The sequence below is a fragment of the Kurthia sp. Dielmo genome (assembly GCF_000307285.2).
Taxonomy (GTDB): Bacteria; Bacillota; Bacilli; order Bacillales_A; family Planococcaceae; genus Kurthia; species Kurthia populi.
Window position 1 is genome coordinate 684,004 of sequence record NZ_HE578957.1, and the last position, 42,133, is coordinate 726,136.

General features: G+C 38.8%; 38 protein-coding genes, 5 tRNA genes, 1 pseudogene, 1 riboswitch and 1 other annotated feature. Of the genes and pseudogenes, 14 read left to right on the forward strand and 30 right to left on the reverse strand.

Features of this window, described 5'->3' with window-relative positions; all coding sequences use genetic code 11:
• Nucleotides 1-86 precede the first annotated feature (86 nt).
• The 3 genes from KTHG_RS08240 to KTHG_RS08250 all read right to left on the reverse strand — a co-directional run bounded on the left by KTHG_RS08240 (nucleotide 87) and on the right by KTHG_RS08250 (nucleotide 4,738).
• A complete protein-coding gene (locus KTHG_RS08240) occupies nucleotides 87-713 on the reverse strand; it encodes a Bax inhibitor-1/YccA family protein (protein ID WP_139992682.1) in 627 nt (208 codons plus the stop codon).
• 112 nt (nucleotides 714-825) lie between these two features.
• The gene (gene leuS, locus KTHG_RS08245; RefSeq protein WP_126989010.1) at nucleotides 826-3,243 is read right to left on the reverse strand and encodes a leucine--tRNA ligase; all 2,418 of its coding nucleotides are present in this window, start codon (nucleotides 3,241-3,243) and stop codon (nucleotides 826-828) included.
• A gap of 53 nt (nucleotides 3,244-3,296) precedes the next feature.
• Nucleotides 3,297-3,507, reverse strand: a binding site (T-box leader).
• Between the two features lie 64 nt (nucleotides 3,508-3,571).
• Nucleotides 3,572-4,738 carry an MDR family MFS transporter gene (locus KTHG_RS08250; protein ID WP_126989011.1) on the reverse strand — a complete coding sequence of 389 codons (1,167 nt, stop codon included), beginning with the start codon at nucleotides 4,736-4,738 and terminating at the stop codon, nucleotides 3,572-3,574.
• Between the two features lie 162 nt (nucleotides 4,739-4,900).
• On the opposite strand from KTHG_RS08250, the gene mnmL reads away from it, so the two are divergent.
• Nucleotides 4,901-5,872, forward strand: a complete 972-nt coding sequence (mnmL, locus tag KTHG_RS08255; RefSeq protein WP_139992684.1) for a tRNA modification radical SAM protein MnmL/YtqA — start codon at nucleotides 4,901-4,903, stop codon at nucleotides 5,870-5,872.
• Nucleotides 5,869-6,477, forward strand: coding sequence for a tRNA 5-(aminomethyl)-2-thiouridylate-methyltransferase MnmM (gene mnmM / locus KTHG_RS08260; RefSeq protein ID WP_126989013.1), 609 nt, complete (start codon nucleotides 5,869-5,871; stop codon nucleotides 6,475-6,477). Before mnmL ends, mnmM begins: the two co-directional genes overlap by 4 nt.
• A 51-nt stretch (nucleotides 6,478-6,528) precedes the next feature.
• Here mnmM and KTHG_RS08265 read toward each other — a convergent pair whose 3' ends face one another.
• Entirely contained in the window at nucleotides 6,529-7,968 is a 1,440-nt protein-coding gene (locus KTHG_RS08265) for an alanine/glycine:cation symporter family protein (protein ID WP_139992686.1), read from the reverse strand.
• A gap of 349 nt (nucleotides 7,969-8,317) precedes the next feature.
• The gene (locus tag KTHG_RS08270) at nucleotides 8,318-9,121 is read right to left on the reverse strand and encodes an alpha/beta hydrolase (RefSeq protein ID WP_126989015.1); all 804 of its coding nucleotides are present in this window, start codon (nucleotides 9,119-9,121) and stop codon (nucleotides 8,318-8,320) included.
• A 123-nt stretch (nucleotides 9,122-9,244) separates the two neighbouring features.
• Between KTHG_RS08270 and KTHG_RS08275 the strand changes: the two genes are divergently transcribed.
• Nucleotides 9,245-9,772 (forward strand): gamma carbonic anhydrase, encoded by a 528-nt coding sequence (locus KTHG_RS08275; protein ID WP_126989016.1) that lies wholly within the window; start codon nucleotides 9,245-9,247, stop codon nucleotides 9,770-9,772.
• Between the two features lie 118 nt (nucleotides 9,773-9,890).
• Here the strand turns inward: KTHG_RS08275 and qoxD are convergent, their stop codons facing one another.
• The 4 genes from qoxD to qoxA form a co-directional block, all read right to left on the reverse strand.
• Entirely contained in the window at nucleotides 9,891-10,172 is a 282-nt protein-coding gene (qoxD, locus tag KTHG_RS08280) for a cytochrome aa3 quinol oxidase subunit IV (RefSeq protein WP_139992688.1), read from the reverse strand.
• Between the two features lies 1 nt (nucleotide 10,173).
• On the reverse strand, nucleotides 10,174-10,776 hold the full coding sequence (locus tag KTHG_RS08285) for a cytochrome c oxidase subunit 3 (RefSeq protein WP_126989018.1): 603 nt from the start codon (nucleotides 10,774-10,776) through the stop codon (nucleotides 10,174-10,176).
• Nucleotides 10,776-12,734, reverse strand: a complete 1,959-nt coding sequence (gene qoxB / locus KTHG_RS08290) for a cytochrome aa3 quinol oxidase subunit I (RefSeq protein WP_139992782.1) — start codon at nucleotides 12,732-12,734, stop codon at nucleotides 10,776-10,778. The genes KTHG_RS08285 and qoxB overlap by 1 nt, the downstream gene beginning before the upstream one ends.
• 63 nt (nucleotides 12,735-12,797) lie before the next feature.
• Nucleotides 12,798-13,724, reverse strand: a complete 927-nt coding sequence (gene qoxA / locus KTHG_RS08295) for a cytochrome aa3 quinol oxidase subunit II (protein WP_126989019.1) — start codon at nucleotides 13,722-13,724, stop codon at nucleotides 12,798-12,800.
• Between the two features lie 728 nt (nucleotides 13,725-14,452).
• On the opposite strand from qoxA, the gene KTHG_RS08300 reads away from it, so the two are divergent.
• The gene (locus KTHG_RS08300) at nucleotides 14,453-14,725 is read left to right on the forward strand and encodes a phosphocarrier protein HPr (RefSeq protein ID WP_126989020.1); all 273 of its coding nucleotides are present in this window, start codon (nucleotides 14,453-14,455) and stop codon (nucleotides 14,723-14,725) included.
• Between the two features lie 38 nt (nucleotides 14,726-14,763).
• Here KTHG_RS08300 and KTHG_RS21795 read toward each other — a convergent pair.
• A pseudogene (locus KTHG_RS21795) lies at nucleotides 14,764-15,153 on the reverse strand (GGDEF domain-containing protein).
• A 299-nt stretch (nucleotides 15,154-15,452) separates the two neighbouring features.
• On the reverse strand, nucleotides 15,453-16,646 hold the full coding sequence (gene metK / locus KTHG_RS08315) for a methionine adenosyltransferase (protein ID WP_126989022.1): 1,194 nt from the start codon (nucleotides 16,644-16,646) through the stop codon (nucleotides 15,453-15,455).
• A 238-nt stretch (nucleotides 16,647-16,884) separates the two neighbouring features.
• A riboswitch (SAM riboswitch) is annotated at nucleotides 16,885-16,998 on the reverse strand.
• A 423-nt stretch (nucleotides 16,999-17,421) separates the two neighbouring features.
• Between metK and pckA the strand changes: the two genes are divergently transcribed.
• Nucleotides 17,422-19,008, forward strand: coding sequence for a phosphoenolpyruvate carboxykinase (ATP) (gene pckA, locus KTHG_RS08320; protein WP_126989023.1), 1,587 nt, complete (start codon nucleotides 17,422-17,424; stop codon nucleotides 19,006-19,008).
• Between the two features lie 87 nt (nucleotides 19,009-19,095).
• Here pckA and KTHG_RS08325 read toward each other — a convergent pair whose 3' ends face one another.
• The 4 genes from KTHG_RS08325 to KTHG_RS08340 form a co-directional block, all read right to left on the reverse strand.
• A complete protein-coding gene (locus tag KTHG_RS08325) occupies nucleotides 19,096-19,542 on the reverse strand; it encodes a hypothetical protein (protein ID WP_139992694.1) in 447 nt (148 codons plus the stop codon).
• 3 nt (nucleotides 19,543-19,545) lie between these two features.
• Complete coding sequence (locus KTHG_RS08330; protein WP_126989025.1) at nucleotides 19,546-20,328, reverse strand: alpha/beta hydrolase family protein; 783 nt, start codon at nucleotides 20,326-20,328, stop codon at nucleotides 19,546-19,548.
• A complete protein-coding gene (gene ytkD / locus KTHG_RS08335; protein WP_126989026.1) occupies nucleotides 20,306-20,779 on the reverse strand; it encodes an RNA deprotection pyrophosphohydrolase in 474 nt (157 codons plus the stop codon). Before ytkD ends, KTHG_RS08330 begins: the two co-directional genes overlap by 23 nt.
• Before the next feature lie 101 nt (nucleotides 20,780-20,880).
• A complete protein-coding gene (locus KTHG_RS08340) occupies nucleotides 20,881-21,066 on the reverse strand; it encodes a YjfB family protein (protein WP_139992696.1) in 186 nt (61 codons plus the stop codon).
• Between the two features lie 118 nt (nucleotides 21,067-21,184).
• On the opposite strand from KTHG_RS08340, the gene yidD reads away from it, so the two are divergent.
• From yidD to glpK, 6 genes are all read left to right on the forward strand, one after another.
• Nucleotides 21,185-21,418 carry a membrane protein insertion efficiency factor YidD gene (gene yidD / locus KTHG_RS08345; RefSeq protein ID WP_126989028.1) on the forward strand — a complete coding sequence of 78 codons (234 nt, stop codon included), beginning with the start codon at nucleotides 21,185-21,187 and terminating at the stop codon, nucleotides 21,416-21,418.
• 126 nt (nucleotides 21,419-21,544) lie between these two features.
• Nucleotides 21,545-22,495: a metal ABC transporter solute-binding protein, Zn/Mn family gene (locus KTHG_RS08350; RefSeq protein WP_139992698.1), complete on the forward strand. Its 951-nt coding sequence runs from the start codon at nucleotides 21,545-21,547 to the stop codon at nucleotides 22,493-22,495.
• Nucleotides 22,496-22,681: 186 nt separating this feature from the next.
• Complete coding sequence (locus KTHG_RS08355) at nucleotides 22,682-24,325, forward strand: glycerol-3-phosphate dehydrogenase/oxidase (RefSeq protein ID WP_139992700.1); 1,644 nt, start codon at nucleotides 22,682-22,684, stop codon at nucleotides 24,323-24,325.
• Nucleotides 24,326-24,400: 75 nt separating this feature from the next.
• On the forward strand, nucleotides 24,401-24,958 hold the full coding sequence (locus KTHG_RS08360) for a glycerol-3-phosphate responsive antiterminator (protein WP_126989031.1): 558 nt from the start codon (nucleotides 24,401-24,403) through the stop codon (nucleotides 24,956-24,958).
• A gap of 154 nt (nucleotides 24,959-25,112) precedes the next feature.
• Entirely contained in the window at nucleotides 25,113-25,916 is an 804-nt protein-coding gene (locus KTHG_RS08365; RefSeq protein WP_126989032.1) for an MIP/aquaporin family protein, read from the forward strand.
• A 22-nt stretch (nucleotides 25,917-25,938) separates the two neighbouring features.
• Nucleotides 25,939-27,435, forward strand: coding sequence for a glycerol kinase GlpK (glpK, locus tag KTHG_RS08370; RefSeq protein ID WP_126989033.1), 1,497 nt, complete (start codon nucleotides 25,939-25,941; stop codon nucleotides 27,433-27,435).
• A gap of 33 nt (nucleotides 27,436-27,468) precedes the next feature.
• On the opposite strand, the gene KTHG_RS08375 is transcribed toward glpK, so the two are convergent.
• A complete protein-coding gene (locus tag KTHG_RS08375; protein ID WP_139992702.1) occupies nucleotides 27,469-28,542 on the reverse strand; it encodes a CdaR family transcriptional regulator in 1,074 nt (357 codons plus the stop codon).
• A 123-nt stretch (nucleotides 28,543-28,665) separates the two neighbouring features.
• Between KTHG_RS08375 and KTHG_RS08380 the strand changes: the two genes are divergently transcribed.
• Complete coding sequence (locus tag KTHG_RS08380; RefSeq protein WP_255512411.1) at nucleotides 28,666-29,790, forward strand: glycerate kinase; 1,125 nt, start codon at nucleotides 28,666-28,668, stop codon at nucleotides 29,788-29,790.
• Nucleotides 29,791-29,793: 3 nt separating this feature from the next.
• A complete protein-coding gene (locus tag KTHG_RS08385; RefSeq protein ID WP_139992706.1) occupies nucleotides 29,794-31,137 on the forward strand; it encodes a GntP family permease in 1,344 nt (447 codons plus the stop codon).
• Nucleotides 31,138-31,287: 150 nt separating this feature from the next.
• Here the strand turns inward: KTHG_RS08385 and KTHG_RS08390 are convergent, their stop codons facing one another.
• On the reverse strand, nucleotides 31,288-31,617 hold the full coding sequence (locus KTHG_RS08390) for a GlpM family protein (protein WP_139992708.1): 330 nt from the start codon (nucleotides 31,615-31,617) through the stop codon (nucleotides 31,288-31,290).
• Between the two features lie 224 nt (nucleotides 31,618-31,841).
• Between KTHG_RS08390 and KTHG_RS08395 the strand changes: the two genes are divergently transcribed.
• Nucleotides 31,842-32,726, forward strand: coding sequence for a LysR family transcriptional regulator (locus tag KTHG_RS08395; RefSeq protein WP_233600491.1), 885 nt, complete (start codon nucleotides 31,842-31,844; stop codon nucleotides 32,724-32,726).
• 38 nt (nucleotides 32,727-32,764) lie between these two features.
• Here the strand turns inward: KTHG_RS08395 and KTHG_RS08400 are convergent, their stop codons facing one another.
• The 13 genes from KTHG_RS08400 to KTHG_RS08460 form a co-directional block, all read right to left on the reverse strand.
• A complete protein-coding gene (locus tag KTHG_RS08400) occupies nucleotides 32,765-34,201 on the reverse strand; it encodes an o-succinylbenzoate--CoA ligase (protein ID WP_139992710.1) in 1,437 nt (478 codons plus the stop codon).
• A gap of 95 nt (nucleotides 34,202-34,296) precedes the next feature.
• Nucleotides 34,297-35,115: a 1,4-dihydroxy-2-naphthoyl-CoA synthase gene (menB, locus tag KTHG_RS08405; RefSeq protein WP_126989040.1), complete on the reverse strand. Its 819-nt coding sequence runs from the start codon at nucleotides 35,113-35,115 to the stop codon at nucleotides 34,297-34,299.
• Nucleotides 35,116-35,135: 20 nt separating this feature from the next.
• Nucleotides 35,136-35,951, reverse strand: a complete 816-nt coding sequence (menH, locus tag KTHG_RS08410; protein WP_139992712.1) for a 2-succinyl-6-hydroxy-2,4-cyclohexadiene-1-carboxylate synthase — start codon at nucleotides 35,949-35,951, stop codon at nucleotides 35,136-35,138.
• A complete protein-coding gene (gene menD, locus KTHG_RS08415) occupies nucleotides 35,939-37,666 on the reverse strand; it encodes a 2-succinyl-5-enolpyruvyl-6-hydroxy-3-cyclohexene-1-carboxylic-acid synthase (protein WP_139992714.1) in 1,728 nt (575 codons plus the stop codon). Before menD ends, menH begins: the two co-directional genes overlap by 13 nt.
• On the reverse strand, nucleotides 37,659-39,044 hold the full coding sequence (locus KTHG_RS08420) for an isochorismate synthase (protein WP_139992716.1): 1,386 nt from the start codon (nucleotides 39,042-39,044) through the stop codon (nucleotides 37,659-37,661). The genes menD and KTHG_RS08420 overlap by 8 nt, the downstream gene beginning before the upstream one ends.
• Nucleotides 39,045-39,198: 154 nt before the next feature.
• Nucleotides 39,199-40,131 carry a dipeptidase gene (locus KTHG_RS08425; protein WP_139992718.1) on the reverse strand — a complete coding sequence of 311 codons (933 nt, stop codon included), beginning with the start codon at nucleotides 40,129-40,131 and terminating at the stop codon, nucleotides 39,199-39,201.
• Between the two features lie 94 nt (nucleotides 40,132-40,225).
• A complete protein-coding gene (locus KTHG_RS08430) occupies nucleotides 40,226-40,711 on the reverse strand; it encodes a TraR/DksA C4-type zinc finger protein (RefSeq protein ID WP_139992720.1) in 486 nt (161 codons plus the stop codon).
• Nucleotides 40,712-40,770: 59 nt separating this feature from the next.
• Entirely contained in the window at nucleotides 40,771-41,517 is a 747-nt protein-coding gene (locus KTHG_RS08435) for a MerR family transcriptional regulator (RefSeq protein WP_139992722.1), read from the reverse strand.
• 135 nt (nucleotides 41,518-41,652) lie between these two features.
• A tRNA-Glu gene (locus tag KTHG_RS08440) sits at nucleotides 41,653-41,724 on the reverse strand.
• Between the two features lie 5 nt (nucleotides 41,725-41,729).
• Nucleotides 41,730-41,820: transfer RNA gene (locus KTHG_RS08445), tRNA-Ser, on the reverse strand.
• Between the two features lie 3 nt (nucleotides 41,821-41,823).
• Nucleotides 41,824-41,900: transfer RNA gene (locus KTHG_RS08450), tRNA-Asn, on the reverse strand.
• Between the two features lie 73 nt (nucleotides 41,901-41,973).
• Nucleotides 41,974-42,044, reverse strand: a tRNA-Gly gene (locus KTHG_RS08455).
• A gap of 1 nt (nucleotide 42,045) precedes the next feature.
• Nucleotides 42,046-42,121: transfer RNA gene (locus KTHG_RS08460), tRNA-Phe, on the reverse strand.
• Nucleotides 42,122-42,133 lie beyond the last annotated feature (12 nt).

The following is a 42,133-nucleotide window of genomic DNA, read 5'->3' on the forward strand; positions in this document are numbered from 1 at the left end:
CGACAAAAGCGTATTCCTTCTTTTATCATGATTACTTTTTCGACTGAAATATTTTTTAGGTCAGTCTCTTTTTTAGTCCATTTAATTTAACGGGAAAAAATATTTCTCAAATAATACACAAGGCTTAATAACTCGCGGAATAAGTTAATAAAATCTAAATATAGATCCAGTGCAACAAGTGGCACATCTTCATCAGTAATCGTTTGATGACGAATTTGGTTCATATCATATAGTGTATAAGTGACAAATAATAGAACGCCAATAGCACTTGCGATTACCATAATAATATCACTAAAGCCTACAAAAATTGAAAGAATTGAGAAAATAATAACCCCTATTAAAATGATGAATAAAAACTTACCCCATCCAGCTAAATTTGCTTTCAAATTATAACCAATGAAACCTACGATAATAAAAATAGCAGCTGTCGTACCAAAGATGACTAACACTAATCCGCCACCTAAAGCGCCCATATAAAAGTTTAATAAACTATATAATGTAATCCCTGTTAGTAACGCAAAAATTGACGATAACCACTTACTCATACGACGAGCTGTACGACTGAACATAAAGATAATCAAAATAATAATTGTCGCAATTGAAATCGGCAATACAAGTGCTGGTGGAATAAATACGCCAATGAATAGGCCTACTGCAGTTAGTACCCATAAGATTGTAAAGAACCGTAGTACTTTACCAAATTGTGAATCCATCTAAATCTCTCCTAATAAAATGTTTTTGTTTATTATACGTTCGACTACTTAAATAGTTTCATTTCATACAAAAAGAGCTTAAGGCATGTATGTCTTAAGCTCTTTTTATTATTTATTTTGCTACGATGTTCACTAATTTACCTGGAACAGCAATAACTTTTTTCACATCTTTACCGTCAATTTGTTCTTTAACCGTTTCATCTGCAAGTGCGATTTGTTCTAAATCTTCACGAGTCGCATCTTTCGCTACCATTAATTTCGCACGAACTTTACCATTCACTTGAACAACGATTTCAACTTCATCATCTACAAGTTTTGATTCGTCAAATGTTGGCCATGCTGCATACGTAATTGTTTCCGTATGACCTAGTTTTGTCCAAAGTTCTTCTGCTATGTGTGGCGCGATTGGTGATAACATTTTTACGAAGCCTTCTGCGTAAGCAGTTGGTACAACGTCTGCTTTATAGCAATCGTTAATAAATACCATCATTTGAGAAATTGATGTATTGAAACGGATATGTTCATTGTTATCTGTTACTTTTTGAACCGTTTGGTTATACACTTTTTCTAATGTTGTATCTGTAGAATCTTGAACTTTTGAAGATAATTCGCCTGTTTCTTCATTAACGAATAAACGCCATACGCGGTCTAAGAAGCGACGTGCGCCATCTAAGCCATTTTCAGACCAAGGAATTGATGCTTCAAGTGGTCCCATGAACATTTCGTATAAACGAAGTGTATCAGCACCATGTGACTCGATGATATCATCAGGATTTACAACATTACCTTTTGATTTCGACATTTTTTCATTACCTTCACCAAGAATCATTCCTTGGTTAAATAATTTTTGGAATGGCTCTTTTGTTGGTACAACGCCTAGGTCATAAAGCACTTTATGCCAGAAACGAGCATATAATAAGTGAAGAACGGCATGTTCTTGACCACCGATATAAATATCAACTGGTAACCAACGTTTTAGAAGCTCTGGATCTGCGATTGCTTCTGTATTATGTGGATCAATATAGCGTAAGAAGTACCATGAAGAACCTGCCCATTGTGGCATTGTATTTGTTTCACGGCGACCTTTCATACCTGTTTCAGGGTCTACAACATTTACCCAATCTGCAACGTTTGCAAGTGGTGATTCACCTGTACCTGATGGATGGATATTATCTATTTTTGGAAGTTCAAGTGGTAATTGGTCTTCTGGAACAGTTGAGATTGAGCCATCTTCCCAGTGAATCACAGGGATTGGTTCGCCCCAGTAACGTTGACGAGAGAATAACCAGTCACGTAGACGATAAGATACTTTTTTCTCGCCGACTTTATTTTCTTCAAGCCATGCGATTGCTTTTGAAATTCCCTCTTCTTTACCTAGACCATCTAAGAAATCCGAGTTGATGTGCTGACCATCTTCAGTGAATGCTGCTTCTTCTACATTGCCGCCTTCAAGTACTGGGATGATTGGTAATTCGAATTTTTTAGCAAACTCATAGTCACGTTCATCATGCGCTGGAACGGCCATAATAGCACCTGTACCGTAAGTAGCTAATACATAGTCAGCAATCCAGATTGGCACTTCTTTGCCGTTAATTGGATTAATTGCATAAGCACCTGTGAATACGCCTGATTTTGTTTTCGCTAAATCTGTACGTTCTAGGTCTGATTTCATTTTCACTTCATCTAAATAAGCGGTAACAGCTGCTTGTTGTTCAACTGTTGTAATTTTTGATACAAGTTCATGTTCTGGTGCTAATACTGTATATGTTGCACCGAATAATGTATCAGGACGTGTTGTAAACACTGTGAATTTATCGCCTGTAGAAGAAACTGTGAAATCAACTTCAGCACCTTCGGAACGACCAATCCAGTGACGTTGCATATCTTTAATATTTTCTGGCCAATCAACATCTTCAAGGTCATCGATTAAACGATCTGCATAAGCTGTAATTTTAAGCATCCATTGTTTCATTGGGCGGCGTTCTACTGGGTGACCACCACGCTCTGATTTACCATCGATCACTTCTTCATTAGCAAGTACTGTGCCAAGTGCCGGGCACCAGTTTACAGCTACTTCATCAATATAAGCTAAGCCTTTATTGTAAAGTTGGATGAAAATCCATTGTGTCCATTTGTAGTAAGAAGGGTCTGTTGTATTGATTTCGCGATCCCAGTCATAGCTAAAACCAAGTTCTTGGATTTGACGCTTGAATGTCGCGATATTTTTTAATGTAAATTCGGCTGGGTCATTCCCAGTATCAAGTGCATATTGTTCCGCTGGAAGACCAAATGCATCCCATCCCATTGGGTGAAGTACATTGTAGCCTTGCATACGTTTGAAGCGAGATAAAATATCTGTCGCTGTATAGCCTTCAGGGTGTCCTACATGAAGACCTGCACCTGATGGATACGGGAACATATCTAATGCATAGAATTTTGGTTTTTCTGGTTCATTTGTTGTTTTGAATGTTTTATTATCATCCCAAACTTTTTGCCATTTCTTTTCAATTTCTTTATGGTTGAAACTCAAAGTAATTGCCTCCTTTTATGTTTTAAACGTAAAAAAAGCTGCCATCCCTCATAGAAAGGGACGACAGCATAACGCTACCGCGGTACCACCCAAATTAGTGTACTCACTCAACTTGAATCCTTAACGCGGACAGACGACGCTGGTTAATTTACGTTCACCAATGTGACTCCAAGGCGAGTTCTGTTAATTCATCTACTAGTTTCCACCAACCACTAGCTCTCTATTAGTAATCCTTAACGTACTATTCCTCTTCAATGTCATATCATATTGCACTCATTGTACTTGAATTGTTGTACATTGACAAGAGATTACGCTATTTTTAGAATTTTTATATCTTTTTCTTTAGCGGCAAATGATACAGTGAATAAGGAATAATCGACACAGCCAAAATAATCATTAAGAAGTAAAATGTGAACTGCATCCCATAAATTTCTGCCAATAAACCACCGGCTACTGGTCCAATCATTTTTCCAAGTGTATTAAAGGAGTTGATAAGACCTTGGTAAAACCCATCTCGTCCAGGTGGCGCTAATGTACTAACAATCGTTGGCACAGTTGGCCAGACGAACATTTCACCAAACGTTAAAATAATCATTGCAACTAAAAACATTCTAAAATTCTCTGCAAAGGTCAATACATAGAAAGATAAGATAAAGATTAAAACACCTGTCACAATCATTATTTGATAGCGGTCACCTAGTCGTTTAATTAATGGATTAATAAGCGGCTGTCCTGCTACAATTAACAATCCATTTACCGTCCAGAGCAAGCTATATTGATTTAACGAAATGCCTATTTCTTGTGTGTATGCTGAAATCGTTGTTGTCCATTGTGTGTAAACTGCCCACCCAAGCATATATCCAATCCCTAAAATACATAGCGCGTAAAGACTCGATTTATCTTTAATTTGTTTCCCTTCGCTAATGACATTAGATGGTGCAATACCATAGCCTTGTGGAATTGTTTTATATGAGAAAGCAATTGCAAAAAAGACAATGTACATCATTAAATTCGCAATGAAAATATAATCAAAACTATAATTTGCAATGACGCCAGCTAACGCAGGACCAAATGCCACACCTAAATTTTGCGCTAAATATATCGCATTAAATCCTCGACGTCCTCCCTCAGGCCAAGCTGTACCAACCATCGCGAACATACACGGAAAAATCATTCCCCCGGTAAAACCAATCAATGCTAAAAACCAAATATAATGCGGCCAGCCATGCCAAATCGTTAAGCCCGCTAAGCCGATAATTGTTAAAATTGACGCCACCATAATTGTCCGAAAGCCACCTAAGCGGTCAAATAAAAAACCCCCGAGTAAATTCCCAACAACACCCGCCGCAGCGTTTGCCATTAAGACAAGCCCTGCAGTAGACAATGATTGCCCAAGCTCCTCATGCATATAAATTGTATTTAACGGCCATAGAAACGAATTGCCGACCGTATTGACAACCATACCGATTATAAGGAACCATACGCTTTTTGGCATATGAAACCCTCCTATAAACAAATTAAATCCTCGCAATCATAACAAAAGTCTATATAAATTGACAATGCATGTTTTTGAAACTCCTACTTTCGTCCGAGTAGAAAGTGGTCGTCTGACATCGCCTCACATGATACAATGAGTTGTTGAGGAGTGAAATAAGAAATGACAGAAACAAATCCAACAGAATTTCCTTTCCCTTCGGATGGAAAACGTTATTATACATGGAATCGCTACTTACGCGATGAATTCGGCTGTAAAGTTTATAAAGTCGCGCTAGATGCCGGCTTTGATTGTCCAAACCGTGACGGCACCGTAGCATTTGGTGGCTGTACGTTTTGTTCAGCAGCGGGTTCAGGTGACTTTGCGGGTGACCGTGTTGACCCAATTCCTGTTCAATTTGCTACAATTAAAGAACGTATGCAGCATAAATGGAAAGATGGTAAAACAATGGCCTACTTCCAAGCTTACACAAATACGCATGCCCCGCTTCCTGTATTGAAAGAAAAATTTGAAGCGGCTCTTGCTTGTGAAGGTGTAATGGGCTTAAGCATTGCTACACGTCCAGACTGTTTACCTGATGACGTTGTGGAATATTTAGCTGAACTAAATGAGCGCACATACTTATGGGTAGAACTAGGCCTACAAACGATTCATGAAAAAACAGCTAATTTAATTAACCGTGCACATGACTTCCAGACATATGTAGAAGGCGTGGAAAAACTGCGTAAACATGGTATTCGTGTATGTACACATATTATTAACGGTCTTCCACTAGAGGACTATGACATGATGCTTGAGACAGCACGCGTAGCTGGGCAGCTTGATGTACAAGCCATTAAAATTCATTTACTTCATTTATTAAAAGGCACACCACTTGTAAAACAATACGAAAAAGGGCAACTTGAATTAATGGAAAAAGATGCATATATTCAATTAGTAGCAGACCAATTAGAGTTAATCCCACCAGAAATGGTCGTACAACGTATTACTGGTGATGGCCCGATTGATTTAATGGTCGGTCCAATGTGGTCAGTGAATAAATGGGAAGTTTTAAATGGAATTGATGCTGAGTTAGCTAATCGTAATAGCTGGCAAGGTAAATTATATAAGAAAGAAGAAGTGACAACTCGATGAAGCTAGAACGCGTATTGGACTACGCGAAAACATTGCTACGTAAATCTATTGATTTTGGAGATGTCGCGATTGATGCGACAGCTGGAAACGGCCATGACACACTATATTTAACAGAGCTTGTTGGTGACACAGGTCACGTCTTTGCATTTGATGTGCAACAACAGGCACTAGATGCAACAGCAGATCGCCTGAAAGAACATGGTGTATTTGAACGCACAACACTTATTTTAGATGGCCATGAAAATATCGCAACCTATGTAGATGAACGAATTGGTGGCGCTATTTTCAATTTAGGCTATTTACCTGGTGCTGATCATACTGTAACAACACATGGTCAAACTACAATTCAAGCCATTGATGAAATGCTTGAAATGATGAAAATAGGCGGCATCATTGTACTTGTTGTCTATCATGGGCATGAAGGCGGTAAAGAAGAACGTGATGACGTGTTAACATACGTTGAATCTTTATCTCAAAAACAAGTTCATGTATTACGTTATGATTTTTTAAATCAAAAAAATGACCCACCATTTATTTTGGCGTTAGAAAAAGTAAAACCGTACACAAAAATGAACGCTACTGAAAAACAAAGCGTTATACAATAGTATAATATAGAAAAAAGAGGCTAGGATTTAATCCCAGCCTCTTTTTATTCATTATTTCTTTTTCATCCAGAAATCTGCATTTTTAATGCCTAATTCCTCAGGATAAAAGACAGGATTTTTTCCGGCTTTCTTTTGTCGTTCATAGTCTTTTAGTGCAATTAATGCTGGTTTCACTAAAAATAGTAAGCCAATCACATTGACCCAAACCATGATACCTAAGCCGATATCACCTAGCGTCCAAGCAGATTCAGATGGACGAACAGCACCAAAGTAAGTAGCAAATAAAATAACAATTTGTACGAATCGAATACCTAATTTTAATTTCTTACCATCAAAAATATACGCCATATTTGTTTCTGCAATGTAGTAATACGCCATCGTTGTTGTAAAAGCAAAGAAGAATAAAGCGAATGCAACGAAAATTGTACCAAAGCCTGCAATCGGGAAAGCTGCATCTACAGCATATTGTGTAAAGGCTGTTCCTGCTTCAACACCCGGTAAATTTTGAACGATAAATGCGCCTGTTCCTTCTCCTTCTTGCACATTGTACATACCTGTAAATAAAATCATAAATGCTGTTGCTGTACAAACGAGGAACGTATCTAAGTAAACAGAAGCCGCTTGTACTAAACCTTGTTTTACTGGATGTGATACTTCTGCAGCAGCTGCTGGGTGAGGACCTGTACCTTGCCCGGCTTCATTCGCATAGATTCCTCGTTTAACCCCCCATGCGATTGCCGCACCTAAAATACCACCAAACATTTCATCTGCACCAAATGCGCTACGAAAAATCAAACTGAATATTGATGGCACTTGATCAATATTTAAAATAATAATAATAACCGCAACTAAAATATAAGCAATAGCCATAAATGGTACGATAAACGATGCTGCTGCTGCAATACGTTTAACACCACCAATAATAATAAGTCCTAAAATCAAACAAACTGCTAATCCTGAAACCCAATGTGGTAACTCAAAAGCATTATACATCGCATCTGCAATCGCATTTGCTTGTACAGTTGGTTGTAGAAATGACATCGCTACTAAAGCTGCAATAGCAAAAATCATACCTAACCATCGCTTCCCGGTAAATTTATGTATATAGAATGCTGGGCCCCCTCGGTAAACACCATTTTTTTCTTCTTTATAAATTTGAGCAAGTGTTGATTCTACATATGCTGTTGCCGCACCAAAAAATGCAATTACCCACATCCAGAAAATTGCGCCTGGACCACCAAAGGCAATGGCTGTCGCTGTACCAGCAATATTCCCTGTTCCAATACGGCCAGATAGTGCCATCGACATCGCTTGGAATGAAGAAACGCCTGCATCTGACTTTTTACCATGAAAAATTTGACCAAACATATCTTTTAAAAATCGAACTTGTACACCTTTTGTTAAAATCGTAAAAACAACACCGACTAGCATGATGCCGTAAATCATCCACGGTCCCCATAAGAGATCGTAAAGTTTATTAATAAATTCCATTATGACTTTCCTTTCTCATTGTACCTATGAAAAATTCTTTTGCTATAACAATAAACTCATTATATAAGACAAGCATTTGAAAATAAATATCCCCGAACAATTTAAAACGCTTTCATACAAAAAAAAGTACTTATTGTCTATTTTCTGTTCTTCTGAGAAGAACAAAACATAAATATTTATGTTTTAAAAACCTTTTAATATCAAGCTTTTTACTTTTTATAGAAGTATTAATTAAAAAATGTCCTCCTTAAAAACACTTTACGTCTTATCCTATATATGACATCTGACTACCGTACAATCAAAAATAGCAAACAAAAAACCACCCTCTTTTTGTTTGAGGGTAGTTTTATTATTCTACAATATAACCAATATTTTTCAACGAGTTAAAGAGAAAACTTTCTACATAACTAAACACTAATTCTCGCTCAGGCTCTAAATATAAGTCATGATGACATTTAGGCCATTCTTTATATATGAAATCTGAAATCGGCTGCTTCAAAAGCCATTTTTTTGCATAATTTGTATCAACAACTTTATCTGCACCTGCATTCATCATTAACACAGGAATATCCGGAATACCTTTTTCAGACTGGTATAAGGCCTTCATAAAATTATGCAATTCATTATACCATTTTACCGTCACATTAGAATTATACATAATATCATCTTTCATTTCTAAATACGCATCGTAACTTCGTGTTAGTTGCTTCACTGTAATATCATGATGGATTTTAAATCCACCTGCAATTTTGCTTAAACCTGGTACTGCATTCGACACACGTGATGGTTGATGCTGTAAATGAAACCATGCAGAAGTCAAAATTAAACCTGCTACTTCATAGCGGTATTTTTGTACAGCATATATTCCAAAAATCGCGCCCATTCCATGACCAAATAAAAATACTGGTAAGTTATAATCAAAAGCTGTCTCTATCATCAATTTCACATACCGTTCATAGTCCTTTAACGCTTCGTCATGCACTTTTTTATGTTTGCTGTCTTCTCCATGCCCTGGAAGATCTCCAGCAATCACATGGAAGCCTCTTGAGCGTAATTCCTCAATCAGCCACGCATAACGTCTATGATGCTCATATGCACTATGTATGACGACCGCAACACCTCGCGCTTGTCCATCAGCTTCCCATTTCCACATAAGATAAAATCGCTCCTTCTGTTTACTCTCTCTATTGTAACGCATAAACGCATTTAACTGTTCCAATAATACACGTAGTTTGGTACGATTAGATTAAATTTTTACGAAATGAGGAGATTTTATATGCTATACCCATTTAAAGATAAAGAGCCAACTATCGACCCTTCCGTCTTTCTAGGTGATGGTGTTGTTATCACAGGTGATGTAACAATCGGAAAAGATTCATCTGTTTTCTATCATACTGTTATTCGCGGTGATGTTTCTCCAACAATTATTGGTGAGCGCGTAAATATTCAAGATTTAAGTTGTCTTCATCAAAGTCCTGCACATCCATTAATTTTAGAAGATGACGTCACTATTGGGCATCAAGCTACGTTACATAGCTGTCATGTAAAAAAAGGTGCATTAATTGGCATGGCTTCAATCGTTTTAGATGGTGCTGAGATTGGGGAAGGTGCTTTTATTGGCGCAGGCAGTCTTGTCACGCAGGGTACGAAAATTCCACCTAATATGCTTGCATTTGGCCGTCCTGCTAAAGTCGTACGCGAATTAACAGAAGAAGATAAAAAAGATATGACACGCATTTTAAATGAGTACTGTGAAAAAGGCCAATACTATAAGGCTGTACAACAAACTCCACTTTTACGTTAATAACCGTTTCACTAACGAAAAACAGGCGTCGCAAATTTGCGACGCCTGTTTTTTTTAATAAAAAAGGTTGTGAGATTTCTCTCACAACCTTCTTTCGGGGAACTCAATCTTTATGGGATTAGTAACCCCAAACCATGGCTAATAATGAACCAATGATTGTTACGATACCAATACCGAATGCGAATAATGTTGCAACCCAGATATCGACTTTATCATCAGTTTCACCAATGTGCATGAATAACATTAATTGGACAGCTGCTTGAATTAAAGCTGTAACAAGCAGAATAATCATACCAACGACCATAGATACGTCGAACCACACAACGGACAGTGCAGCAATAGTTAAAACTAATGAGCCAATAAAGCCCACGACGTGTTCTTTAGGAAATAGTTCTGCCATATTACATCAATCCTCTCAAGTAGATAAAGCTGAAGATGAAAATCCATACAACATCAAGGAAATGCCAGTATAGCGAGAAGATAAATGCTTTGTTCGCTGTACGAGCATTGATGCCATTACGAATAACTTGGATGATAATCGCTGTACCCCAGAATAAACCGAATGTTACGTGAGCACCGTGAGTACCAATAGTAGTCATTAATGAAGATACAAATGCACTTGTAGTAATTGTTGCACCCTCATGTACGTAAGTGAAGAATTCATCAATTTCAACAATTAAGAAGCCTAAACCTAGAATTAGCGTTAAGATGTAGAATACAACCATTGGTGTTTTACGACCAAGACGCATTGCATGTACACCTAAACCAATTAGGAATGAACTTGTTAATAATAAGAATGTTTCAATTAAAACTGGCCCTAATTCGAAAATTTCTTCTCCAGTTGGACCTGTACCTGTACGATCAGATAACGTAAAGTACACTGTAAATAATGTGGCGAATAACACGATCTCCGCACCTAGGAAAATCCAGAAACCGTAAATATTTAAGCGGTTTTGCGTAGTCGAGTATTCTAATGGTTGACTGTGATCAACGTGATGAGCCATTATTTAGCACCTCGCAATCCGCCATTTTCGTCATAGCGACGTTCTGTTTCTTCGATTTCAGCAACATGAATATGATAACCGTCATCTTTTTGGAATGAACGGTAAAGCATGAATGCTAAGGTAATTACTAAGAAGATAGCAGCTGGAATCCACTCTGCCCATACGAAGAAGAATCCCCATGCAGTCATAGCGATACCTTGCCAGAACGCACTTTGTGAGTTGTTTGGCATATGAATATCTTCAATTTTACCAGCTTGAAGGTCGCGGCCTTCTTTTTTCGCAAACCAGAACTCATCAAGACGAGTAACTGTAGGAATAACTGCGAAGTTGTAGTTTGGAGCTGGGGTGTGAACACACCATTCAAGTGAACGCGCATCCCAAGGATCTGAGCCCTCGCGTTTTGCGTAACGGAATGAATAGTAGATGTTGTAAGCAACTAAGATGAATGATACGGCTAAACCTAATGCACCAATGAATGATACCATTGATAATGGACCGTAACCTGTCGCTGCTGAATACGTGTACATACGACGAGCATAACCATCTAAACCAAGAATAAACATTGGGAAGAATGCTACGTTAAAGCTGATTGCCATAACCCAGAATGCTGCTTTACCAAGTTTTTCGTTAAGACGGAAGCCCCAGATAAGTGGCCACCAGTAGTGGTAACCCGCGAATAATGCGAATACTGTACCTGGAATTAATACATAGTGGAAGTGAGCAACTAAGAATAATGTGTTGTGATATTGATAGTCCGCACTTGCCATTGCAAGCATTACACCAGTAACCCCACCGATAGTGAAGATTGGAATAAAGCCTAAAGCGTAAAGCATTGGAGTTGTGAATGAGATTTTACCGTGGCGCATAGTTAATAACCAGTTGAAAATCTTAACCCCTGTTGGTACAGCAATTAACATTGTAGTGATTGAGAATACACCATTTGTTAATACACCGTGACCCATTGTATAGAAGTGGTGGGCCCATACTAAGAATGCAAGTGTAGAAATAACTACCATTGCTGCTACCATTGAGCCGTAACCAAATAAGTTTTTACGTGAGAACGTAGCGATAACTTCTGAGAAGATACCGAATGCTGGAAGGATTACGATGTAAACCTCAGGGTGACCCCATACCCAGAATAAGTTAGCGTAAAGCATGTCCATACCACCGTCAGACATAGCGAAGAATTTAGTACCGAATTGACGATCTAAAGTCATCATAGCCATTGTTACAGTGATAACTGGGAACGCACAAGTGATGATTAAGCTAGTGATTAAAATAGACCAAGTAAACATTGGCATTTTCATTAGCGTCATACCAGGTGCGCGCATTTTCATGATTGTCGTAATGAAGTTAATACCTGTCATTAACGTACCGAAACCAGAAATTTGGATTGACCAAGCGTAGTAGTTATTACCAACACCTGGGTTGTACTCAGGACCAGACAATGGGAAGTACCCTGTCCAACCTGCGTTTGGTGATCCACCAAAAATGAACGAAACGTTGATTAAGATGGCACCAGCTACTGTTAACCAGAAGCTTAGTAAGTTTAAGCGTGGGAACGCTACGTCACGTGCACCAATTTGAAGCGGTACAGCAACGTTCATAAGACCAATAACGAACGGCATCGCAACGAACAAAATCATTAAAAGACCGTGTGTTGTGAAGATTTCGTTATAGTGAGCAGAGTTTAATAGGCCATTCTCAGGAATCGCAGTTTGCGCACGCATTAATAATGCGTCGACGCCACCACGGAATAGCATAATAATAGCTACAAAGATATACATTACACCGATACGTTTGTGGTCAACTGTAGTTAGCCATTCACTGTATAACCAACCCCATTTTTTGAAGTAAGTTAAACCAATTACAACAGCAAGTGATGCTACTACGATACCGATGAAGGTACCAAAGACCATAGGCTCGCTTAACGGTGCAACGATTGCGTCAAAACTCATCAATTTAGTGTGACTCCTTTCTTGCTTCTACTTTTGAGAAGATTATTATTCAGATTTTAAACCTTAGTGACTGTCTGTATGACGGTGAATGTTAAGTTTACCGTTACCAGTTTGATCAGCTTTAGATTTGTTGTAAGACTCTGCATTCATCATATCGTGGTGAGATGCTGGAGCTGGGCTGAATGATAAGTGAGTAGAAGAGAAGCTTTCGCGGCCAACGTGGGCTGCGTTAAGTAATTCGTTGAACTTTTGTTCTGTTAATTCAGGCTCAGTAGATTTTACATCTTGAGTCCATTCGTCGAATTTAGCTTGTTCCATAGCTTGTACTTCGAATTGTTGTGCTTCGAAGCCAGGACCGTTGAATAAGCTGTTACGTCCGAAGTATTCACCTGCTTCATCTGCAGCTAGGTGAATTGTTGTAGTCATGTCACTCATAGCATATTTTTGACCTGCTAATTGTGGTACCCAGAAACTTGTCATCATACCGTAAGAGTATAGACGGAATTCGATTGGGCGATCTGTTGGAATGTTCACATAGTTAACTGTTTCAATATTTTGTTCAGGATAACTGAAGTGCCATTTCCATTCAGAAGAAGATGCATAAATTACTAATGGTTCAGTATTTGCGTAATCTTCTGTTTGTGGATTTTCAACCTTTTCTAATGACCAAATTGTTACAACTGATAAGAAAGCTACGATAACGATTGGAATAGCTGTCCAAACGAATTCTAGTTTACGGTTACCTTCTTCAAAAGGAGGTTCGTAATCAGCTGGTAATTTGCTTGCGCGGTATTTTACTAATACTACTGCAAGGATAATGTACACAGCTAAAAGAATAATTACCATTGTAGCGATCGAAATTAAGATGGTAGTCGAAAGTGTACGAGCGTTCGGACCTTTCGCGTCAAATACCATCAATGGTTCACAGCCAGATAAAACTAGAGCCATAAACGCCATAACAATCGGCAAGATTAGTACTTTTTTTCTCATGTTGTACTCCCTTCTAAAACAACTATTCTACATACGTAGAATGCTGAATGGATATTGAAGTGTGTCCCCCGATATTTAGTTTGTAAGGTACAAAATAAATATGTGTGAATGCGCAGGATGATCGAATTTGTGTCCTAAATCCCCCCCAAAGCCAGTGCCTATACCTCGATTCCCTTATAATTGCAGTTCAATCAAAAAACATAGAATCAGATAGTATGTACCCTGAAATCAGGAAGTTTTAGGAAACCCAAGCTCACAAACCCTTCGCGTAGAAGTTATCAACCTCCATTACAATTCATTTTGAATTATAAACCTAAGTATACGGTAAAAAAATAGAAATATTGTCATTTTCACATTTTCTTTAAATGTTTTTGAACGTTCTGTGTACACGTTTTCAAAAAACCATTCTTTTTACACTTTTTGTGATACTTTATATTCGTTTTATATCCTTTATTTTCTTTTATTTGATAAGTTCAAATACTTTGACTTTAACTTATTCGTTAGTTCTTTTATAAGGTCAGATCGGACTTTATAAAAGAACGTAGTTTATTGCTATAAAATGAGATGCTATCTTAATAAACTGCCACAAATGTTACTAACATAGCATTAACACTCTAAAAGCTTAATATGGTATTCTTTAAAAGACCACTACATAATTTAAAAAGTGGTGATATTTGAACGGTTGTCCTTTATAGCAACTATTTAAAATCCACTAAGGAGGAATTTATATGATTTCTAAACAATTTACAATTACAGCACCCGAAGGTTTACACGCACGTCCAGCAGCAGAGTTAGTAAAAGCTGCTTCAAAATTCCAAGCAGACACGACACTTGTGTTTGATGGCAAAAACGTTAACTTAAAATCAATTCTTGGTGTTATGTCACTTGGCGTCCCAACTGGCTCTGAAATCTCAATCAATGTTGATGGCTCTGATGAAGAACTTGCTCTTCAAAAGCTAGAAGAAACATTCACAACATCTGGCCTTGGTGTAGCGAAGTAATAATTCACACTATTATAATAGAAGAAACCTTAAAAACGTTATAACCTTTTTAAGGTTTCTTTTTTATATTCTTGAACATATAATCGGTTACGGCCATTTTCTTTTGCTTGATATAAAGCCACATCTGCTTGCTTAAATAATTGTTCTAGCGTACACATCTCCTCATTTGTATAGCAAGCACCGATACTAATTGTCATATGAATGCTCTCCCCTGTTCTTCAAATAGCAAATTCTTTACTTATCACAAACTCCCTTAAAACATCTAAATCCTCTTGAATAACCTCTAAGCGATGCGGTATTAATAAAATAAACTCATCTCCCCCGTATCGAATGACATCAATATTTTGCTTTAGCTTCCATTGTACTGCTAATGAAGTTAGCCATTTGATTGCCTGGTCACCTACTAGATGACCATATGTATCATTCACTTTTTTAAATCAATATCAAAAATGACGAAAATATAATTTTTAACTTGCCATTTTTCATCTAATTACTCTTCATCAATAGACGATTTTTTATATCTATTAAACGGTCCTTATGCAATTTTCATTCGAATGCGGTGGTTGTCATTTAAGAAACCTTAAGTGCCTTATTCAAGCGGTCTTCATTCATAATTTGTTTAGTTAATGAATCAATTAATAATATTTGATAATAAGGCGTATTACGCTTTTGCTGACTATATTTATCCATAAAAAAAAGGCTAGTTTCCTAGCCTCATAAAAAGAAATTAGTTAAAACGAGCTTTTAATGCTTCTGCTTTATTTGTTTCTTCCCAAGGAACATTTAAATCTGTACGACCAAAGTGACCGTAAGCAGCTGTTTGTTTGTAAATTGGACGACGTAAATCAAGCATTTTAATAATGCCTGCTGGACGTAGATCAAATAATTCGCGAACAGCTTCTACTAATTCAGCTTCTGAAACCGTACCTGTACCGAATGTATCAATTGAAATTGATACCGGTTGTGCAACACCAATTGCGTAAGCAAGTTGTACTTCTGCACGGTCCGCAAGACCTGAAGCAACAATATTTTTCGCAACGTAACGAGCAGCATAAGCGCCTGAACGGTCAACTTTTGTTGCATCTTTACCAGAGAATGCACCGCCACCATGACGTGCATAACCACCGTAAGTATCTACGATGATTTTACGTCCTGTAAGACCTGCATCCCCTTTAGGTCCACCGATGACAAAACGGCCTGTTGGATTGATAAAGTATTTTGTTTGTTCATCTAATAATTCAGCAGGAACAACTTGTTTAATAACATGCTCTTTCATATCTGCTTGAATTTGCTCTAATGTTGTTTCTTCATCATGTTGTGTAGAAATAACGATTGTATCCACGCGTACTGCATGTTGTTCTTCATCATATTCTACTGTTACTTGTGTTTTACCATCTGGACGTAAATAAGCTAACTCACCTGATTTACGAACTTCTGTTAGACGACGAGATAATTTATGTGCTAAAGAAATTGGTAGTGGCATAAGTTCCGGTGTTTCATTACAAGCGTAACCAAACATTAAACCTTGGTCACCCGCACCGATTGCTTCAATTTCTTCATCTGACATAGAACCTTCACGTGCTTCTAATGCTTGGTCTACACCTTGGGCAATGTCAGGTGATTGTTCACCTACTGCAACAAGTACAGCAAGATTTTCCGCATCGAAACCATATTTACCGCGAGTATAGCCGATTTCAGCTACTGTATCGCGAACGATGCCTTTCATATCTACATAAGTAGATGTTGTTAATTCACCTGTTACTAGTACTAAACCTGTTGTAACAGTTGTTTCACATGCAACACGTGCATTTGGATCTTTTTCTAAAACCGCATCTAAAATTGCATCTGAGATTTGGTCACAGATTTTATCTGGATGTCCTTCTGTAACACTTTCTGAAGTAAATAGTCGACGTTGAGCCATTGTATGGGTTCCTCCTATACGAGTTCGATAGATACGGTACTCATTATCCGTGTAGCACCTATTATATAGAAGAAACTTAAAAAATGAGCTGTTCTCCTACGATGCCAGCCAGCCGAAGCTGCTTTTACACGAGTATTATAGAAAGTGCCATTGGCGATTGCAATGACAATCGAAAATAAAAAAACCCTTTTCTCATAATGTTTAATGAGGAAAGGGGTAATTTCGTAAGCACCTTTCACTCTTATCGTTCAAGGAAAATCCTTGCATCAGATTAGCACCAACGCATGCTGTGAAATACATGCAGGTTGCCGGGTTTCATTGGGCCTGACCCTCCACCAGCTCGGGATAAGAGTATCCGTTCAATTTCCAATACTAATAGATTCTATTATGAAAGTCAATCATTTAATAGCTCTGTTAAATACATGACCTATGCTATCTCTAAAATTATAAAATATTGGTCATACACAATCGTATATATGATATTTTTTATGGATAAGTATAACCTAATAAAATTATTTAATACCTGTTGTAATACAGAGCCTTAAAAAACTTATTTACAACAACTGTTATATACAATAAAACAGAATAATGCTGGTTCGAAACACCTTTTACTTCCTTTAACCATTTTGTCATATTTAAATAATTTTTATAAAAAATGATGTATTAATGTAGACTATTGATTTTAATGTGTTATACTAATTCCATAATTAATTAAAAAAAAGCCAATAAGGCATACTAAATAACATATAAATTTTAAAAAAGGATGGTACGACACATGAATTCAGTAGAAACTGCGAATGAATTAACAGAACTATTAGCTGGTCAAAATATTAAGGAACAATTATCAGTAGCACAATTAGTAGAAAAAGCGACATCTCGTAATGAAGCAATTTTAACTGCTGACGGTGCTGTTCGTGCTTTAACTGGTAAATACACTGGTCGTTCTCCTCGCGATAAATTCTTCGTTGAAGAAGATTGCTCAAAAGATAAAATTGACTGGGGGAAAGTAAACCAATCAATTTCATCAGAAGTATTTGATAACTTATATAAAAAAGTAGTAGATTACTTAAAAGCAAAAGAGGAAGTATTTGTATTCAAAGGTTTTGCTGGCGCTGATGAAGATTCTCGCTTATCAATTCGCGTTGTAAATGAATATGCTTGGCATAACCTATTCGCTCACCAATTATTCATTCGTCCTTCTCAAGAAGAGCTTGCTAACCATGTAGCAGACTTTACAATCGTTTCTGCTCCAACATTTAAAGCAGATCCTGCAGTAGATGGTACAACTTCAGAAACATTCATCATCGTATCTCTTGAAAAGAAAATTGTTTTAATCGGTGGTACTGAGTACGCTGGCGAAATGAAAAAATCAATCTTCGGTATCATGAACTACTTATTACCAGAACAAGGTATCTTCCCAATGCACTGCTCTGCTAACGTTGGTGCTGAAGGTGATGTTACATTATTCTTCGGTTTATCTGGTACTGGTAAAACAACTTTATCTGCAGATGCAGATCGTAAATTAGTTGGTGATGACGAACACGGTTGGTCTGATAAAGGTATCTTCAATATTGAAGGTGGCTGCTACGCAAAAACATTAAACTTATCAGCTGAAAAAGAACCTGAAATTTTCAATGCCATCCAATTCGGTACAGTACTTGAAAACGTTGTAGTTGATGAAGCAACTCGTATTCCTAACTATGATGATGCACAATATACACAAAACACACGTGTAGCATACCCAATTCAAAATATCGATAATATCGTTGATCCATCAGTTGCAGGTCATCCAAAAACAATCATCTTCTTAACTGCAGATGCATTTGGCGTATTACCTCCAATCTCTAAATTAACGAAAGACCAAGCAATGTACCACTTCTTATCAGGTTTCACTTCTAAAATCCCTGGTACAGAACGTGGTGTAGTAGAACCTGAACCAGCATTTTCTACATGCTTCGGTGCTCCATTCATGCCATTACATGCTACAAAATATGCTGAAATGTTAGGCCAAAAAATTGACGAGCATGAAGCAAATGTATTCTTAGTAAACACTGGCTGGTCTGGTGGTCAATATGGCGAAGGTAGCCGCATGAAACTTTCTTACACACGTACAATGGTACGCGCTGCAATCAATGGTAAATTAGATAATGCATTCAAAAAAGAAGATAAATTCTTCGGTCTACAAATTCCATCAGAAATCGATGGCGTACCATCAAATATCTTAGATCCTCGTAACGTATGGGAAGACAAAGATAAATATGATGCAACAGCTAAAAAATTAGCTGGTATGTTCCACGAAAACTTCAAGAAATTTGGTACTGTCGCTGAAGGCATCCTAAAAAATGGTGCACCTCGCGTCTAATTTCTTGAAGAAAAACTTCGATTGACAATCAAAAAAATCATCTAAAAAAGAGCCAGAGAGTAATTACTCTCTGGCTCTTTTTATTTGTTAGTCTTGCTCATCCGGTACAAATTTCACGTCCGCTTGATGCTGATTAAAAAATTCAACGATATCTTCTGCATCACCGCGTGTTAATCGGTTAAAAGATATTTCGCGACCATAATCATGAAGCTCTAAGCCTTCTTTACCCGCAACTTCATGAAAGAAAAGATTAAACCATTTTAACTTACTATCAAACGCCGCTTCTTCTGCAAAAAATCGACGTGTACGTTCATTTAAATCAATTTTAAACTCCTTTACAAGTCCTTCTGAACGCATTAAATTCGTATAGTTTTTTAATTCAGCAATTGCTGTTGTTTCTTCATTCCAACATTGGATTGTGACATACGAAAACTTATCGGTGAAATATAGCCATAAGTGATGCCAATACCAATAATTTGTATCAAAATCTTTTGTACGGTCAACGGGTGGTAATTGAATATGCACATAGCCCATCTGTTATCCCTCCTGTTGTTTCATCCAATCACAGGCATCCGCAACTACTTGACGGTTTGCTGCAACCGGAAAATAATGTGTATACTGCTCTTTATACCATGTTTCATATGATTTATGAGCTACTTTTAATGCCGCTTCTAATCGCTTCGCATGTACAATCGGTACATTATCGTCTTGTGCTCCGTGAATGATTAATACTGGACAGCTAATCTCATTGACACGAAAAAGCGGTGTACGCGCATGATATGCTTCTGGCATCTTCGTTGGTGTACCACCTACAACACGTTTTAGCATACGACGCATATCAACACGTTCCTGATAGGTGAGCGTCATATCTGAAACACCACCCCAGGTAACAACTGACGTGATATCGTGTCGTAAAATCGCTGTCCACAGTGCCATGATGCCTCCTCGAGAAAAAGCGAATACATGAACGCGTGTCGTTGAAAATTGCTTTAAAACCTCTACACCATGCACGGCATCAAAGCGGTCAACACCGCCAAATTCATCGCGTCCTTCCCCACCTCGATTTCCTCGGTAATACGGTGCAAATACAACTAACCCCTGTGCAGCAAATTCTGCGATACGTGCAGGACGCACCATACCAACTCCTTGAATGCCACCTCGTAGATACAGCATCCCATCATATTGTCCTGCTTGGTTTGGACATGCGAGCATTCCTTTTACACGAATCCCTTCAGACCAATATGTAATTTCCCGCAGTCGAATGTCAGGATTTGGCGAAGGATAGTCTCTACTGGACTCAATAGTGCCACTTATCCTCAAGTTCGCTCACCTTCTCAAGAATTTTTTTCATGCCCCCATCACGCATATGAAAGCTTAATTGCTCACAGCCTAATAATTCTTCATCTGTCATTAAAACAGCACCTTCTGTTTCATGCTTTTTATAGTTCGTATCTAAGGACGTTACATTGGCAATATATACGGCTTTACCAAATGGTGCTTTCTGTTGTACTACATACGTCGCAAGCCACATCACATCGTTAATATGTGCTCCTGTTTCTTCATATACTTCGCGTATAGCCGCTTCAATTAATGTCTCCCCTGCTTCTTGCTTACCTCCTGGAAATTCATAACCTCGTTGTGGATGCTTTGTTAATAACCAGCGTCCTTCAAATTTCGCTAGTACAAGTACATGTGTTGGATCAAATGAAAATGCGTCTTTTTTGAATGATAGGTCTACGCCATGACCATTTAAATCGGTATAGGAAAACATCTATTACCACTCCTTCATACTGTCAGTGTATCAATACTTCGCAAATAAAAAAACGGGTAAATGCCCTATTTCGCATTTACCCGTTTTTTTATACATTTAGCTTAGATTGACACATCAAAATTTTGACCAACATTTGGGTCAAGTGATGGTGTAGTAATTTGTGGCATTTGTTCGACCATTTGCGCAACAGCTGACGTTTCCATATTCATTGCCTTTTGCATAACACTCATTTGTACGGTTTGTTGGAGCTCCATTAACTGCATCGACATAATTGAACTTACATCCATGTTTCTCCCTCCCTTCACTCTTATGTTATATCGGCTTTTTAAAGCAATCGTACACAATGCTTTTTTAAAGGCTTTTCGGTATACTAACATGGACAACTATTTAGAAAGAAGAATGACGATGAAAAAACTACTTGTTGCGATCTTTCGCTTATACCAGAAAATCATTTCTCCCCTATTCCCACCAAGCTGTCGCTTCCATCCAACCTGTTCAAATTATGGCATTGAAGCTGTATCTCGTTTTGGTGCGATAAAAGGTGGTTACTTAACAATGAAACGAATTTTACGCTGTCAGCCATTATGTAAAGGTGGCTATGACCCCGTACCACTTGAATGGCCATCGAAAAAGAAATAATTTCGATGGTTTTTTCTTTTTCTCTTGTCAAATCGTAATCAATACGATATAGTTATTTTTGTTATTACATTCAAATCGTAATTATTACTATTTAAAAATTCAAACTATATAGGTCGGGGTGACAATATGAAAAAAACACTTTCATTTATCGTTTTAGCACTAACTGCTATCCTTTTAGCAGCTTGTGGCAATGACGATTCTAAATCTACAAATTCATCGGATAAAGTTTCGATTTATACAACCGTCTATCCACTACAATATTTCGCAGAGCAAATCGGTGGTAAACATGTTGAGGTATCATCTATTTATCCACCAGGAACGAATGAACATACATTTGAACCAACACAGCAAGACATGATGAAATTAGCAGATAGCGATTTATTTTTCTATATCGGCTTAGGTCTTGAAGGCTTTGTCGACAATGCGAAAAAAACATTAGCTAATGAAAATGTATCAATGATTGAAACAACACATGGTATTGATGAAGAGAAGCTACATGCTAGTACTGCAACACATGAACATGAACATGAAGAGGATGATCATCATCACGGCGATGTAGATCCCCATGTTTGGCTATCACCTGTTATTAGCCAAGATTTAGCATTATCAATCAAAAATGAACTTGTAAAAAAAGATGCAAAGCATAAAGCAGATTACGAAAAAAATTATGATGCACTTGTTAAAAAACTACAACAATTAGATAATGATTATAAAACAATGGCAAAAGATGCAGAGACAAAAGAGTTTTACGTATCACACGCTGCATTTGGTTATATTGCTGGCACATATGGCTTAAAACAAGTATCTGTTGCTGGTTTGAACTCACAAGATGAACCATCACAAAAAGAATTAACACAAATTGTCGCACAAGCGAAAAAAGATAATATTCAGTACATTTTATTTGAGCAAAATGTTTCGTCAAAATTAGCAGCTGTTATTCAAAATGATATTGGTGCTAAAGATTTGACCGCACATAATTTAAGTGTTTTAACAAAAGAAGACATTGCAGCGAAACGCGATTACTTCTCTATTATGGAAGATAATTTAGAAACATTTAAAACAGCCTTATCAAAATAATGAACAAGAGAGCATACGAAAGTATAGGCTCTCTTTTCTTTTGACTTGAATTTATAAACGCTATCCTTTACAATGAAGGCAAGTTAAGATTAGGTTTGAGCGATTGAGAGACCATTAAAAACATATGCATTTTTGCATATGCTTTTAATGGTCTCTTTTTTCGTATCTAAAAGGAGGAAATACGTTATGAGTACAGCTTCATCATTACAACGTTATGCAACAATTGAGGAATTACAAAACAAAGAATATGATTTGCTCGTGATTGGTGGCGGAATTACAGGATGCGGGATTGCATTAGATGCGATTTCACGTGGTTTATCTGTTGCGCTAGTAGAAATGCAGGATTTCGCTGCAGGTACATCAAGCCGTTCAACAAAATTAGTACATGGCGGTCTTCGCTACTTAAAACAATTTGAATTTAAAGAAGTAGCGGAATTAGGGAAAGAACGTGCTGTTGTTTATGAAAATGGCCCACATGTAACGACTCCTGTTTGGATGCTTTTACCATTCCATAAAGGCGGGACATTCGGTAAATTATCAACAAATGTCGGCTTACGCACGTATGATTTCCTAGCGGGCGTTAAACGCTCAGAACGTCGTTCAATGTTGTCTGCAGCTGAAACACAAGCGAAGGAGCCATTAGTGAAAACAGAAGATCTTCGCGGTGGCGGTGTCTATGTTGAATACCGTACGGATGATGCCCGCTTAACAATCGAAGTAGCGAAAGCAGCCATTCAAAGAGGTGCTGTGCTAAACAACTATACAAAAGCCGTGAATTTCACATACAATGATGCAAAACGTATTACAGGGATTATTGCAGAAGATTTAATTGGCAATAAACGCTTTACAATTCGTGCAAAAAAAGTCGTTAATGCCGCAGGACCTTGGGTTGATGATGTACGCTCAATTGAAGGAAAACAAGCTGGTAAACATTTAATTTTATCAAAAGGTGTGCATATTGTTTTTGACGAATCAAAATTCCCGCTTCACCAAGCTGTGTATTTTGATACACCAGATGGCCGTATGGTGTTTGCGATTCCGCGTAATGGGAAAACGTATGTAGGGACGACTGATACATTTTATGAAGGTGACCCACGTGATATGGATATTAAGCAAGAGGACCGCGACTATATTATGAAAGCCATTCACTATATGTTCCCTACTGTTCAAGTAACAGATGCAGATATTGAATCAAGCTGGGCTGGTGTGCGCCCACTAATACATGAAGACGGTAAAAATCCTTCTGAAATTTCACGTAAAGATGAAGTATGGGAATCAAAATCAGGTCTTGTGACAATTGCTGGTGGTAAATTAACAGGTTATCGTAAAATGGCTGAAACAGTATTAAATACGATTGCGAAAGAATTAAAAGCAGAGTTTGGTATCGATTCTAAGCCATGTTCTACAAAACATATTCACGTATCAGGTGGCGATATTGGGGGCTCTCAAAATTTAGAAGCCTTCGTCGCACGTCGTACGGAAAAAGGTATGGAGCTTGGCTTATCAGCAGCAGAAGCAAGTCATCTTGCCCATCATTATGGTGCAAATGTTGATATGGTGTTTAGTTATGCACAAAAACGTCATGAAACCATCCCACAAGGCTTATATGCACAACTTTTATATGGCATTCATCACGAAATGGTCGTGCACCCAAATGATTTTCTGATTCGTCGAACAGCGAATATGTTCTTTAATATCGCAGACGTCAAAGCTCATAAGGACGCGATTTTAGACGAAATGGCCTCTTTATTGAACTGGTCTGTTGAACAACGCGAATGTTTCACAGCTGATTTAACAAAAGAAATTACTCGCGCCACTACTGCGTTATAATAAAACTAGTAGCTAATGAGAGAATCACGTCATTGCGTGGTTCTCTTTTTTACTAGATAGAAAAGAGGGTTTCCTATGCACTTTAATAACCAACAAATTATACCGGCAGCACGAACAGTCAAACAATTTGATCAAGTCCTTAAAAGTCCATTTGAATACATTGTGCTACTTGAAGTTCATATTAGTCATTTATTGTCGCTCAAACGAGAAGCAGAACGACATCATAAAAAATTAATTATTCATGCTGATTTAATTCATGGTTTAAAAACCGATAATTTTGCGGCCGACTTTTTATGTAATGATATACGCCCTGCTGGCATTATCTCAACGCGTTCAAATATGCTAATCAAAGCAAAAGCACGCGGCATTATCGCTATCCAACGCGTATTTTTAATTGATACCATTGCACTTGAAAAAAGCTATTCCATGATAGATACAGCGAAGCCCGATTATATCGAACTGCTTCCTGGCATTATCCCATCGATGATTTCTGAAATTCATCAGCATACAAAAATCCCAGTTATTACGGGTGGATTAATCCGTGAAAAAGCAAATGTAGAGGAAGCGCTTACAGCTGGAGCTGTTGCTGTAACAACATCCAACAAGGAATTATGGCAAACTTTCGTAAAATAGTTGACTGTGTACCATTTTTTCTCTAAAATGTAATTAAGTTCATACGTACGTGATTAGGTTTAGGAGTTCACATGCAGATAGCCGTGCACATTTGCGGTCTGTTTAATGTGAACTCCTTTTTCTATTTCATGGCGATTACAAAGGGGGAACTTTTATGTCAACATTCACAGCCGAATTAGTCGGCACGATGCTCTTAATTTTATTTGGGGGCGGCGTCGTAGCAGGTGTATCTCTACATAAATCTAAGGGTCTTGGCGGTGGCTGGATGGTCATCACATTTGCATGGGGTCTAGCAGTGGCCATGGCTGCTTATGCAGTTGGTGGTATTAGTGGTGCACATTTAAATCCGGCACTAACACTTGGTCTTGCAGCAATCGGTAACTTCCCGTGGGCTGATGTCCCAATGTACATTTTAGCACAGCTTATTGGTGCCATTTTAGGTGCAATTTTAGTATACTTCATGTACTTGCCCCATTGGAAAGGTACAACGGATCCAGAAGCAAAACTTGGTGTCTTCGCAACAATGCCAGCTATCAATCACCCGCTATCTAATTTAATTGCTGAAATGATTGGTACATTCGCACTTGTACTTGGCATTTTAGCGCTCGGTACAAATGAAATTGTCGATGGTTTAAATCCATTTTTAGTTGGGATGTTAATTGTCGTAATTGGGATGGCACTTGGTGGGCCAACGGGTTATGCGATTAACCCTGCTCGTGATTTAGGACCGCGTATTGCACATGCGATTTTACCGATTCCAGGAAAACGCGACTCAGGCTGGTCTTACGCATGGGTACCGATTGTTGGTCCAATTGTTGGTGGTGTATTCGGTGCACTATTTTTCCAACAAATCTTTGAAGGAAAAAATTCAATCGCATTTTGGATTTTCGCCATTATTGTGTTAGCCATTTTCATCGGTGCACAAATGACCATTAAAAACGTAAAAGACGAAGACTAACGTATATTCGGAGGGATTTATAATGACAGAAAAAAAATACATTTTAGCAATTGATCAAGGAACAACAAGCTCTCGTGCTATTTTATTTAATCATGACGGAACGATTTTCCATACGTATCAACAAGAATTTCCGCAATACTTCCCACAATCTGGCTGGGTAGAACATAATGCAGAGGAAATTTGGTCATCTGTTCTTTCGTGTATTGCTACTGTATTATCAGATAAGCATGTTTCTGCTACACAAATTGCTGGTATCGGCATTACGAACCAACGTGAAACAACGGTTGTATGGGACAAACATACAGGGAAGCCAATATACAATGCGATTGTCTGGCAATCACGTCAAACAGCAGATATTTGTGATGATTTAAAAGAAAACGGTTACAATGAGTTATTCCGTGATAAAACAGGTTTATTAATTGATGCCTACTTCTCAGGTACAAAGGTAAAATGGATTTTAGATAATGTCGAAGGCGCTCGTGAAAAAGCTGAAGCTGGTGATTTATTATTCGGTACGATGGATACATGGATCATTTGGAAACTCACAAATGGTGCTGTTCACGTTACCGATTATTCAAATGCCTCTCGTACGTTAATGTACAATATTTATGATTTAACATGGGATCAAGAATTACTTGATATCTTAGGTGTCCCCGCTTCCATGCTTCCAGATGTCCGCCCTTCTTCTGAAGTATATGGCCATACAGCTGATGCACAGTTCTTCGGACAAAATGTACCAATTGCTGGTGCTGCTGGTGACCAACAAGCTGCCCTATTTGGACAAGCTTGCTTTGATGAAGGTATGGTAAAAAACACATATGGTACAGGCTGCTTTATGTTAATGAATACGGGTGAAAAAGCGGTAAAATCAACAAATGGCTTATTAACAACGCTTGCTTGGGGTCTAGATGGCAAAGTAACTTATGCATTAGAAGGTAGTATTTTTGTTGCGGGCTCTGCCATTCAATGGCTACGTGATGGCTTGCGTATGTTCCGACACGCAAAAGATTCAGAAGCGTATGCAGCACGTGTCGATTCAACAGAGGGCGTTTATGTCGTTCCTGCCTTTGTAGGATTAGGCACACCATACTGGGATTCTGACGTACGTGGCGCTGTATTTGGTTTAACACGTGGTACATCAAAAGAGCATTTTGTACGCGCAACAATTGAATCACTCGCTTATCAAACGAAGGATGTTTTAGACGCGATGGAAGCAGATTCAGGCATTCCATTAACAAAACTTCGTGTAGATGGTGGCGCAGTAGAAAATAACTTCTTAATGCAGTTCCAATCAGACTTATTAAATGTACCAGTTGACCGTCCTGTAATTAATGAAACGACAGCTCTTGGCGCCGCATACTTAGCGGGTCTTGCAGTTGGCTTCTGGAATTCAACAGATGACATTGCAAAATACTGGAACTTAAACAAACAATTTACCCCAGCAATGGCTGTTGATAAACGCGACAAATTATATGACGGCTGGAAAAAAGCTGTACACGCTGCACAAGCATTTAAATAATTCATCTAAGGGTGGCCATGTGCCGCTCTTTTTTTATGCCCGAAACCATAGAGCAATTTGAAAATAAAGTGCATCGCGGAATACAGTTGGATCGAGTCCCGTTTGCTCTTTAATTTTTTCTAAACGGTAACTAAGTGTATGCCGATGAATTTGTAAAGCTTCGGCTGTTTTAATCAATTGTAAATCATTTGCTAAAAATGCTTCGATTGTTTCAAGAAATTTTTGCGATAACATTCCAATAGTATTTTGTGTATAACGAAGCATTTCTTTTGATTGTGGTGCTTTAAATAGTGAATAAATCTCTACGTCATCAAACACATTAAAAATAGTTGCAGGATCCCCGTATTGTAAAGCAATTGATGCAGTATCTGCCGCATAGCGAAGTTCTTCAATTTGTTCAACTTCTTGCCCAATGCCTATACGAAGCTGAAAATAACGACTTAATATTGGTTGAATTTGACGCAATATATGCATCACTGCTTCCTTGTTGTAGCCCACCATAATACAAACATACACTTCTTTTTCAAGTGCTCCATAAACTACATTGTCTGGTAATACATCATCCAAAAAATGAATAAATGTTTGATAAGCTAGTTGCTTCTGAATCGTTGACATTTTAACAACAACATACGGTGCTTTTTTTTGAATATGTAATTTATCAAAACGCTTTAACAATTGCGCATCTTCTACTTGCCCTGATAAAAGTTGTTCTAACGTTACTTGATGCATTTTTTCATGCCATGCACTTTGCTCTGTTAAAAAAGCTTGATGTACCATCATCTCTGTGGTCAATTGAACAAGTGTGGCAATTTCTTCTAACTCTTCGACGATACCTGTAATACCAACAACACAAACTACCTCTTCATTATAAAAAATAGGGAGGTTAATTCCCTCTTTTGCGTAGGCAAAGCAGTGTTCATTCTCCGCTGTAATACGTAGTACTTCACCTGTTTGCGCCACATATTTGGCCCCTTCATGAATATGATCAATACGTAGTTTATCTCCTGATGCTAAAATAAATCCATCTGTATGCATCACATTAATATTACGGTGTAAACGATTCATCGTCTGTTCAACAATATGAATCGCTAATTGCTTTGAAATCATGTTATCACTCCATTATGTATAAAATAATAGCTGTTATATAGCATTAAATTTAGACGCTATGTATAATGTTTTGTCACATTAATGTCATTATAATACATGTAAGCGTTTTAATTAAGGAGGTTAATGATGAAAATTATTGTGAGTCCGGATTCATTTAAAGGTTCACTTAATGCTGAAACGGTTGCCGAAACCATTTGTTCAACGATTAAACAGGTACATCCAACATTTAATGTTACCGCACTACCAGTTGCAGATGGTGGTGAAGGTACACTGGAATCGTTAGTTAAAGCAACAAATGGACACTTCATTCATACAACTGCACAAAACCCATTACAGCAAAATATCGAGACCTATTATGGGGTTTTAGGTCTTGAACAACGCTATATGATTGAAATGGCAAAAGTATCTGGTTTACCACTCATCCACCAACATGAACGAAATCCTTTATTAACAACCACTTATGGTACGGGTGAATTAATTCGTCATGCGCTCGACCAAGGAGCACGTGACTTCATTATTGGCATTGGGGGTAGTGCCACAAATGATGGTGGACTCGGCATGCTACGAGCACTTGGTATGAAGTTTTATGATGCCATGCAGCATGAAATTACAGTGCCACGCGATTTACATTTGCTTTCTAGTATTGATGACCGTGCATTTGATACACGAATTGCCGAATGTCACTTTACGATTGCCTGTGATGTGGACAATCCATTTGTCGGCCCAAATGGTGCAAGCGCAGTATTTGGGCCACAAAAAGGCGCTACAGAAGAAATGGTCAAACAATTAGATGCCAATTTAACACATTTTGCAGATGTCATTGCTGCGAGTGGCCGCATCAAACTACATACAGTGGCAGGCGCAGGTGCTGCGGGTGGATTAGGTGGCGCATTCCTTGCTTTCTTCCCTGCTACGTTACAATCTGGCATTGATGTCGTACTTGATGCGATTCATTTTGATGACATCATTAGCGATGTCGATATGGTCATTACAGGTGAAGGGAAATCCGACATTCAAACATTGGCAGGTAAAGCAGCGATGGGGATTTTAAAACGTGCGAAGAAGCATGATGTACGAACAATCTTATTATCTGCCATCATTGAGGACCGGAAAGAATTGGCACAGCATTTTTCTGAGATATACGCGATTGTAGAAGGTGATGTCACAGCAACGATGTCACTGAATCATCCAGTAGAGCATTTATCAAATAAAGTACGTGAAATTATGGAGATTTTTAAGGGGGAATAACGCATGATTTTTGCGATTATTATTATTGGGGTTTTGTTCATTGTTATTTCATCAGCTAAATTTAAATTACATCCTTTTTTAGGATTAATTATTGCCGCTTTATTCGTTGGCATTGCCTCGGGTATGCCATTAGCAGATGTCGTCACAAATATTAATGAAGGCTTTGGCGGCTTGATGACGAGTATTGGGATTATTATTGTGGCCGGGACAATTATTGGGACCATTTTAGAACGCTCGGGTGCAGCATATCGTATGGCAGAAGTCGTATTGCGTATTGTCGGACCAAAGCATCCACAACTAGCTATGTCACTTATCGGTTATGTTGTATCCATTCCTGTATTTTGCGATTCTGGCTATATTATTTTATCAAGTTTACAAAAATCTTTAGCGAAGCGTGCAGCTGTACCACTTGCCACAATGGCAGTCGCACTTTCAACTGGCTTGTTTGCAACACATACACTTGTACCGCCAACACCTGGACCGATTGCTGCCGCTGGTAATATCGGCGCAACCAATTATTTAGGTACGATTATTGTAATTGGTTTATTAGTAGCCATCCCTGTGACCCTTGTTGGTTATTTATGGGCTGTTTATGCAGGAAGAAAAGTAGTTGTTCCAGCGGATAATGAGCCTGCACTTGATTATGAAGAGGTGATTAAATCTTTTGGTAAAATGCCTTCTACATTCAAATCATTTTTACCGATTGTTTTACCGATTGTTTTAATTGCGATTGGTTCAATTGCTACGATGACAATGTCAGCGGATTCATCTCTAACAACGCTACTTGTATTTTTTGGTTCTCCTACAATTGCACTATTATGTGGTGTAGCTGCAGCCTTTTTATTACTACCTGAAATGAACGAAACTACATTAAATGACTGGATTGCAGACAGTTTAAAAGATGCTGCACCAATTCTTCTTGTGACAGGAGCTGGTGGCGCATTCGGTACTGTTATTAAAAATACGTCTATCTCTGATACGTTGCAAAATATGGATTTCAGTTCATTAACGGGCGCATTATTTTTACTCGTGCCATTCTTAATTGCTGCTGCTTTAAAAACGGCACAAGGTTCTTCTACCGCTTCACTTGTCATTACTTCTTCACTTGTCGCGCCAATGCTCGTTACAATGGGAATTGAAGGTGCTGTACCACTTGCATTGGTCGTAATGGCTTTAGGTGCTGGTGCGATGACCGTTTCTCATGTTAATGATAGCTTTTTCTGGGTCGTAACACAGTTTAGCGGTATGGATGTAAAAGATGCGTATAAAACACATACGGTTGCCACATTACTGCAAGGTCTGACTGCATTAATCATTTCCATGTTATTGTGGCTATTACTTGTTTAATTAAAATTAAAAAAGAGACTGGGACAAAACACATTATTTTTCTTTTTTAGCGTTCACAACGAAAAACCGGAACCGCGCCACAGTGCAGTTCCGGTTTTTATTATGCTCATAGGAGCGATTGTTTTTACACGTATGTCAAAGCTTTTTCATTTAAGCAAACGTCATTTTGGATACAACCATAAAGACAACATATACGCCAACGCCAACGAGTACAGATTGGGCGGGCTTCATAAATCCTGAGCAATAATAAATAATCATCATTAAAATAATCATACCAATGGCACCGATAATGCCATTGCGCTGCGTTAAATGAAAGTTTTCTGCCGTCATATTATGTACTTGTAAATTTAAATTCATTAATGTCAAAATCGGTAGCAATGTAATAATTCCAGATAAAAATAAATACTTTGATTGACTTAACATCGCAGCTAATAACATTATCGTACCACCAATAATAAATTGAACGATATATCCTGCCAAAATGGTTACTCCTAACTTCTCTTTATATTTTTTATCGTATGCATAAATTTTTTTCGCACTAAAGCGCTGTTTTACTTCTTTGATTTCCTACATCGTTCCACATGTTTACATTTCGGTGAATGATGCAAGAAATATCCCTTGATTCCTATTCATTGTAGTGATAATTTTAATATTAGTAAATTGAATTTATTCAATGCCATCTATATAAAAAATTTATAAGTAAGGTGAACTCTTTGAGTATATTAAAATTAAAGGCGTATATTGCCGCTGTTAAATATGGTAGCTTAACAAGAGCTGCAGAAGCATTAGACTACACACAACCAAGCATTAGTCATATGATTCATAGTTTAGAGGAAGATTATGGGTTTGCATTATTAATTCGTAGTAAAAATGGTGTGCAACCCACGGACAATGGTTCACAACTCTTACCGATTATGGAAGATATCGTCGTACGCTATGAGCATTTATCCGAAGCCGTTTATGCGATTCATGGATTAGATGTTGGAACGGTGCGCATCGGTGCGTATGCATCTGTTTGTGTCCACTGGATGCCTGAAGTATTGAAATTATTCCATGAAAAATATCCGAAGATTGCCATTCAATTATTCGAAGGAAATTCCCGTGAAATTCATGAATGGTTAGATGCAGGTAGTATTGATTTTGCGATTGGTACCATTCAGCCGACAGATACGTACCCATTCCTTCCATTAAAGGATGACCGAATGTTAGCCATTTTACCGAAGGATCATCCGCTCACACAATTAGAAAAAATCGACATTCATACCTTTGAAAAAGAATTATGCATCATGCCATATGATGATACGCATAAGGATGCTCAAGCCATTTTCAAGGCTGCTCGTGTTCATCCGAATGTAACGTATCAAATCCGTGGTGATGAAGCGATTATTGCGATGGTAAAACGTGGCTTAGGCATTACGCTATTATCTGAATTACTCGTGCAAGATCACCGTGATGATATCGAATGCCGACCAATTAGCGATGAGTGTGTTCGTACAATTGGTGTTGCTTCTAAAACAGAAATTAAAAGTTTATCACCTGCTTCTCGTACATTTATTCCGTTCTTGCAAGAATGGATTCAAAAAAATTAATAAAAAGGCTTGTTGCGAAGATGCAACAAGCCTTTTCTTTATAATAAATCTTTTAAATAGCGACGCATAAGCTTATTGGAGCCATTGCGTGGTAGTTGTTTGACGATATGAAAGGACTTCGGTACTTTATAATGTGCTAGTCGTTCATTGCAATACGCTTCTAACTCTGCACATTGTGCCTCATTTTTTGCAACGATAAAGGCCGCCGGCACCTGCCCCCATTCATCCGAATCAAGGCCGCAAACACCAACTTCTTTAATAGCTGGGTGTGCTGCTAGAACATTTTCAATTTCTGCTGGATAAATATTTTCTCCACCAGAAATAATTAAATCTGAACGACGATCTACGACATATAAATATCCTTCGTCATCCAGATATCCTACATCTCCTGTATGCAACCACCCCTCTGTTGTTGACTGATGCTCGGCAAAACGGCCAATATACCCGGGTGTTACCTGCGCACTTTTCACACATATCTCACCCACATCTCCAGGCTTTTTTGCACCATCAATGCGTAAGTGATTGAAAAATAACGGCTGTCCTGCTGAACCAATTTTTCGAAGAGCATCCTTACTTGATAATGTCGCAACTTGTGATGAAGTTTCTGTCATACCATATGTTTGTGCCGTTTGAATGCCGCGCTCAAAGCCTCGAAGTAAATAGCTCTCAGGCACTGGGCCACCACCTGCAAGAATCATTTGAAATTTGGGAGATACAACGGCATCGCGCGCTTCTAACTCTGTCAGTAAGCGCTCTAATGTCACCGCAACCGCCGACATATGCGTAACCGTCCCATTAATTAATTCTGTCGCAACGACCGCTTCATCAAATTTTTGATACAGATCGAGGCGCACACCTTGTACTAAGCATTTTACGAGCATTGAAAAGCCACTAATGTGAAATAGCGGCATCGTACAAAGCCATGCATCATCATCTCGTAACCCTGTATTATATAAAGAAGCTGTCGCGACGGCGACATGATTGCCTACTGTTTGGCGGACACCTTTTGGAAATCCAGTTGTACCCGATGTATACATAATTGTCATCGTGGCCTGTTCATCCCACGTATCATCCATTTGAAGGCTTGTTTCTGCTGTTGATTCAATTGCTGAAAAACGATAGACGGCTACTGTCGTTTCTGGTAGCTTTTCACATAATGTATCATCTGTTAAAATCGCATCAACATTCGCATCATCAATTTGATAGGCTAATTCATACGGCGATAGGCGTAAATTTAATAACACCATCTCACATTGTAGCTGCATGCATGCAAGCATCATATGAATAATAGATGACGTGCTCGGCGCATAAATGGCAATACGACTTCCTCGTTCAATACCGAGCGTCGCAAGCTTACGTGCATAGTGCTGGGAGATTTCATTTAATTGTTCATACGTCCACGCTTCACCTTCAAAGCGTAGTGCTGTGCGATGCGGTGACATCATCGCACGTTGTGTAATCCAGTTTGGGACCACGTCGTTCACCTTCCCTAATTAAGTTATGTCCTTATTGTATCAAAAAAGACGGCATCACGCCGTAGCATGATACCGCCCTTATAGACATCGCCCTATTATGGGAAACGTGGGAATTGACCGAAGTCTGGTGTACGTTTTTCTTTGAATGCATCGCGACCTTCTTTAGCTTCATCAGAAGTGTAGTATAGAAGTGTTGCGTCACCAGCAAGTTGTTGGATCCCTGCAAGGCCATCAGAATCTGCATTGAATGCACCTTTAAGCATACGAAGTGCCATTGGTGATAATGTAAGAATTTCTTCACACCATTTTACAGTTTCATCTTCAAGTTGTTCGTAAGGAACGACTGTGTTTACTAAGCCCATATCAAGTGCTTCTTGCGCGTCGTATTGACGGCATAAGAACCAAATTTCACGTGCTTTTTTGTGACCTACAATACGTGCTAAATAGCCTGCACCGTAACCACCATCGAATGAACCAACGCGTGGACCAGTTTGGCCAAAGCGAGCGTTGTCAGCAGCGATTGTTAAATCACATACGATGTGTAATACGTGTCCGCCACCGATTGCATAACCTGCTACCATTGCGATAACTGGTTTTGGTGTTTTACGAATTAATGTTTGTAAATCAAGTACGTTTAGACGAGGAATATTATCGTCACCTACGTAACCACCGTTACCACGTACTTTTTGGTCACCACCAGAACAGAATGCTTTTTCACCTTCACCTGTTAAGATGATAACGCCAATTTTTGAATCGTCACGTGCGCGAGAAAATGCATCAATCATTTCCGCTGTTGTTTTTGGACGGAATGCATTGCGTACTTCAGGACGATTAATTGTAATTTTTGCGATGCCGTTGTAAGATTCATATTTGATATCTTCGTAGACATGTTCAGTTACCCATTCACGAGTCATTGAAAAGTCCTCCTAGTAAATTAAAATTCTTTCTCTACTATTGTAACAAAAAGTTCGGGATTTTCCACATGAATTGCATGACCACAGCCATTTGCGACATGGTGCGAGCAATTTTGGAAACGTTTTTGCATCTCGATTGCTTTTAAGCAGAATTTTTGGTCTAGCTCTCCTGTAATTAAACTTACAGGACGCGGGAATGCTGGTAGTGCATCCCAGTAAGATGCTTGTGAGCCTGTGCCCATTCCGCGTAAGCTATTAGCTAGTCCAAGCTCCTGCTGTGCTAAACGTTCAGCGCGTACTTCCGCTTTCATATCGTCTGATAAGCGCGATTGAGATTGAAATAGCGGAATACTTTGCCAGTAATCAATAAATTCACGCATACCTTCGTTTAAAATGCGCTCCGCTAAATAATTGTCATGACCACGACGTTTTTCACGCTCTAAGCTATCTTCAAGGCCTGGCGAAGCACTTTCAAGAATTAACTTCTCGATACGTTCTGGATGTGTTACTGCATAGGCAAGTGCCGTGCGTCCCCCCATCGAATAGCCAAGCAATGTAAAACTTGATAGATTACGTGATGCAAAGAATTGCTCGAGCATCTCTAGTTGTGCTTCCATCGTATAATGGTCGAGTGCCTTAGGGCTTGCTGTTAAGCCATGCCCCATTAAATCAATGGCAAAAATGCGGACATCATCGCCTAATTGACCAATGACATGTTGCCATGTTTTTGTACTTCCGGTAAAGCCATGTAATAAAACGAGTGTTTTTTCTGCGCGTGGATGAACTACTTCATAATGCATATCCAGTCCCGCGACAGTTGTTATTACGCTTGCCATAAAGTATCAAGCTCCTCATTGATTGCTTGCCATAAGGCGCGGTGTGTTGCGACATTTTCCGCGCGATCCGTCATCACTTCAATAATGCGGATGGCTTTGTTTTTAGGTGTTTCTAGCACCGTTTCAAATGCTTCTTTCGTCGTTACATTCGCATATTCTGCATCATACATTGCAGCCAAATGCTCAAAGCCAAGTGCCGTTGGTGTACCAAATAATTGCTCGTAATGCTCCTCAACAGTAGATTGGGCCAAATACGAGAAGATGCCTCCGCCGTCATTATTCATCACGACAATCGTCAAGTCACTCGGTTGATAGCGACTCGCAATCAATCCGTTTGAATCATGTAAAAATGATAAATCACCGATTAATAAATAGGTGTCACGTTTTGAGGCATATTGGAGGCCAAATGCCGTCGATACGACCCCATCGATACCATTTGTGCCACGGTTACAGAAAATACGAATATCGCGCGTTGTTTTTTCAAAAAATGTATCAACATCACGAATTGGCATACTACTGCCCGCTACTAAATCGCTATGCTCTGGTAAATGCTTGAATAAAACGCCAGCCATAGCGCCCTCATCGGATTGTTCGGCAATATAAGCTGTACGATGACGCGCCGCAATTGTATTTGCACGTTGCCAAAGTATCGTATAGTGCTGCTGCTCAGCCGTCGCCTGCACATCAAGGGTGGTGATCCATTGACCAATCGCCGCTTCAATATGATGTGTTGCCACATGCAGTGAATCACGGAATTTCGGGTCTTCATCAATGACAATATAATTCGCTGGCTTTACGGCTGTTAAAAATTGCATCAATGGTTTCGACACGGGTTGTGCACCAAAACGAATCACCGTTTGTGGCTGCATATGCGCTTTGAATGCATCATTTTTTAAGATCGCATCGTATTGTTCCACAACATATGGAAGACAATCATCTGGAATATTCGTGCGCATATGCGATAGGCTTTCAACAAGCACAGGCCATTTTGCTTGGCGCACAAAATCCCACATTGCTTGTGTATGCGTATTTTGTGCCATTTCACCTGCGATAATAAAGCCCTGTTTTGTTGCTTGTACCGTTTCTTTTAAAAATACACAAGCCGCTTTTGCCGGACGTACTTCAGCCCCAAAATGCTGTGTAAAGGTACGTGCTGGCAGTTGCTTCGTAAACTCAATTAATAATGGCTCGCGGAATGGTACATTCACTTGTACCGGACCAAATGGCGCTTGTGTGGCAACAGCAACGACGCGCGCAATATGGCGTTCCACAAATGGTAATGTCACCTGGGCATCATCTGGAATAGGTAAATCCAACGCCCATTTCACATGATGTCCATAAAGACTTGCTTGTGCAATTGCTTGCGGTGCACCTACTTCACGTAGCTCATGTGGACGGTCTGCTGTTAACACGATTAATGGCAGACGTGCATAATATGCTTCAACAATTGCTGGGAAATAATTTGCTGCAGCTGTACCAGACGTACAAACGAGTACGACAGGTTCAGCACTTTCTTTTGCAAGACCTAGCGCTAAAAACGCCGCTGAACGTTCATCCACTTGTCGATACATATCAAACTCTTTTGTAGATGCAAACCCGTAAGCAAGTGGAGTTGACCGAGAACCTGGACTCACGACAACTTTTTTCACACCCGCTGCATATAATGACGCCACAATATTGTATACATAATCACTCAACTGTTGTTTATTAACCATGTAAGGTACCTCCAAAAGCACGTAGCATTGGGCGGAATTTCACTAATGTTTCCTCATATTCACTTTGAGGATTTGAATCCGCCACAATACCACCACCTGCATAGAGATAGGCTTGATTGTCATGGACAAGTGCCGAACGAATTGCTACCGCAAACTCACCGTCACCTGCTGCATTCATCCAGCCAATTGGTGCTGCATAAAGACCGCGGTCCGTTGGTTCGTACTGACGAATCACTTCCATTGCACGACCTCGTGGTGCACCACCTAGAGCAGGTGTTGGATGTAAGTTTTTCACCATACGTAAAATGCTCGCATCGTCTTTTAATTGCCCTTCAACTGGCGTAAATAAATGTTGAATATCACGAATTTTTAATAGCTGTGGACCTTCTGGCAATGTATAGTTTGCACAGTTTTCATCAAATGATTGGCGAATCATATCCACAACATATTGATGTTCCTGTAAATTTTTCGCATCATTTAATAACTCACTACCATAAGCATCATCTTGCTCTTTTGTCGAACCACGCTTAATCGAGCCTGCTACACATGACGAATACGCATCATGGTCTTTTACCATGACAAGGCGCTCTGGGGAAGCCCCGAAGAAGAAATCCTGCCCATTTTCAAAAATAAATAAGTAGCTTTCTGGTTGCTCTGCGGTAATTTGTGCAAGCATCATTTCAGACGTAATGTCACCATCAAATGCAAGCGCTAGCGAACGCGCAATCACAACTTTATCTGCCTGTTGTTGTTTAATAAGTGCTGTGACATTTTCAATCGATTGTAAGTATTCTTCTTTATGACGTTCAATTGTTTGTGTGATTTGTGGTTTTATATGTGATGCAAGACCATTCACTTGGGCGCTATGAAGTAATTCATCGCGTTCATTGCGTAGTGATTGTTTTTTCTCTTCTGTAATAGGCTCTTCACTTACATAAAATGTACTAATAAAGATTTGCTCGTTACGAATGACTAATTGATGTGTTGCAAGTGCGAAATACGTCTCAGGAAAGGCTTGCCATTCTTCCGCTGGTGTTTTTGCAGGGTCAAATGTATAGCTTCCAAAGAAAATCGGTTGCTGTTCATGTGCATCCAAATCCGCATATTGCATTAAATTTTGCCATGCATCTTCAACGAATGCATAGCGATTTTTATGGTCATCGCTTGTTACGGTATACGCATGACCAAGGCCGACTAACGTAAATGTTTTTTCGCGGTTTTGCCAGAAGAATCGTTTTCCTTGAAACTTCGTAGCGCCCGCTTCATAAAATGCACGTGGCGATAAACTATCCATTTTCATCGTATCCATGTAAAACGATAGTTTCGCTGTTTGTTCGATATGATGGTCGCCATTTGTAATCGACAACTGTTGATTCATACAAATTCCCTCCGTCAATAGATTTTTCTCGTACGAAAACCTATTCGTAAAACTAAATTATCCTTATCTATCATACAACTTTCTCTACATTTCGGCACATATAAGCCCTTAATCCACAAAAAAAGACGCTGTTTAAAGCGCCTTGTTAAATGGGCTAAAACGCTTGTACATATCGCTCGAAGTTTTGGTAAGCAATTCCTTCTATTTGTTGCTTTGTAAAAGTTGTCTCTAATGCCGCTAATAGCTGCTGTGTATCGCCTAAATGATGTAATTTTTGAATTGTATGGTGAATGCCGTCAAAATCCGAGCCTAATCCAAGATGCTCAGCACCAACAAGATCTGCTAAATAGCTAAAATGCTTCACTAAATCTTCTAGTTCAACATTGTCCTCTGCATCTTCAACAACAAATGGTGGATTATAAACTAAATGAATATGCCCGCCATGTGCAACAAGTGCTTTTGCCTGTTCATCAGTTAAATTACGCTCATGGTCACATAATGTACGGGCATTTGAGTGACTTGCAAGAATATGCTTAGCAAGTGGTAAGACGTCCCAAAAACTTTGCATATTCAAATGAGAGACATCGATAATAATATCATGTTCATTTAAACAAGTGACTACTTCTTTACCAAATGCTTTTAAGCCTTTTGTTGGGTCTTCCTGTGCACCATATGCAACTGCATTTTCAAAATTCCAAGTTAGTCCAACTAATTTAATGCCTGCATTTAAAAGCATCTTTAATTTATTTAAGTCGCCGCCAATTGCATCACAGCCTTCTAAGCTTAAAATCGCACCAATTTGCCCTTCTTCTAATGTCGAAAGCTGTTGCCAATCTGTAATGTGTACCATTTCAGGTTGTGTTAGTACTTGTGCTTGAAATAATTCAATTTGGCGCAGTGCTTCCATATAGCGCTCATTTTCCGGAATCACTTCATCAATAAAAATCGCAAAAATTTGCGCCTTTGCCTGTGCTTCTTTTAAATGAACAAAGCCGCATTGTAATGTCTCATCTGTTCGAAAATCTGTTGGTTGCTCACGTGATGATAGTTGGTAAAGTACATCACAGTGTAAATCAATTATTCGCATAATCCAATACCTTCTCTTTATATTAGTGTTCCTTTTATTATAGCAAAAAGACAATAAAGAAGAGAGGCACGATTTCAGCCTCTCTTCTTTATTGCTATTGGTCTGATGGTGAATCCGATGAGCCTTCTTCTAATAATTCATCTAAGCTATCTTCGCCACCCTCGCGCCCTTGAACGCCTTTCATTGGCTTATCTACATTCATACGAATCACTTCTTCTTCAACAGGACGATTTTTTTGCTGCTCCGTTAATTGCTCTGCATGTGCCACACATGTATCTGCTGTCGGAAGTGCCTCTAGCCGTTCAAAAGGAATGGGCTCACCTCCTACTACACATTTACCATATGTGCCTCTTTCAATGCGATTAAGTGCCGCTTGTACGAGCCTTAATTCATCGTCGCGTTCGCCTTCTAATGTCAGTTCCATTGTCTGCTCTGTCAAATCAGAGGCGTTTTCAGCAGGATGATTTGATAATACTTCCTCACCCGGCTCAACTATACGCGTATTTTGTTGTTTCTGAATTAACGTCTCCTTCATTTGTTCCAATTGCGCTTTTAAGCTTTTTAATTGTTCATCGGTCATGCTGTAACATCCTCCTTTTGTTAAATAGATTATTCCCTTAACAAAAGTACATTAATCAGCTACTTTATATAAGCATAAATCGCATCACGTAAAAATTGTGTCATTCCTTCACCATGCTTATCATAATAGGCCGTAAAACGTTCATCAGCCACATACATATCTGCTAATGCTTGATGCATTTGCGGCGTGTAGTCCTTCCAACTGTGAATGAGCCACTGCTTGTGTAGATGTGCCGCCTCTTTTGCAGCATTTGATTGCATACCCGATTGTAAACCTAATTTTAGTTGTTCAAAAAGACGCTGTTCTAGCTGCTTCATTTCTTCGTATTGTTTTTCGGTTTTACTCATTAATTTAGCATTGCTATTATCAATGGCTTCATTACCATATTTCGCACGAATTTCTTGTCCATATTGTTGTTCATTTTCTTCAATTAATGCTTTTTTAAAGCCTTCAAAACGTTCATTATCTGTCATAATTTGCTCCCCCTTTAATTCTTGTAGTGTCCGTTGAATATTTCGCTGTAATAAAGCTAGTTGACGTTGCTGTGCTGAAATAAGTTGTTGCTGCTTTTCTAGAAGCGCTTTAAAATGCTGCTCATCCTTAAGTAGACTTGCAATATCTTCTAGCGATAAATTGAACTCTTTATAAAATAAGATGGTTTGTAGTCGCTTTAATGCTGCTTGGTCATAAAGGCGATACCCACCCTTACTGTAACTCGTTGGGTGTAACAACCCGAGTTGATCATAATAGCGTAATGTTCTCGTTGTAACATTTGCTAGTTTCGCTAATTGTTGAATGGAATACATTAATACATTCACCTCTTTTTATTAATTTAATAGATGCTTCCTTTATCGTACAGCTTGACGTAACGTTAAATGCAATAGAAAACACAAAAAAACCTGAAGAATAAATTCTTCAGGTTTCTTCTATGTATGAATTTATGACCCCTACGGGATTCGAACCCGTGTTACCGCCGTGAAAGGGCGGTGTCTTAACCGCTTGACCAAGGGGCCTTAAATGGTGGAGTAGAGAGGATTTGAACCTCCGCGCCGGTTACCCGACCTACACCCTTAGCAGGGGCGCCTCTTCAGCCTCTTGAGTACTACTCCATATGGCTCCGTTGGCAGGACTCGAACCTGCGACCCTCTGATTAACAGTCAGATGCTACTACCAACTGAGCTACAACGGAATGATATAATAGTAAGTTCGGTATATACCTTCTACTTACTGACTCAACTATAGAATAGTGAGTAAAAAAAATAAGCGGGTGAGGAGAATCGAACTCCCGACAACAGCTTGGAAGGCTGTGGTTTTACCACTAAACTACACCCGCGTGGTGGGTTTGGACGGAATCGAACCGCCGACACTTAGAGCTTCAATCTAATGCTCTACCAACTGAGCTACAAACCCGTATTCAAATTA

Coding starts and splice junctions, on each gene's coding strand:
- KTHG_RS08240 (WP_139992682.1), bottom strand. CDS start 713: ATGGATTCACAATTTGGTAAAGTACTACGGTTCTTTACAATCTTATGG.
- KTHG_RS08250 (WP_126989011.1), bottom strand. CDS start 4,738: ATGCCAAAAAGCGTATGGTTCCTTATAATCGGTATGGTTGTCAATACG.
- mnmL (WP_139992684.1), top strand. CDS start 4,901: ATGACAGAAACAAATCCAACAGAATTTCCTTTCCCTTCGGATGGAAAA.
- mnmM (WP_126989013.1), top strand. CDS start 5,869: ATGAAGCTAGAACGCGTATTGGACTACGCGAAAACATTGCTACGTAAA.
- KTHG_RS08265 (WP_139992686.1), bottom strand. CDS start 7,968: ATGGAATTTATTAATAAACTTTACGATCTCTTATGGGGACCGTGGATG.
- KTHG_RS08270 (WP_126989015.1), bottom strand. CDS start 9,121: ATGTGGAAATGGGAAGCTGATGGACAAGCGCGAGGTGTTGCGGTCGTC.
- KTHG_RS08275 (WP_126989016.1), top strand. CDS start 9,245: ATGCTATACCCATTTAAAGATAAAGAGCCAACTATCGACCCTTCCGTC.
- qoxD (WP_139992688.1), bottom strand. CDS start 10,172: ATGGCAGAACTATTTCCTAAAGAACACGTCGTGGGCTTTATTGGCTCA.
- KTHG_RS08285 (WP_126989018.1), bottom strand. CDS start 10,776: ATGGCTCATCACGTTGATCACAGTCAACCATTAGAATACTCGACTACG.
- qoxB (WP_139992782.1), bottom strand. CDS start 12,734: ATGAGTTTTGACGCAATCGTTGCACCGTTAAGCGAGCCTATGGTCTTT.
- qoxA (WP_126989019.1), bottom strand. CDS start 13,724: ATGAGAAAAAAAGTACTAATCTTGCCGATTGTTATGGCGTTTATGGCT.
- KTHG_RS08300 (WP_126989020.1), top strand. CDS start 14,453: ATGATTTCTAAACAATTTACAATTACAGCACCCGAAGGTTTACACGCA.
- metK (WP_126989022.1), bottom strand. CDS start 16,646: ATGGCTCAACGTCGACTATTTACTTCAGAAAGTGTTACAGAAGGACAT.
- pckA (WP_126989023.1), top strand. CDS start 17,422: ATGAATTCAGTAGAAACTGCGAATGAATTAACAGAACTATTAGCTGGT.
- KTHG_RS08325 (WP_139992694.1), bottom strand. CDS start 19,542: ATGGGCTATGTGCATATTCAATTACCACCCGTTGACCGTACAAAAGAT.
- ytkD (WP_126989026.1), bottom strand. CDS start 20,779: ATGTTTTCCTATACCGATTTAAATGGTCATGGCGTAGACCTATCATTC.
- KTHG_RS08340 (WP_139992696.1), bottom strand. CDS start 21,066: ATGGATGTAAGTTCAATTATGTCGATGCAGTTAATGGAGCTCCAACAA.
- yidD (WP_126989028.1), top strand. CDS start 21,185: ATGAAAAAACTACTTGTTGCGATCTTTCGCTTATACCAGAAAATCATT.
- KTHG_RS08350 (WP_139992698.1), top strand. CDS start 21,545: ATGAAAAAAACACTTTCATTTATCGTTTTAGCACTAACTGCTATCCTT.
- KTHG_RS08355 (WP_139992700.1), top strand. CDS start 22,682: ATGAGTACAGCTTCATCATTACAACGTTATGCAACAATTGAGGAATTA.
- KTHG_RS08360 (WP_126989031.1), top strand. CDS start 24,401: ATGCACTTTAATAACCAACAAATTATACCGGCAGCACGAACAGTCAAA.
- KTHG_RS08365 (WP_126989032.1), top strand. CDS start 25,113: ATGTCAACATTCACAGCCGAATTAGTCGGCACGATGCTCTTAATTTTA.
- glpK (WP_126989033.1), top strand. CDS start 25,939: ATGACAGAAAAAAAATACATTTTAGCAATTGATCAAGGAACAACAAGC.
- KTHG_RS08375 (WP_139992702.1), bottom strand. CDS start 28,542: ATGATTTCAAAGCAATTAGCGATTCATATTGTTGAACAGACGATGAAT.
- KTHG_RS08380 (WP_255512411.1), top strand. CDS start 28,666: ATGATGAAAATTATTGTGAGTCCGGATTCATTTAAAGGTTCACTTAAT.
- KTHG_RS08385 (WP_139992706.1), top strand. CDS start 29,794: ATGATTTTTGCGATTATTATTATTGGGGTTTTGTTCATTGTTATTTCA.
- menB (WP_126989040.1), bottom strand. CDS start 35,115: ATGACTCGTGAATGGGTAACTGAACATGTCTACGAAGATATCAAATAT.
- menH (WP_139992712.1), bottom strand. CDS start 35,951: ATGGCAAGCGTAATAACAACTGTCGCGGGACTGGATATGCATTATGAA.
- menD (WP_139992714.1), bottom strand. CDS start 37,666: ATGGTTAATAAACAACAGTTGAGTGATTATGTATACAATATTGTGGCG.
- KTHG_RS08420 (WP_139992716.1), bottom strand. CDS start 39,044: ATGAATCAACAGTTGTCGATTACAAATGGCGACCATCATATCGAACAA.
- KTHG_RS08425 (WP_139992718.1), bottom strand. CDS start 40,131: ATGCGAATAATTGATTTACACTGTGATGTACTTTACCAACTATCATCA.
- KTHG_RS08430 (WP_139992720.1), bottom strand. CDS start 40,711: ATGACCGATGAACAATTAAAAAGCTTAAAAGCGCAATTGGAACAAATG.
- KTHG_RS08435 (WP_139992722.1), bottom strand. CDS start 41,517: ATGTATTCCATTCAACAATTAGCGAAACTAGCAAATGTTACAACGAGA.